Annotated in this window: 53 protein-coding genes and 1 pseudogene (1 of these 54 cut by a window edge); 26 read left to right on the top strand and 28 right to left on the bottom strand. The window is 50.3% G+C overall.

Annotated features, from left to right (window positions below):
* The 4 genes from nifJ to ttcA all read left to right on the top strand — a co-directional run.
* Positions 1–387 carry the end of a pyruvate:ferredoxin (flavodoxin) oxidoreductase gene (nifJ, locus tag FEK50_RS18710; protein WP_131161817.1) on the top strand. 3,138 nt of this gene lie to the left of the window's left edge, so the window shows 387 of its 3,525 coding nt (coding positions 3,139–3,525); the start codon falls outside the window, past its left edge; it ends in the stop codon at positions 385–387.
* A 365-nt stretch (positions 388–752) separates the two neighbouring features.
* Entirely contained in the window at positions 753–1,871 is a 1,119-nt protein-coding gene (gene ompC, locus FEK50_RS18705) for a porin OmpC (RefSeq protein ID WP_130216118.1), read from the top strand.
* A gap of 139 nt (positions 1,872–2,010) precedes the next feature.
* Positions 2,011–2,445 (top strand): universal stress protein UspF, encoded by a 435-nt coding sequence (gene uspF, locus FEK50_RS18700; RefSeq protein ID WP_130260872.1) that lies wholly within the window; start codon positions 2,011–2,013, stop codon positions 2,443–2,445.
* A 175-nt stretch (positions 2,446–2,620) separates the two neighbouring features.
* Positions 2,621–3,556, top strand: a complete 936-nt coding sequence (ttcA, locus tag FEK50_RS18695) for a tRNA 2-thiocytidine(32) synthetase TtcA (protein WP_130216114.1) — start codon at positions 2,621–2,623, stop codon at positions 3,554–3,556.
* 118 nt (positions 3,557–3,674) lie between these two features.
* Here ttcA and dbpA read toward each other — a convergent pair whose 3' ends face one another.
* The 3 genes from dbpA to zntB all read right to left on the bottom strand — a co-directional run bounded on the left by dbpA (position 3,675) and on the right by zntB (position 6,509).
* Complete coding sequence (gene dbpA, locus FEK50_RS18690) at positions 3,675–5,048, bottom strand: ATP-dependent RNA helicase DbpA (protein ID WP_131161816.1); 1,374 nt, start codon at positions 5,046–5,048, stop codon at positions 3,675–3,677.
* A 29-nt stretch (positions 5,049–5,077) separates the two neighbouring features.
* Entirely contained in the window at positions 5,078–5,251 is a 174-nt protein-coding gene (ynaL, locus tag FEK50_RS24740; protein WP_276320333.1) for a protein YnaL, read from the bottom strand.
* Positions 5,252–5,525: 274 nt separating this feature from the next.
* Entirely contained in the window at positions 5,526–6,509 is a 984-nt protein-coding gene (gene zntB / locus FEK50_RS18685) for a zinc transporter ZntB (RefSeq protein WP_130208765.1), read from the bottom strand.
* A gap of 256 nt (positions 6,510–6,765) precedes the next feature.
* Here zntB and FEK50_RS18680 point away from each other — a divergent pair, with 256 nt between their 5' ends.
* A complete protein-coding gene (locus FEK50_RS18680) occupies positions 6,766–7,998 on the top strand; it encodes a sensor domain-containing diguanylate cyclase (protein ID WP_130208767.1) in 1,233 nt (410 codons plus the stop codon).
* A 30-nt stretch (positions 7,999–8,028) separates the two neighbouring features.
* Here FEK50_RS18680 and smrA read toward each other — a convergent pair whose 3' ends face one another.
* Complete coding sequence (smrA, locus tag FEK50_RS18675) at positions 8,029–8,592, bottom strand: DNA endonuclease SmrA (protein ID WP_130208769.1); 564 nt, start codon at positions 8,590–8,592, stop codon at positions 8,029–8,031.
* Positions 8,593–9,246: 654 nt separating this feature from the next.
* Between smrA and FEK50_RS24225 the strand changes: the two are divergent.
* The 4 genes and pseudogenes from FEK50_RS24225 to uspE form a co-directional block, all read left to right on the top strand.
* A pseudogene (locus FEK50_RS24225) lies at positions 9,247–9,389 on the top strand (AbgT family transporter); the annotation flags it as partial.
* Between the two features lie 10 nt (positions 9,390–9,399).
* Entirely contained in the window at positions 9,400–9,915 is a 516-nt protein-coding gene (gene ogt / locus FEK50_RS18670; protein WP_130208908.1) for a methylated-DNA--[protein]-cysteine S-methyltransferase, read from the top strand.
* A 194-nt stretch (positions 9,916–10,109) separates the two neighbouring features.
* Positions 10,110–10,862 carry a fumarate/nitrate reduction transcriptional regulator Fnr gene (gene fnr / locus FEK50_RS18665; protein ID WP_000611911.1) on the top strand — a complete coding sequence of 251 codons (753 nt, stop codon included), beginning with the start codon at positions 10,110–10,112 and terminating at the stop codon, positions 10,860–10,862.
* Between the two features lie 150 nt (positions 10,863–11,012).
* Positions 11,013–11,963: a universal stress protein UspE gene (gene uspE, locus FEK50_RS18660; protein ID WP_130208771.1), complete on the top strand. Its 951-nt coding sequence runs from the start codon at positions 11,013–11,015 to the stop codon at positions 11,961–11,963.
* Between the two features lie 50 nt (positions 11,964–12,013).
* On the opposite strand, the gene FEK50_RS18655 is transcribed toward uspE, so the two are convergent.
* Positions 12,014–12,271 carry a DUF2534 family protein gene (locus tag FEK50_RS18655; protein ID WP_130208773.1) on the bottom strand — a complete coding sequence of 86 codons (258 nt, stop codon included), beginning with the start codon at positions 12,269–12,271 and terminating at the stop codon, positions 12,014–12,016.
* Positions 12,272–12,514: 243 nt separating this feature from the next.
* Here FEK50_RS18655 and ynaI point away from each other — a divergent pair, with 243 nt between their 5' ends.
* Positions 12,515–13,546, top strand: coding sequence for a low conductance mechanosensitive channel YnaI (ynaI, locus tag FEK50_RS18650; protein ID WP_130216106.1), 1,032 nt, complete (start codon positions 12,515–12,517; stop codon positions 13,544–13,546).
* Between the two features lie 57 nt (positions 13,547–13,603).
* Here the strand turns inward: ynaI and FEK50_RS18645 are convergent, their stop codons facing one another.
* The 3 genes from FEK50_RS18645 to mppA all read right to left on the bottom strand — a co-directional run bounded on the left by FEK50_RS18645 (position 13,604) and on the right by mppA (position 18,413).
* The gene (locus tag FEK50_RS18645; protein ID WP_131161815.1) at positions 13,604–15,529 is read right to left on the bottom strand and encodes a GH25 family lysozyme; all 1,926 of its coding nucleotides are present in this window, start codon (positions 15,527–15,529) and stop codon (positions 13,604–13,606) included.
* A 3-nt stretch (positions 15,530–15,532) separates the two neighbouring features.
* Entirely contained in the window at positions 15,533–16,519 is a 987-nt protein-coding gene (locus FEK50_RS18640; RefSeq protein ID WP_130208779.1) for a GH25 family lysozyme, read from the bottom strand.
* 280 nt (positions 16,520–16,799) lie between these two features.
* Complete coding sequence (gene mppA, locus FEK50_RS18635; RefSeq protein WP_131161814.1) at positions 16,800–18,413, bottom strand: murein tripeptide ABC transporter substrate-binding protein MppA; 1,614 nt, start codon at positions 18,411–18,413, stop codon at positions 16,800–16,802.
* Between the two features lie 182 nt (positions 18,414–18,595).
* Here mppA and mpaA point away from each other — a divergent pair, with 182 nt between their 5' ends.
* Complete coding sequence (gene mpaA, locus FEK50_RS18630; RefSeq protein ID WP_064527321.1) at positions 18,596–19,324, top strand: murein tripeptide amidase MpaA; 729 nt, start codon at positions 18,596–18,598, stop codon at positions 19,322–19,324.
* Here the strand turns inward: mpaA and ycjG are convergent.
* Positions 19,299–20,264 carry an L-Ala-D/L-Glu epimerase gene (ycjG, locus tag FEK50_RS18625; protein ID WP_130208785.1) on the bottom strand — a complete coding sequence of 322 codons (966 nt, stop codon included), beginning with the start codon at positions 20,262–20,264 and terminating at the stop codon, positions 19,299–19,301. The genes mpaA and ycjG overlap by 26 nt on opposite strands.
* Positions 20,265–20,382: 118 nt before the next feature.
* Between ycjG and tpx the strand changes: the two genes are divergently transcribed.
* Positions 20,383–20,889, top strand: a complete 507-nt coding sequence (tpx, locus tag FEK50_RS18620) for a thiol peroxidase (protein WP_064527317.1) — start codon at positions 20,383–20,385, stop codon at positions 20,887–20,889.
* A gap of 44 nt (positions 20,890–20,933) precedes the next feature.
* Here the strand turns inward: tpx and tyrR are convergent, their stop codons facing one another.
* From tyrR to pspA, 8 genes are all read right to left on the bottom strand, one after another.
* Positions 20,934–22,475 carry a transcriptional regulator TyrR gene (gene tyrR, locus FEK50_RS18615; RefSeq protein ID WP_130208787.1) on the bottom strand — a complete coding sequence of 514 codons (1,542 nt, stop codon included), beginning with the start codon at positions 22,473–22,475 and terminating at the stop codon, positions 20,934–20,936.
* A 146-nt stretch (positions 22,476–22,621) separates the two neighbouring features.
* The gene (locus tag FEK50_RS18610; protein ID WP_130208789.1) at positions 22,622–23,683 is read right to left on the bottom strand and encodes a YcjF family protein; all 1,062 of its coding nucleotides are present in this window, start codon (positions 23,681–23,683) and stop codon (positions 22,622–22,624) included.
* Positions 23,680–25,077: a YcjX family protein gene (locus FEK50_RS18605; RefSeq protein WP_131161813.1), complete on the bottom strand. Its 1,398-nt coding sequence runs from the start codon at positions 25,075–25,077 to the stop codon at positions 23,680–23,682. Before FEK50_RS18605 ends, FEK50_RS18610 begins: the two co-directional genes overlap by 4 nt.
* 118 nt (positions 25,078–25,195) lie before the next feature.
* Positions 25,196–25,510, bottom strand: a complete 315-nt coding sequence (pspE, locus tag FEK50_RS18600; protein WP_064527288.1) for a thiosulfate sulfurtransferase PspE — start codon at positions 25,508–25,510, stop codon at positions 25,196–25,198.
* Positions 25,511–25,584: 74 nt separating this feature from the next.
* Positions 25,585–25,806, bottom strand: a complete 222-nt coding sequence (gene pspD / locus FEK50_RS18595; protein ID WP_096839698.1) for a phage shock protein PspD — start codon at positions 25,804–25,806, stop codon at positions 25,585–25,587.
* 8 nt (positions 25,807–25,814) lie between these two features.
* Positions 25,815–26,174 carry an envelope stress response membrane protein PspC gene (gene pspC / locus FEK50_RS18590; protein ID WP_130222740.1) on the bottom strand — a complete coding sequence of 120 codons (360 nt, stop codon included), beginning with the start codon at positions 26,172–26,174 and terminating at the stop codon, positions 25,815–25,817.
* The gene (gene pspB, locus FEK50_RS18585) at positions 26,174–26,398 is read right to left on the bottom strand and encodes an envelope stress response membrane protein PspB (protein WP_001274965.1); all 225 of its coding nucleotides are present in this window, start codon (positions 26,396–26,398) and stop codon (positions 26,174–26,176) included. The genes pspC and pspB overlap by 1 nt, the downstream gene beginning before the upstream one ends.
* Positions 26,399–26,451: 53 nt before the next feature.
* Positions 26,452–27,120 carry a phage shock protein PspA gene (gene pspA, locus FEK50_RS18580; RefSeq protein WP_000511019.1) on the bottom strand — a complete coding sequence of 223 codons (669 nt, stop codon included), beginning with the start codon at positions 27,118–27,120 and terminating at the stop codon, positions 26,452–26,454.
* A 166-nt stretch (positions 27,121–27,286) separates the two neighbouring features.
* Here pspA and pspF point away from each other — a divergent pair, with 166 nt between their 5' ends.
* Positions 27,287–28,264 carry a phage shock protein operon transcriptional activator gene (gene pspF, locus FEK50_RS18575; RefSeq protein ID WP_131161812.1) on the top strand — a complete coding sequence of 326 codons (978 nt, stop codon included), beginning with the start codon at positions 27,287–27,289 and terminating at the stop codon, positions 28,262–28,264.
* A 131-nt stretch (positions 28,265–28,395) separates the two neighbouring features.
* Here the strand turns inward: pspF and puuE are convergent, their stop codons facing one another.
* The 5 genes from puuE to puuD all read right to left on the bottom strand — a co-directional run bounded on the left by puuE (position 28,396) and on the right by puuD (position 33,980).
* The gene (puuE, locus tag FEK50_RS18570) at positions 28,396–29,661 is read right to left on the bottom strand and encodes a 4-aminobutyrate transaminase (protein ID WP_131161811.1); all 1,266 of its coding nucleotides are present in this window, start codon (positions 29,659–29,661) and stop codon (positions 28,396–28,398) included.
* Between the two features lie 37 nt (positions 29,662–29,698).
* Positions 29,699–30,979: a gamma-glutamylputrescine oxidase gene (gene puuB, locus FEK50_RS18565; protein ID WP_130208799.1), complete on the bottom strand. Its 1,281-nt coding sequence runs from the start codon at positions 30,977–30,979 to the stop codon at positions 29,699–29,701.
* Position 30,980: 1 nt separating this feature from the next.
* Positions 30,981–32,468, bottom strand: coding sequence for an aldehyde dehydrogenase PuuC (gene puuC, locus FEK50_RS18560; RefSeq protein WP_131161810.1), 1,488 nt, complete (start codon positions 32,466–32,468; stop codon positions 30,981–30,983).
* 164 nt (positions 32,469–32,632) lie between these two features.
* Positions 32,633–33,190 carry an HTH-type transcriptional regulator PuuR gene (gene puuR / locus FEK50_RS18555; RefSeq protein ID WP_001278727.1) on the bottom strand — a complete coding sequence of 186 codons (558 nt, stop codon included), beginning with the start codon at positions 33,188–33,190 and terminating at the stop codon, positions 32,633–32,635.
* Between the two features lie 25 nt (positions 33,191–33,215).
* Positions 33,216–33,980, bottom strand: coding sequence for a gamma-glutamyl-gamma-aminobutyrate hydrolase (puuD, locus tag FEK50_RS18550; RefSeq protein ID WP_130260919.1), 765 nt, complete (start codon positions 33,978–33,980; stop codon positions 33,216–33,218).
* Positions 33,981–34,191: 211 nt separating this feature from the next.
* Between puuD and puuA the strand changes: the two genes are divergently transcribed.
* The 9 genes from puuA (at position 34,192) to sapF (ending at position 43,273) form a co-directional block, all read left to right on the top strand.
* Positions 34,192–35,610 carry a glutamate-putrescine ligase gene (gene puuA, locus FEK50_RS18545; protein ID WP_130216076.1) on the top strand — a complete coding sequence of 473 codons (1,419 nt, stop codon included), beginning with the start codon at positions 34,192–34,194 and terminating at the stop codon, positions 35,608–35,610.
* 148 nt (positions 35,611–35,758) lie between these two features.
* On the top strand, positions 35,759–35,923 hold the full coding sequence (locus FEK50_RS18540) for a hypothetical protein (RefSeq protein ID WP_130208911.1): 165 nt from the start codon (positions 35,759–35,761) through the stop codon (positions 35,921–35,923).
* Complete coding sequence (gene puuP, locus FEK50_RS18535) at positions 35,913–37,298, top strand: putrescine/proton symporter PuuP (RefSeq protein WP_131161809.1); 1,386 nt, start codon at positions 35,913–35,915, stop codon at positions 37,296–37,298. The genes FEK50_RS18540 and puuP overlap by 11 nt, the downstream gene beginning before the upstream one ends.
* A 134-nt stretch (positions 37,299–37,432) precedes the next feature.
* Complete coding sequence (locus tag FEK50_RS18530) at positions 37,433–37,678, top strand: YmjA family protein (protein WP_130208809.1); 246 nt, start codon at positions 37,433–37,435, stop codon at positions 37,676–37,678.
* Between the two features lie 312 nt (positions 37,679–37,990).
* On the top strand, positions 37,991–39,634 hold the full coding sequence (sapA, locus tag FEK50_RS18525; protein ID WP_130208811.1) for an ABC transporter substrate-binding protein SapA: 1,644 nt from the start codon (positions 37,991–37,993) through the stop codon (positions 39,632–39,634).
* Complete coding sequence (sapB, locus tag FEK50_RS18520; RefSeq protein WP_064527260.1) at positions 39,631–40,596, top strand: putrescine export ABC transporter permease SapB; 966 nt, start codon at positions 39,631–39,633, stop codon at positions 40,594–40,596. Before sapA ends, sapB begins: the two co-directional genes overlap by 4 nt.
* Positions 40,583–41,473: a putrescine export ABC transporter permease SapC gene (gene sapC / locus FEK50_RS18515; protein WP_131161808.1), complete on the top strand. Its 891-nt coding sequence runs from the start codon at positions 40,583–40,585 to the stop codon at positions 41,471–41,473. Before sapB ends, sapC begins: the two co-directional genes overlap by 14 nt.
* Positions 41,473–42,465 (top strand): peptide ABC transporter ATP-binding protein SapD, encoded by a 993-nt coding sequence (gene sapD, locus FEK50_RS18510; protein ID WP_001128856.1) that lies wholly within the window; start codon positions 41,473–41,475, stop codon positions 42,463–42,465. The genes sapC and sapD overlap by 1 nt, the downstream gene beginning before the upstream one ends.
* 1 nt (position 42,466) lies before the next feature.
* On the top strand, positions 42,467–43,273 hold the full coding sequence (gene sapF / locus FEK50_RS18505; RefSeq protein WP_000573415.1) for a peptide ABC transporter ATP-binding protein SapF: 807 nt from the start codon (positions 42,467–42,469) through the stop codon (positions 43,271–43,273).
* Positions 43,274–43,325: 52 nt separating this feature from the next.
* On the opposite strand, the gene FEK50_RS18500 is transcribed toward sapF, so the two are convergent.
* From FEK50_RS18500 to FEK50_RS18480, 5 genes are all read right to left on the bottom strand, one after another.
* Positions 43,326–44,489, bottom strand: coding sequence for a multidrug effflux MFS transporter (locus FEK50_RS18500; RefSeq protein ID WP_131161807.1), 1,164 nt, complete (start codon positions 44,487–44,489; stop codon positions 43,326–43,328).
* A gap of 8 nt (positions 44,490–44,497) precedes the next feature.
* Positions 44,498–45,871 (bottom strand): TolC family protein, encoded by a 1,374-nt coding sequence (locus tag FEK50_RS18495; RefSeq protein ID WP_138211671.1) that lies wholly within the window; start codon positions 45,869–45,871, stop codon positions 44,498–44,500.
* Positions 45,872–45,874: 3 nt separating this feature from the next.
* The gene (locus FEK50_RS18490) at positions 45,875–48,982 is read right to left on the bottom strand and encodes an efflux RND transporter permease subunit (RefSeq protein WP_165488997.1); all 3,108 of its coding nucleotides are present in this window, start codon (positions 48,980–48,982) and stop codon (positions 45,875–45,877) included.
* The gene (locus tag FEK50_RS18485) at positions 48,982–50,103 is read right to left on the bottom strand and encodes an efflux RND transporter periplasmic adaptor subunit (RefSeq protein ID WP_131161805.1); all 1,122 of its coding nucleotides are present in this window, start codon (positions 50,101–50,103) and stop codon (positions 48,982–48,984) included. Before FEK50_RS18485 ends, FEK50_RS18490 begins: the two co-directional genes overlap by 1 nt.
* Before the next feature lie 151 nt (positions 50,104–50,254).
* Complete coding sequence (locus FEK50_RS18480) at positions 50,255–50,818, bottom strand: TetR/AcrR family transcriptional regulator (RefSeq protein ID WP_130208821.1); 564 nt, start codon at positions 50,816–50,818, stop codon at positions 50,255–50,257.
* A gap of 514 nt (positions 50,819–51,332) precedes the next feature.
* Here FEK50_RS18480 and fabI point away from each other — a divergent pair.
* The 3 genes from fabI to FEK50_RS18460 all read left to right on the top strand — a co-directional run bounded on the left by fabI (position 51,333) and on the right by FEK50_RS18460 (position 55,394).
* A complete protein-coding gene (fabI, locus tag FEK50_RS18470; RefSeq protein ID WP_000506490.1) occupies positions 51,333–52,121 on the top strand; it encodes an enoyl-ACP reductase FabI in 789 nt (262 codons plus the stop codon).
* Between the two features lie 143 nt (positions 52,122–52,264).
* A complete protein-coding gene (locus FEK50_RS18465; RefSeq protein ID WP_131161804.1) occupies positions 52,265–53,392 on the top strand; it encodes a CMD domain-containing protein in 1,128 nt (375 codons plus the stop codon).
* Between the two features lie 67 nt (positions 53,393–53,459).
* Positions 53,460–55,394 (top strand): exoribonuclease II, encoded by a 1,935-nt coding sequence (locus tag FEK50_RS18460; protein WP_130259737.1) that lies wholly within the window; start codon positions 53,460–53,462, stop codon positions 55,392–55,394.
* A 63-nt stretch (positions 55,395–55,457) separates the two neighbouring features.
* Here the strand turns inward: FEK50_RS18460 and FEK50_RS18455 are convergent, their stop codons facing one another.
* Positions 55,458–55,580, bottom strand: coding sequence for a hypothetical protein (locus FEK50_RS18455; protein WP_130208829.1), 123 nt, complete (start codon positions 55,578–55,580; stop codon positions 55,458–55,460).
* A 53-nt stretch (positions 55,581–55,633) separates the two neighbouring features.
* Here FEK50_RS18455 and pdeR point away from each other — a divergent pair, with 53 nt between their 5' ends.
* Entirely contained in the window at positions 55,634–57,619 is a 1,986-nt protein-coding gene (gene pdeR / locus FEK50_RS18450) for a cyclic di-GMP phosphodiesterase (protein WP_131161803.1), read from the top strand.
* Positions 57,620–57,671: the final 52 nt, after the last annotated feature.

The raw sequence follows: 57,671 nt of genomic DNA, 5'->3' as shown, positions 1-57,671 counted from the left end.
AACCAGACGGTGAAAGCGATACAAGAAGCAGAAGCGTATCCGGGTCCATCGCTGATTATTGCTTACAGCCCATGTGAAGAGCACGGTTATGACCTGGCATTAAGTCACGACCAGATGCGTCAACTCACCGCAACTGGCTTCTGGCCGCTGTATCGCTTTGATCCGCGTCGAGCCGATGAAGGTAAACTGCCGCTGGCGCTGGATTCCCGCCCGCCTTCAGAAGCTCTGGAAGAAACGCTTCTTCATGAACAGCGTTTCCGCCGTCTGAACACGCAACAGCCGGAAGTGGCCGAACAGTTATGGAAAGATGCCGCCGCTGATTTGCAAAAACGTTATGACTTCCTGGCACAAATGGCCGGAAAGGCGGAAAAAAATAGCACCGAGTAACCTTTCTGGATAACTATTATCCAATTCAAAAAAAAGCCCGAACGAAAGTTCGGGCTTGTCTTTTTATTCGTTGGAAAAACATTAGTAATGCAATGGCCCAACCGAAAATAAAATCTGTGACAATAAAGGCATATAACCCGCGCAGAATAACCCATGCTTTATTAAATGTATAATTTTTATTTTGCATGATTCCCCAGAAACACATTCATCAAACTTATTACTATTTCCATAGAATTATTTGATTAAGGTTTTACTTAAGGCGTAACAAATGATATTTATCTGCTAACTGAACTTCTCCTTTAGGATGTTTTCATTCCCCAAACAGGGGAAATTAAGGCAAATAAAATAACTAAAGGATTTATTCAATGAAAAGCAAAGTACTGGCGCTCTTAATCCCTGCCCTGCTCGCCGCAGGTGCTGCACATGCAGCAGAAATTTATAATAAAGACGGAAATAAATTAGACCTGTACGGCAAAGTCGATGGCCTGCATTATTTTTCTGATAATGCGAATAGTGATGGCGATCAAACTTATGTACGTTTTGGTTTTAAAGGCGAAACTCAAATTACCGATCAACTGGTTGGTTATGGTCAATGGGAATATAACGTTCAGGCTAATGGCTCTGAAAATGATAAAGGCGACTCCTGGACTCGTCTGGCATTTGCTGGTCTGAAATTTGGTGACTTCGGTTCATTTGACTATGGTCGTAATTATGGTGTGATGTACGACATCGAAGGCTGGACAGATATGCTGCCTGAATTCGGTGGCGACTCTTATACCAAAGCCGATAACTATATGACCGGTCGTGCAAACGGCGTCGCGACCTACCGTAACACCGATTTCTTCGGTCTGGTTGATGGCCTGAACTTTGCTGTGCAGTATCAGGGAGCGAACGAAAACCAGGTTAGTCATGAGCAAGAAGGTACGGCAAACGGCGGCAGTCGTAATATTAAGAATGCCAATGGCGACGGTTTCGGTATCTCCTCTACCTACGACTTAGGTATGGGGGTGAGCATTGGTGCTGCGTATACCAGTTCTGATCGTACCAACCAACAGGCTGAATTCTCTACTGCAAAAGGCGATAAGGCTGACGCATGGACGGCAGGGGCAAAATACGATGCTAACAATATCTACCTTGCAACCATGTACTCTGAAACCCGTAACATGACGCCTTACGGCAATTCAGCAAATACGATTGCCAACAAAACCCAGAACTTTGAAGTTACTGCCCAGTATCAGTTTGATTTTGGCCTGCGTCCGGCTGTCTCCTTCCTGATGTCTAAAGGCAACGATTTAGTCGGTACTGATGGCGATAAAGATCTGGTTAAATACGCCGACGTTGGCGCAACATATTATTTCAACAAAAACATGTCCACCTATGTTGATTATAAAATCAACCTACTTGATGAGGATGACAGCTTCTACGCTGCGAACGGTATCTCTACCGATGATATCGTTGCTTTAGGTCTGGTATACCAGTTTTAATCTTGCCTGCCCGCCGTTTGGCGGGCATTTTCTTCATATTTCTCCTCCCTTGATCTAAATTAAAAATGTGAACTCCGTCATTACACAAAATGAGTCATCTGGCGTTACACTTTATGCGGATACTAAAACAGGAGGTTTTATGAACAGAACGATTCTTGTCCCTATCGATATTTCAGATTCAGAATTAACTCAACGTGTGATTAGCCACGTTGAGGCAGAGGCAAAGATTGATGATGCAGAGGTTCATTTCCTGACGGTAATACCTTCGCTACCCTACTATGCCTCTCTGGGATTAGCGTATTCCGCAGAGTTACCGGCAATGGATGACCTGAAAGCGGAAGCCAAATCGCAACTGGAAAAAGTCATTAAAAAATTCAAACTGCCGACTGACAGAGTGCATGTCCATGTTGAAGAAGGTTCGCCAAAAGACCGTATTCTGGAAATGGCGAAAAAAATCCCTGCTCACATGATAATCATTGCTTCTCATCGACCGGATATCACCACCTACCTGCTCGGCTCTAACGCCGCTGCCGTAGTACGTCACGCCGAGTGCTCAGTGCTGGTCGTGCGCTAACACTAACGCCCGCAGACCGCTGCGGGCTTTTTGATTCATTTCGCAAATGTGCTGACATTTTCCCCTCTAATCCGTACCATACACGCCACAGTTTTTATATCAGATTTCTTATGCTGGGCGTTCCGGCATGACGCATACTTTTCTGATGCCATATAACGAATTGAGTCGCTATTAAATGTCGCAAAATCAAGAAATTAGTAAGAAAGAACAATACAATCTCAACAAATTGCAAAAACGTCTGCGTCGTAACGTGGGCGAAGCCATTGCTGACTTCAATATGATTGAAGATGGCGACCGCATTATGGTTTGCCTCTCCGGGGGCAAAGACAGCTATACCATGCTGGAGATCCTGCGTAATTTGCAGCAAAGCGCGCCAATCAATTTCTCGCTGGTTGCCGTTAACCTCGACCAGAAACAGCCTGGTTTCCCGGAACACGTCCTGCCGGAGTATCTCGATAAGCTGGGCGTTGAGTATAAGATTGTTGAAGAGAATACTTACGGGATCGTAAAAGAGAAAATCCCTGAAGGAAAAACTACCTGCTCGCTCTGCTCTCGTCTGCGTCGCGGTATCCTTTATCGCACCGCAACAGAACTGGGTGCCACGAAAATCGCACTGGGTCACCACCGCGACGATATCCTGCAAACACTGTTCTTAAATATGTTCTACGGTGGCAAGATGAAGGGGATGCCGCCGAAACTGATGAGCGATGATGGCAAACATATCGTGATTCGTCCGCTGGCCTACTGCCGCGAAAAAGATATTCAGCGTTTTGCCGATGCGAAAGCGTTCCCGATTATTCCGTGCAACCTGTGCGGCTCGCAGCCTAACCTGCAACGTCAGGTGATTGCCGATATGCTCCGTGACTGGGATAAGCGTTATCCGGGACGTATCGAGACAATGTTCAGCGCGATGCAAAATGTAGTGCCGTCTCATCTGTGCGATACCAGTCTGTTCGATTTCAAAGGCATTACCCACGGTTCAGAAGTGGTTAACGGCGGTGATCTGGCGTTTGATCGCGAAGAGCTCCCACTACAACCGGCGGGCTGGCAGCCTGAAGAAGACGAAAATCAGCTGGATGAACTGCGGCTGAATGTGGTTGAAGTGAAATAATCAGGATAACGCCCGATGCGTAAGATTATCGGGCTACTCTTATGCATGCCGGATAAGACGCGGCCAGCGTCGCATCCGGCGAGATGTTTAGCCTTGCATCAGGCAATTCAACATTTCGTTATTTTAATAACCGTACCCGGCAAGTTTTTCCTTTAATCTTGCCGCCCTGTAACTGCTTCCATGTCTTATGAGCAACAGCCTGTCGCACAGCGACATAGACATGCGCTGGGTGCACGGTGATTTTGCCAATATCTGCGCCATCAAGCCCGATATCTCCTGTCAGCGCGCCTAATACATCACCCGGACGCATTTTGGCTTTTTTCCCGCCATCGATACACAACGTTGCCATTTCAGCCTCCAGCGGCACAATGTCCCTGCTGGCTGGTAACGTTTGCCAGTTAAGTTTCATCTGCAACATGTCGGCAATGATATTAGCGCGCTGTGCTTCTTCTGGCGCACAGAAACTGATTGCCAGACCGCTATTCCCGGCACGCGCCGTACGCCCGATACGATGCACATGAACTTCAGGATCCCACGCCAGCTCAAAGTTCACCACCAGCTCAAGCGATTTAATATCCAGACCACGCGCAGCGACATCGGTCGCTACCAGCACACGAGCGCTACCGTTGGCAAAACGAACCAACGTCTGGTCGCGATCGCGCTGTTCCAGATCGCCATGTAACGACAATGCACTTTGCCCCACTTCATTCAGTGCGTCACACACAGCCTGGCAATCTTTTTTGGTGTTACAAAACACCACACAAGACGCTGGCTGATGCAAACTTAATAACCGTTGCAACAACGGAATTTTGCCCTTGCTGGATGTCTCATAAAATTGTTGTTCAATAGGCGGAAGAGCATCTGTTGTGTCTATTTCAATCGCCAGGGGATCTCGTTGTACACGACCGCTTATCGCGGCGATCGCTTCCGGCCAGGTGGCAGAGAAGAGAAGCGTCTGGCGAGAAGCTGGCGCAAATCCGATGACTTCATCAATTGCGTCGCTAAACCCCATATCCAGCATACGGTCGGCTTCATCCATGACCAACGTATTCAACGCATCTAACGAAACAGTGCCTTTTTGCAGGTGATCCAGCAAACGCCCCGGCGTTGCCACGATGATATGCGGCGCGTGTTGCAGTGAATCGCGCTGAATACCAAACGGCTGACCGCCGCATAAGGTCAAGATCTTGGTATTTGGTAGGAAACGCGCCAGCCGACGTAACTCCCCTGCGACTTGATCCGCCAGTTCACGAGTCGGACACAGCACTAAAGCCTGAGTCTGAAACAGCGACGCATCAATTTGCTGTAACAACCCAAGGCCAAATGCCGCGGTTTTTCCGCTGCCGGTTTTCGCCTGCACGCGAACATCTTTTCCAGCAAGGATCGCCGGAAGTGCGGCGGCCTGCACCGGTGTCATGGTTAAGTAACCCAACTCATTAAGGTTAGTGAGCTGGGCGGGAGGCAAAACGTTCAGGGTAGAAAAAGCGGTCACAATCTATTCTCGTGGTCATCAGCGCAAAGTTAGCAGGCGCGTATCCTCGCAGATCTATGCTCACGTTGCGACAATTTAATCGGTTCTTCATCGGGCGGCGGGTCGGGCATAGGTTGTGGACGAGGGATTGGCTCGGGGACTGGGACGGGATCGCCAGGAATCGGTTCAGGGACAGGAATTTGCAAATAAATGAGTGTCATCATATTTCCCTTTGGTCATTGGGTAGACTCTTAAAGGGTAGACGTTGACAGATAACAGACAAAAAAAAGCCGACTTATCTAAGTCGGCGTCGTACGAATCAATTGTGCTATGCAGTAATTCAAAAAAGGAAGTAAGACAATATGGAGCGCAACGCCCATCGCTTGACGTTGCATTCACCTGCGTGGAAGATATTGCCCTGATTGGGTAGAGAGTTTATTGACCTCGCTCAAACTTTACGGCGTTTTTGTATACAGAAACCCGGGGAAATTGCTTTTGTTACAACCATTTACTACGATGCAACCATAAAGCAACACCACCAATAAGAACAACTAACAGAATACAAAAAAGCGAAAAACCAAATTGCCATCCTCCACCTGGAATACCGCCGAGGTTAACGCCAAATAACCCGGTTAAAAATGTACTGGGTAAAAAGACCATTGCCATCAATGACATTGTGTAAGTACGGCGGGCTAAATTTTCCTGCATCACTTGGGCGATTTCGTCCGCCATCACGCCAGTTCTCGCAATGCACGCGTCAATCTCATCCAGACCGCGCCCAAGACGGTCAGCAATATCCTGCATTCGCCGCCGTTGATCGTCATTCATCCAGGGCAGGCGCTCACTGGCAAGACGAGCATAAACATCTCGCTGCGGCGCCATATAGCGACGCATAACAATGAGTTGTTTTCGTAGTAGTGCCAGGAAACCGCGCGGCGGAATTTGTTGATCAAGTAAATTATCTTCCAGGTCGATAATTTTATCGTGCAGTTGCTCTATAAACTCATTGGAGTGATCGGTTAATGCATCACACACATCCACCAGCCAGCCTCCGCAATCAGTCGGGCCGGTACCCTCTTCCAGATCGCTAACTACATCGTCTAACGCCAGTACTTTACGTTGTCGGGTCGAGACAATGAACCGACCGTCCATATAAACACGCATGGCGACCAGCTGGTCGGGACGTTCATCAGTACTGCCATTAATGCAGCGCAACGTAATCAACGTCCCTTCACCAAGACGGCTGACTCTGGGTCGCGTGCTTTCCCCTGCCAGCGCGTCACGCACGTTATTTGGTAGCAATGGTGTCGTTGCCAGCCACTGCGCGCTGTCATGGTGCACATAATTAAGGTGGAGCCAGCAGGGATGCTCTTCATCTATCTCATCTGTATTTTCCAGCGGTTTAACGCCGCCTTTACCATCCAACATCCAGGCAAATACTGCATCCGGTACATTTATGTCCGCTCCCTTAATCGTTTCCACAGTGCCTCCATTATCAATGCTTTATTTTGTAGTCTAGTCTTCTGGTCATCTTACGCAACATCTCCTCACCCCATTACCCTGAAATGATTAATAAAATCCTGTCAAAACTAAATACAGAAAGCAAAATACTTTTCATGATTAGAAAAGGGGTAAAGTGTTAAATAGCGTCTATCATTATCAGAATTATCTGATCATTCGTGGTGGCATTTTTGCGATCAGATAACAATAGAAAATTGATAAAAATAACGGGATTTCAATGACTACGCACAACTTCAATACCCTGGACTTATTAACCAGTCCTGTCTGGATCGTTTCCCCCTTCGAGGAACGGTTAATTTATGCCAATAGCGCTGCGCAACTGTTGATGCAAGAACTCACTTTTAGTCAGCTACGAACCGGCCTCTATTCCGTCTCCTCCCAAAACGAACTGCCAAAATATCTCGTAGACCTGCATAACCAACTCGATATTGTAGAAATTCTCACGGTCAAGCGTAATGGTGAAGAGACAGCACTAAGCTGTCGGTTAACCCTCAAAGAGATTGGTGATTCTGGGGAAGTGATTATATTTGAAGGGATGGAGACACCCGCAAGTCTGGGCTTAAAAGCCAGCCGATCTGCAAATTATCAGCGTAAAAAACAAGGGTTTTATGCGCGTTTTTTTCTGACTAATTCCGCGCCAATGCTGTTGATAGATCCCTCGCGTGATGGCCAAATTGTCGACGCCAATGTGGCCGCACTCAATTTCTATGGCTATAACCATGAAACAATCTGTCAGAAACACACCTGGGAAATTAATATTCTTGGGCGTCGCGTGATGCCTGTCATGCATGAAATTTCGCGTTTACCCGGCGGACATAAACCTCTTAACTTTGTCCATAAGCTGGCAGATGGTTCCACTCGCCATGTGCAAACTTATGCCGGGCCAATTGAGATTTATGGCGACAAGTTAATGTTATGCATCGTGCATGACATTACCGAGCAAAAAAGGCTGGAACAACAACTGGAACACGCGGCTCACCATGACGCGTTGACGGGGTTACTTAACCGCCGACAATTTTATCACATCACCGAGCAAGGCCAGATGCAGCATCTCGCAATCGCTCAGGATTACAGTTTGCTGCTTATCGACACCGATCGTTTTAAGCATATTAATGACCTGTACGGTCACCAGAAAGGTGATGAAGTTTTATGCACTCTGGCACGTACACTCGAAAGCTGCGCTCGCAAAGGCGATATGGTGTTTCGATGGGGAGGTGAAGAGTTCGTCTTGTTATTACCCAGAACTCCGCTGGATACCGCAATTTCTCTCGCTGAAACTATCCGATTGAGCGTGGCAAAAGTGAGTATTTCTGGCTTACCGCGTTTTACGGTCAGCATTGGCGTGGCACATCACGAAGGCAATGAAGGCATCGATGAATTGTTTAAACGCGTAGATGATGCGTTGTATCGGGCGAAAAATGACGGACGCAACCGCGTACTGGCGGCTTGATATTTTCAATAGCGCGGAAGCGTCAATGAATTATCGACTGCGTTTAGCGTGACGCTCCCAGTTTTCTTGTTTCGCCTGCGCTGTTTTACGCAGTGCTACGTAACACGCCCCGCTGCCGCCATGATGCGGTAGCGCGGTGCAATAAGCCTGTACATCATCAAACTCTGTCAGCCAACGTGCGACATAACTACGGACAATGTTGGCGTGAGACTTATCTTCTCTGCCTTTGCCGTGAATAATAAGTACATTACGCAAACCATCCGCCCGCGCCTGATGAATAAAACTAAACACCATTTTGCGGCACTCTTCCACCGACTGGCGAAGTAAATTCAGGCTAGCCTGTTGCGGATATTTGCCGCTGCGTAGCTTATCGATCACCCCATGTTGCAAACCTTCCCGACGAAATTCCAGGGGCTGATTTAGCGGGATGATGTCGAGAAATCCTGTGGTGAGGAAATTATCAAGTTGCAGCGTGTCTATACGCTGTGGCGCACGTTGGTTACGCACAGGATGCCAGTGGACATCAGTAGCACGCTTCAGTGGTTGGACATCTTCCATGGCGTCAAGAAACAGCGATTTGTCGTCAAGGTTCATGTAACCTCCTATGTACCTTCGCACGTCGTGATCCAGACGAGTTAATTGTTCATACATCTGATGCTTGCTGTATCGTTCACTTCGCAAGTTGAAGCAACATCTTGCTCCATACAGGCTAGTGTCCCCGCAGGCGGGGCATTTTATACCAGCCTGGTTGCAGTATCGAACAGTTTAAGCCGGGAGTGAGCCTGCACAGGCCCTAATTAAGGCGATTTGTCCATCACAGCAACCAATATATGATGACGGTAATTTGTTGCACTTCGCCTGAAATATACTTCAGCAAATCACTCTGCAATATGTTTAAACCCCGCACAGGTTAATCATCCTCTAAATTCACCGGTCGATTAACGATGCATGATTATTCAATCATGAGATGAACGTTTTAACTTATATTTTCGTGAAATCTGTCACTGAAGAAAATTGGCAACTGATGGGCAAAACCGTTATAACACTGTCACCGGCTGACAGGAAGCAGGCCGGATTCAAGACGCGGATGCACTGCTGTGTGTACTGTAGAGTCTGGCGGATGTCGACAGGCTCTATTTTTTTATTCATTTGTCTGCATTGCAGAAAACCACATTCTCGCTGGTGTCGGGAGAAGTAACGAAGCGGCAGACGCATTTAGCCCGGAAATCCACCTCAGCGCTATCGATCAAACCGGAAACTAATCCAGGTACCTACTATTCATTAGTCGTACCGTACCCTCTTATCTTCTTGTGGTATGGCTGCTAATGTTGCTTGCATGGTATCTTGTCGGTCTGCTGATTAGTCCGGGGGTTTACCCACATTTATCTTAAGAGAGAACGGATGCTGAGATTACTTGAAGAAAAAATTGCCACGCCACTGGGTCCTCTGTGGGTTATTTGCGATGAACAATTTCGTCTGCGGGCGGTTGAGTGGGAAGAGTATAGCGATCGCATGGTGCAATTGCTGGACATCCATTATCGCAAAGAAGGTTATGAGCGTATTTCCGCCACCAATCCCGGCGGGTTAAGCGATAAACTTCGTGATTATTTTGCCGGTAATCTAAGCATTATTGATTCCCTACCCACTGCCACCGGCGGTACGCCATTTCAACGGGAAGTATGGAAAACGCTACGCACTATCCCGTGTGGACAGGTAATGCATTACGGTCAACTGGCAGAACAACTAGGCCGCCCAGGGGCCGCGCGTGCCGTCGGCGCAGCCAACGGTGCAAACCCGATCAGTATTGTGGTGCCTTGTCACCGGGTCATTGGCCGAAACGGCACGATGACAGGATATGCAGGCGGAGTGCAGCGAAAAGAGTGGCTATTGCGCCATGAAGGTTATCTTTTACTGTAAACATTAAGCAATTTGTGCCTGCGTGTTCACAGTTTTACGTAAAGTCACCCTTAACAATCTAAGGTTTTTCAATTAGATAGACATAAATTTACATCTATTATCGGAATTCTCCGCTGTTAAGGTTTGCTTAGACTTACTTGCTCCCTAAAAAGATGTTAAAATTGACAAATATCAATTACGGCTTGAGCAGACCTATGATCCCGGAAAAGCGAATTATACGGCGCATTCAGTCTGGCGGTTGTGCTATCCATTGCCAGGATTGCAGCATCAGTCAGCTTTGCATCCCGTTCACACTCAACGAACATGAGCTTGATCAGCTTGATAATATCATTGAGCGAAAGAAGCCTATTCAGAAAGGCCAGACGCTGTTTAAGGCTGGTGATGAACTTAAATCGCTTTATGCCATCCGCTCCGGTACGATTAAAAGTTATACCATTACAGAGCAAGGCGACGAGCAAATCACTGGCTTTCATTTAGCAGGCGATCTGGTGGGTTTCGATGCCATAGGCAGCGGTCATCATCCAAGCTTCGCCCAGGCGCTGGAAACCTCGATGGTGTGTGAAATTCCGTTCGAAACGCTGGACGATCTGTCCGGTAAAATGCCAAATTTGCGCCAACAAATGATGCGTCTGATGAGCGGCGAAATTAAAGGCGATCAGGACATGATCCTGCTGTTGTCGAAGAAAAATGCCGAAGAACGTCTGGCTGCATTTATCTATAATCTGTCCCGTCGTTTTGCCCAACGCGGCTTCTCCCCTCGTGAATTCCGCCTGACGATGACTCGTGGCGATATCGGTAACTATCTGGGCCTGACGGTAGAAACCATCAGCCGTCTGCTGGGGCGCTTCCAGAAAAGCGGCATGCTGGCAGTCAAAGGTAAATATATCACCATCGAAAATAACGATGCGCTGGCCCAACTAGCCGGTCATACACGCAACGTCGCCTGATTTTTCCGCATAACTCACTATCCTTCTGTCATATCATTAAATTTTTCTCATTTATTGATCTGGCAGAAGGTTCATCACTGTTTCATTCACCAGATCTAGGTTACTCTTTTAATACAAACTGCATTGACAGTTGTTGTAAGGAGACTCTGTATGGCTATGTATCAGAACATGCTTGTTGTTATCGATCCTAATCAGGACGATCAACCCGCATTACGGCGAGCTGTTTATTTGCATCAACGGATTGGTGGCAAAATTAAAGCCTTTTTGCCTATTTATGACTTCTCATACGAGATGACTACCCTACTCTCCCCGGACGAGCGGACCGCCATGCGTCAGGGCGTCATTAGTCAGCGTACTGCGTGGATCCACGAGCAGGCGAAATATTATCTTAACGCTGGCGTTCCCATTGAAATTAAAGTGGTCTGGCATAACCGTCCTTTCGAAGCCATCATTCAGGAAGTACTTAGCGGTGGGCACGATCTGGTGCTAAAAATGGCGCACCAACATGACCGCCTGGAAGCGGTGATTTTTACGCCAACAGATTGGCACCTGTTACGCAAATGCCCAAGCCCGGTGTGGATGGTGAAAGACCAACCGTGGCCGGAAGGGGGTAAGGCACTGGTGGCGGTGAATCTCGCCAGCGAAGAGCCGTATCATAATGCGCTCAATGAAAAACTGGTGAAAGAGACGATCGAACTGGCGGACCAGGTCAACCACACCGAGGTACATCTGGTTGGTGCTTATCCAGTAACCCCCATCAATATTGCGATTGAACTGCCGGAATTTGATCCAAGCGTTTATAACGATGCTATTCGCGGGCAACATTTACTGGCGATGAAAGCCCTGCGGCAGAAATTCAGCATTGACGAGAAAATGACGCATGTCGAAAAAGGTCTACCGGAAGAAGTGATTCCCGATTTAGCGGAGCATTTACAGGCAGGGATTGTGGTTCTGGGAACCGTAGGACGCACTGGTATTTCTGCGGCATTCCTTGGCAATACGGCGGAACAAGTGATTGATCATCTTCGCTGCGACCTGCTGGTGATTAAACCCGACCAATACCAGACACCTGTCGAACTGGATGACGAAGACGACGATTAATCGTTCGTCACTTACTTTCAAGGCCCGAAGTTACGGGCCTTTTCTTTTACTTACTTTTCCTCTCCACCGAGGAAATAAATACCCAGCGGGATTGCCAGTAACACGGTAAAGACCAGACTATAGACAAAAATCATCGATGACTGAATCACATACATTGATGTCGTCCATTCGGACAGCGGGATATTGTATTGTTCAATAACACCACCGATAGTCGCGCGAGTCACTACCGACGCCGCAATAATGAAAACCGCCAACAAACCTATGAGAAACTTTCTCCCTTTCGCTGACTTCAGTTTCGCCATGATCATAATGTAATCCTTTTGCAGATAAACCCTTTGTTACTTGCGTGTAACAATACCATGACATTTTGGTGTTGTCTGCCCTGAAAGCAATAGATTGTCGCGTAACATATCATCAACTCGTTGATAAATTAGCTAATGTTGCTACTTCCTTCCCTGTCTATTGATGATATGCATGAATTATCGCGATAAAATAACCCCGCCAGGGGTTTCCGGCATGACGTCAACAATCTGGAGGAGCCTAATAAAACAATGATCGCTGAACTGTTTACAAATAATGCGCTTAATCTGGTCATTATTTTCGGTAGCTGCGCAGCATTGATTCTTATGAGCTTTTGGTTTCGCCGTGGAAATCATAAAAGAAAAGGATTCTTATTCCACGCAGTGCAATTTTTAATCTACACCATAATTATCAGTGCTGTTGGTAGCATCATTAATTATGTCATCGAAAACTACAAACTCAAATTTATCACACCGGACGCCGTTGATTTTATCTGTACGTCACTGATAGCCCTTATCCTGACGGTTAAGTTATTCCTTCTAATCAATCAGTTTGAACGGAAGCAGATTAAAAAAGGCCGCGATATTACCAGTGCACGGATTATGTCGCGGATCATCAAAATCAGCATCATCGTCGTCATTGTTCTGCTCTATGGCGAACATTTCGGCATGAGCCTTTCAGGCTTGCTGACTTTTGGTGGTATTGGTGGCCTTGCAGTAGGTATGGCCGGTAAGGATATTCTGAGCAACTTCTTTTCCGGCATTATGCTCTATTTTGATCGCCCCTTTAGTATTGGCGACTGGATCCGTTCTCCTGACAGAAATATCGAAGGAACGGTGGCAGAAATTGGCTGGCGAATGACTAAAATCACCACATTTGATCATCGTCCGCTGTACGTGCCGAACTCACTGTTTTCATCTATCAGCGTTGAAAACCCCGGTCGAATGACCAACCGTCGTATTACTACGACCATTGGTTTACGTTATGAAGATGCGGCTAAAGTGGGCGCTATTGTCGAAGCGGTACGCGAAATGCTTAAAAATCATCCCGCCATCGACCAGCAGCAAACCCTATTGGTTTATTTCAACCAGTTTGCCGATTCGTCGCTAAATATTATGGTTTATTGTTTTACTAAAACCACGGTTTGGGCCGAATGGCTTGCCGCCCAGCAGGACGTATATTTGAAAATTATCGATATTGTACAGTCACATGGCGCGGATTTTGCCTTCCCCAGCCAGACGTTGTATATGGAGAATAACACACTACCAGAACAGGTGAAGTAATAACCTGCAGAAACTGGATGGCGATATGCTTATTCGCCATCCAGTCTTATTTATTATTCAATTAACAGCAGCCAGCGCGACATTATTCTCGCCAGCTTTAAACTGAACATATTGTTCCTCAGTACCAAAGAAAACTTCAGACTCCGTACTGTGACCGATCCCCGGTACCGTTTCATTCCCTGAATATTGCCAAAGCGTCCAGGGATTGCGTCCTTCAAGCTTCACACCAGCTTGTCCCCAATACCCCATCCACACCATATACTGCTCGAATCGGCTATCCATGAAATGTGACAGGTTATTATGATTTCCATAAAATATGGGTGTTTTGTGATAATTTTGGTAGATTAAATCGGCAAAACGCAAAATATCATTACGTGCATTAGCCATTCCCGATTTTTTAAAGCAGTTTAGTTGAGTTGTATCTTCACCTTCAGGATTTACCAATAAAATGCCGGGCGGTAACATTTTCGGCTCTGCGGGCAGGAGACTTTTTGCCGTTTCCAATTGCGACTCAGGTGTGCGACAAAAATCAAATTTGAAATAACCTCCACGGTCAAATTTGGAATCTGCTAATTGTTTCCAGTGAGACTTAAATGATGAATCGGGACCTCTCCAGCCAACCACTCTCGCATACACAAAACGCGCAGACGATTTTTCCTGGAATAATTTCCAGTCTATTTCGCCATCGTTAGAAGAAATATCATGTCCGTGAATTGGGTAAATTTCCGGCGTTTTAAAAATACGAATGTCAGGACGGTTGGGAATTGCACTTACGGGGCCATAAGGAATCTCAATCGATTTATTATCATTTTCCTGATTATCTGCGGGGACAGGGGCTGACTTATCAATCGAGAATGAGGCTACATCAATATTCGTAAACTCCCCTGCTTTACCCGCAGCCAGCTGAGTCTTATTATCCAGACGACTTGCCGCAGGTTCATTGATGAAGAAAAATCCCCCTGGACCCGCTGGCATTTCTGTTGCACCTATCCAGGCATCGCTTAAATGTAATCCCTTACCTTGTTCATCCAGTTTTTCATTAATATCTGAATATTGATCATTAACATAGATAAATAAACTCAACGTTCTGGTTATTCCTGCGTAGTATTCCTTTTTTCCATCTACTTTTACCATATACGACTTACCAAAACGTTCGTCGGCAACGCCATTCGTTACTCCTTTGATAATTGTATCGAAAAAGACACTGCCGCGCTTTGCCTCCAGTGAGTAAACCTCTGTTTTATCATCACCGGCAGCTATTGCATAGGCACCAGGATTACTGTACGAGTTAGAATTACCCGCGCCGATAGTCATGCCATACAAGCCAGAACCAAAGCAGGCATTGACTAAAGTCAGAACATGGAAATAACGCTTTGCCAGAATATTAAGTTGTGTGTTCAAAGCTGGCATTTCATACATGCCTTTTGAACCATCAATATCCGTAGCGTTGCTCAATACAAATGCAGGTGCTTTATCAGAATTACCATTTTGAGTGCCAAAACGACCATGGCCTGAATAAGCAATTAACAAGCGAGCTTTCTTATCAAACATCATCCCTCTGGCAGGTAAATATTCCTTTAAAAAATAATTAATATTATCTAATGAAGCTTCCTGATCTCTCAATAAAATAACCTCATCAAACTTCTGTCCGTTGATCAGAAAATCAGCCATTCTTTGGCCATCCACCGCGGCTGCCGGAATATCTGCATGTAATAGTGGATATTTTGAAATTGCAATAATCAACCCGATGGAGCGCGTTTTCGCTGCATCCTGATCGGGTATTTTTAACGCATCACTGATCCGGATATCCAGTTTCCCTGGGTTCTCTGGCCCATAGTGGACAAAAAAATGACAATATTCATCAGGGACCATTGCGCCATTTTTGCAAATGTCATCTGCGCGGGCATCAGTCATTCCCAGTGATATTCCTGCAATTAACAGCCCCAGGACCGTTTTACATAAATTTGGCCATCGCCTGTTCATGATTTAAAACTCCTGCACACCCAGAGTGGAATAAAACTCAGCGGTCGGGCCCTTGTATATACTGGCATCGAATTTCTGACTTGATCCCAAATTAAGCTGCGCAGCATCGGTAAACTGCCAGATTGCCCATTTTGTCTGGTTAATTGAACGCGGCGTTTCGCTGGCCTGTGCCTGATTAGAATAATCAGCCAGCCACAGATTATGTTCTGCAACCTGGGCAAAACTTTTTTCTCCGCCGACGGCATCTTTCCACCACGCCCGCGCAGTGTAGATAACCGGTTTACGCCCTAAATCGGCTTCTACCTGCGCGGTGAATGCCTTGATCATCGTGATTATTTCAGTGGGTTTACGCTTCTGCCAGCGGTCCTTACCTGTTGATGAATCTACATCCCACTCAACATCCACCGCCGGTGGCATATCTGTCGCCCTTAACCCGCCATTGGCTTTAATAACTTTAACAAACGTCATTGCCTGCTTGCGTCCCCACAATTCCGCGTCGTCTGCCGGTGTGCCACTGGAAAGAAAGTGGTAGGCCCCACGGTGAAGTTTTATCCCTCGCTCAGTATCCCCAGCCCGCTGCCAAAAACCGGCGAATTCAGGATCAACATAACGCGTTCCTTGACTGGACTTCATATACAAGAACACAGACTTATTTTTTGCCAACAGTTCGATCGGGAAGTTTTTACCGTTATGATGGCTGATATCCACACCAAATAAAGAACTGGGTCGTGGTTGATTCAATACCGAATCGTAAGCGACATCAGCCGGAAATTTAAAATATTTTTTTACCGCAAAGGAATCAAACTCTTTATCACGAGATGGATCCGATTCCAGTATTTTTACAAACAATTCTTGTCGTGAGAGATCATTCGTTAAGTTTTCCAGCCCCAACGACGTGGCATCGGGCAGTGATTCTGCGGCCAGGCTTAAAGAAGGATAATGAAGGAGTAATAACGAGATAACTAAAGGCATAGCTAAGGATTTTTTCATTTTACCACCCCATTTTAGCTGTGTGTCTGTTTGCGAATGAAAATTTTCACAAGGAACGCAATACGTCTTGCGTTGTAAAGAAAAGTAAAGCACAGCTTATATTGGGAGTATGTAATACACCTTTTAAATAAAATATTTGATTATTATTTATGCTGGACATTGGCAGAAAAATTCAAATAATTATCTTGGGTGTGATTTTTATAGGGGGGATTTTAAAAAAGAAGGTATTTTATCGGGGTTGTTAAATCTGGCGCGCATAAACGCGCCAGATGACATCATATTAATGCTTCACAATATACATTGTGCGACTATACGCCACATCTTCCGGGTTATTAATTGGATAACCTTTCAACCACGGTTTGATTAATCTCCCATTGGTATACTGGTAAATCGGTGCAATAGGCGCTTGTTCTATGAGAATTTTCTCTGCCGCGTTGTAATCGGCATTGCGCGCTTTAACGGTATTTTCAGTCGATGCCTGGGCCAGCACTTTATCGTATGCCGGATTATTAAACCCTGAAATATTTCCCGAGTGCGTTGACGTTAACAGCGTCAGGAAGGTAGACGGTTCATTATAGTCCCCTACCCATGATGCGCGGATAACGTCAAAATTACCGGTGTTACGGCTATCGATATAGGTTTTCCATTCCTGATTTTGCAATTTGACGTCCACACCAAGATTCTTTTTCCACATCGACGCTACGGCAATCGCAATTTTCTGATGGTTTTCTGAAGTGTTATACAACAGCGTCAGCTTCAGCGGTTTTTGCGGACCATAACCGGCTGCGCTCAACAAAGTTTTTGCCTGCGCATTCAGTTCTTCCTGACTCATTTGTTCAAACGGCGAAGGCTCCGGCGTAAATCCGGCAGTAACATCTGGCGTAAAATGCCATGCTGGTTTTTCACCGGTGCCTAATACTTTTTCCGTCATCAGGCGGCGGTCAATCGTCATACTTAATGCCAAACGAACGCGTTGATCTGCCGTCGGACCTTTTTGCGTATTGAAGGCATAATAATAAGTCCCCAGCTGCGGCGGTGTATAAACCTGCCCTGGAATATCCTTCAACAGCTTTTGATACATATTTTTCGGGAAGGACTCAGTGATATCAATATCACCTGCAAGATAACGTTTCGTGGCAGCGGACTCCTGGTTAATCGGCAGGAAAGTCACTTTTTGCAGTACCGTTTTTGCGTTATCCCAATAATGGGTATTCGGTACAACCACCAGCTTTTCATTCACTACGCGTTCTTTAAGCACATATGCGCCGTTGCCGATAAGTTTCCCTGGTTTTGTCCAATCTTTACCGCTTTCAACGTTGGCTTTTTGCACCGGGAAGAAGGCAAAGTTGGCCGTCAAATTAACAAACCACGGCAATGGCTTATCAAGCTGGATTTTCAGGGTATGGGCATCAACGGCAGTGACGCCAAGTTGGTCAGGCGTGGCTTTACCATCAATAATCGCCTGAGCATTGTTTACCCCCGCCAGCGCGGCAAACCAGGCAAATGGGGACAACGTTTTCGGGTCTACCAGACGTTGCCAGCTATAGACAAAATCCTGCGCGGTAACCGGTGTGCCATCTGCCCATTTAGCATCATCGCGCAGGGTAAAGGTCCAGATACGGTTGTCATTGCTTTTCCACTGGGTGGCGACGCCGGGGACAATCTCCCCTTTTTCATTCTGATTCACGAGTCCTTCAAACAAATCGCGAATCACCTGAATCTCTGGCAAACCAACCGCTTTCGCGGGATCCAATGATGCAGGCTCATCCTTAATATGACGCACCAGCTCCTGCTTGTCTGCCAGTACTGTGCCGCTCGGAACATCAGCAGCATACGAAAGAGAAATGCTGCTGACTAACAGCGCACAACAAGTTACTGAAACAGAGTGCTTCATAAGTTACCCTCAAACCGACGTTAATATTGATGCGTAATTATTTGTTTCTCCTTAAAGAAATGCAAATAACTTCCGGCCAAAAAGTGATAAAAGATCGATAACATATCGTTGTCGAAAAGGATTTGATAATCCACAAAATTTGCACAACACTGCCTGTAATACTTCTATTGTCAGAGACGATTATGACCGTGACTCGCCCACGCGCCGAACGGGGCGCTTTCCCCCCAGGAACTGAACATTACGGACGTTCATTATTGGGTGCGCCGCTGCTCTGGTTTCCCGCCCATGCCGCCAGCAGCGAAAGTGGTTTGATTCTTGCTGGTACCCACGGCGATGAGAATTCTTCCGTCGTCGCCCTCTCCTGCGCATTACGCACATTAACACCGTCTTTGCGCCGCCATCATGTGGTGCTGTGTGTGAATCCCGACGGTTGCCAGTTGGGTCTACGTGCCAATGCTAATGGTGTGGATTTAAACCGAAACTTTCCCGCGGCGAACTGGAAGGAAGGTGAAACGGTTTATCGCTGGAACAGTGCCGCCGAAGAGCGCGACGTTGTCTTGCTGACCGGAGATAAACCCGGCTCCGAACCTGAAACCCAGGCGTTATGCCAACTCATTCACCGCATTCAGCCCGCCTGGGTCGTCTCGTTCCACGATCCGCTGGCGTGTATTGAAGATCCCAGACACAGCGAATTAGGTGAATGGCTGGCCCAGGCATTTGAATTGCCGCTGGTAACCAGCGTCGGCTACGACACCCCCGGATCCTTTGGCAGTTGGTGTGCAGACCTGAACTTGCACTGTATCACTGCTGAGTTTCCCCCCATCTCCGCCGATGAAGCCAGCGAAAAATATCTTTTTGCGATGGCGAATTTACTGCGCTGGCATCCTAAAGATGCAATTCGCCGGTCGTAAACTGAAGAGCCGGTTCCACATCCACCGCCAGCCAGGTCGGCCCGTCGAGATCGGCGAAGCTGACCTGCGGCGCCAGCGGTAATGCTGCGCTAATGGCGCGTGAGGTGCATAACATGCAGCCCAACATCAGGCTGAAACCTTGTGCACGCGCTTCTGTTGCCAGCGCCAACGCTTCCGTCAGGCCGCCGGTTTTATCAAGCTTGATATTAACCATCTCATAGCGCCCTTTCAGCGCCTTAAGGTTGCTGCGGGTATGACAACTTTCGTCCGCGCAAATAGGCAATGGATGGATAAAATTCTCCAGCGCCGCATCGTCCTGAGCCGGGAGAGGTTGCTCCAGCATTGCGACGCCTAAATCGGCCAGCAACTGGCATCGAGCCGCCAGTCCTTCCGCACGCCAGGATTCATTAGCATCAACAATTAACGTCGCATCCGGCACTGCCGCGCGAATCGCCACCATCCGCTCGCTGATAAGATGATTATCCAGCTTCACTTTTAGCAGCTTAGCCCCAGCCTGCCATAGTGCTGCGGCACTGCCTGCCATCTGATCCGGCGTACCGATCACTACCGTCTGCGCAGTGGTGATCGTTTCAGGAAGAGAGATACCGGTAAGTACAGCCAGCGTCTGCTGCTGTTGTCTTGCGGCCAGATCCCACAGCGCACAATCCAGCGCATTACGCGCTGCACCGGCAGGCAGAACTTTTTGCAACTCTGCGCGCGTCAGCCCTTTTTCCAGTTGTGGGACCACGCTCATTATTTGCGCCATGACTGAGGCATCACTTTCGCCATAGCGCGGATAAGGCGTACATTCGCCCGTACCTTTGACGCCATCTTCTTCCAGTTCAACCACCACCACGCGCGCTTCACTGCGGCTTCCTCGCGCAATAACAAACGGGGTATGTAACGGCCAGGCTTCCTCAAATACCTTAACGGTTCTCATCTTTACTCCTTGTTGCCGCGGTGGTCTGCGGATTAAGCGCAAATAGCGATTGCTGTGTTATTGACAGTTAGCATAAACTAGGCGTGACGTTAACTATATGTAAACAGGAAAGATAATCATGTCACAAATCGTTCATTTCCAGGGCAACCCGGTTACAGTCGCCAATTCCATCCCGCAAGCGGGTAGCAAAGCGCAGACTTTTACTCTCGTGGCAAAAGATCTGTCTGACGTCACCCTCGGTCAGTTTGCGGGCAAACGCAAAGTGCTGAACATTTTCCCGAGCATTGATACCGGTGTTTGCGCCGCATCAGTACGTAAGTTTAACCAACTGGCAACCGAAATCGACAACACGGTTGTGCTGTGCATCTCCGCCGATCTGCCGTTTGCTCAGTCTCGTTTCTGCGGCGCGGAAGGTCTGAACAACGTTATCACTCTCTCCACTTTCCGTAACGCTGAATTCCTGCAAGCTTACGGCGTTGAGATCGCTGAAGGCCCACTGAAAGGTCTGGCAGCACGTGCGGTTGTGGTAATTGATGAAAATGATAATGTGATCTTCAGTCAGTTGGTCAATGAAATCACCACCGAGCCGGATTACGAAGCAGCTCTCGCGGTACTGAAAGCGTAAATTATTATGCCTGATGGTATTGCGCCATCAGGCATTTATCCCACTTATTCTTCGCTCTTCTTCTGACTCAATCCATATTCCCGCAGTTTATTGGCAATCGCGGTGTGTGAAACGCCCAAACGTTTTGCCAGTTTGCGCGTACTGGGGTAATTGCGATAAAGCTGGGTTAATACCGAACGTTCAAAACGGCTGGTGATTTCGTCCAGCGAACCTTCCATAGCATCTTCACCAACGGCCACAGTTGCAGCGTCATAATCCGGCAGCAAAATATCCTGCGGACGCAGTTCATAACCTTCCAGTTGCGTCAGTGCGCGGTAAATGGCGTTTTTCAACTGCCGCACGTTACCCGGCCATGCATAACGTGTAAGCACGGTATTTAGATCTGCAGCTAATTTCGGACGCGGCACGCCCTGCTCGTCAGCAAATCGGGCAACAAATAGCTCGGTTAACGGCATGATGTCCTGCGGACAGTCCCGCAGCGGCGGCAGATTTAACGTCAGCACGTTCAGACGATAATAGAGATCTTCGCGGAACATGCCTTTTTGCACCAGCTCGACCAGATTCTTCTGCGTCGCGCAAATTACCCGCACATCGACATGCACTTCGTGGTCTTCCCCAACGCGACGGAAAGTGCCATCGTTGAGAAAACGCAATAATTTTGCCTGCATTCGCGGCGACATCTCGCCAATCTCATCCAGCAAAACCGAGCCGCCGTTCGCCTGTTCGAAGAATCCTTTTTTCCCCTCTGGCGCATGCCCGAACAGTTCACTCTCTACAGCATCTTCTGGAATAGAAGCACAGTTCAGCGCCAGATAAGGTTTGCTCGCACGCGGGCTTGCCTGATGGCAAGCGTAAGCAAAGAGATCTTTACCCGTGCCGGTATCACCCGTGATCAGCAGCGGCGCGCTTAACATTGCTAACTTTTGCGCCTGCTCTACCGCATGCTTCATTTTAGGACTGATGGCGACAATCTGACTGAAAGCGCTGACATCCTGGGCAGCCACATTTTGCAACTGACGGCCCATACGGATTGTTGAGCGCAGCATCACTACCGCACCGGTCAGGACATGTTGGTCGTTTTCATCCTGAAGGTAGACAGGCGTTATCTCCATCAGGAAATTTTGTCCATTAATCACTACATGTTCGTTATGTGAATCCTGCGGGTCGCTCTCAAGCCAACGTAAAAAATTAAATCCGTTAATCAATTGCGCAGCGGTATGATTGCGTAAGCGATCCAGTTTTTGCCCGAATAGCTGACAGCTCGCCGGGTTTGCCATGTCCACCTTGCTTTTCATATCGACAGAAAGCACGGGTTCAGGCAGTGCTTCAAGCAATGCGCTCAACGCCTGATGTTCTCGCTCGGAAGGCATCCACGGCACAGTGCGCACATCGGTAACGCCCGCAATACGGCGTATTTCCGCCATCAAACTGCTGAAACTGTCAAAATCCAGTTCGGCAAAATTCAGGTAAATCCGCCCGATTGGGTCAATCTCAATACCGCGTAAATCGATGCCTCTTAACACCAGTAGGTCGAGCAATTCGCGGGTCAGACCGAGTCGGTCTTCACAAAAGACTTCCAGACGCATGGGAACCTTCACATGAAAAAGAACAATAAATATGATGATATGACACTATTCGAGTAGCAGGAAGGTTTCTGTCAACAAACATTGACACAACGATGGATAAACGGGCACTTCGGCGTAAAGGTATCCGATCAGTGCCCGAAAGTGCACTATTTTTCGCCGGACGTTTTGCTCTTTTGTAACGTCTCTTTTACCTGACCGATGAGCTGACGACGGAAATCACCCAAACGTGGTTTGTCATTGTCAATCCACGGCAGCGGGCGGCAAAGTTCCATAGCTTTGATCCCCAGTCGTGCGGTCAGTAACCCGGCACCTATTCCCTGAGCGGCGCGAGTAGACAAGCGCGCGGCGAGATCCTGCGACATCCAGTCCATCCCCACTTCACGTACCAGTTCGCTGGCACCCGCGAAAGCGATATTCAGCAAGACCAGTTTAAACAGGCGCAGGCGGCTGTAATACCCCAGTTCAATGCCATACAGCGTGGCGATGCGATTAATCAGGCGCAAATTACGCCAGGCGATGAAGGCCATATCCACCAGCGCCAGCGGGCTGACCGCAATCATCAACGTCGATTCCGCCGCTGATCGGCTGATTTCGCGCCGCGCCTGGGCATCTAAAACCGGCTGGACCAGGTGAGCATACAAACTAACCACTTCACGATCGTTCTGCGTTTCATGGATTGAGGCATACCAGCGCTGCAGCGCCGGATGAGACTGATCAATACCCGCCTGCTGCGCCAGTTTTTCGCAAAATGCGCGGCCTTTACCCGTGCCGTGGCTGTGCAACAAATCGCGTGCTTCGTCGCGTTCGTGTGCACGCTGGCGCAAGCGCCATAAGCGCCGCCATTCTGTTACCACAGAACCCACGCCAGCGCCGATTATCAATGCCCCAGCGGCACAACCGCCCAGCGCCACCCAGTCCTGAGTTTGCCAGGCGTTCATCGTCCACTGCACACCCTGACCAACAACGCTTGCGCCAAACAGCGCCAGCCCGCCCATCACCATTTTGCGCCACAGACTGCGTTTCGGACGTAAAGCAGCGTCCATCACCGCTTCAACTTGCCCCTCTTCTTCCTGTGCTTCTTCGAGCGTTGCCGGGGCAAAATTTTGCGCCTGATTTTCGTCAAAGGTCTGCTGCGCCCTGAATTTTGGATTCTGATCGACCTCCAGCGGACCGTCGAAATCAATACGTGGTTTTAACGGTTCGGTCATCGCAATTTATCTCCTATTAAAAATTCCAGCGCAGCATCAAGACGAATATGCGGCAGCGGTTTGTCGACATCCATCACCTGCGGACGAAACGCCTCAAACTGGAAGCCTTGCTTATCCCAGAACGCCTGACTAGGCAAACGTGCGGGAACTTCGCCAGGATAAACAGTGAGCGGTGCGCCATCGCTGAGTCGATTACCGCGCAGCGCCGGGATTTTCTCACCGTTAACATCAATAATGCCGCTGGTGGTCGCCTGAACTGACGCCAGCCCCAGGCAGTCCATGCAGATCCCTTCGAACGCCGCATTTTGCCAGGCATCCTGAATCAGTTGTTGCAGTAATGAAACCATATTGGCGTGCTGATCGATGGTCACATGGTCCGCTTTAGTAGCAGCAAACAACAGTTTGTCGATTACCGGCGAGAACAAGCGCCGGAACAGGGTACGCTGCCCGTAGTGGAAACTTTGCATCAGCTGCGTCAGCGCCAGACGCATATCATTAAATGCCTGTGGCCCACTGTTGAGAGGTTGCAGGCAATCCACCAGCACAATCTGGCGGTCAAAGCGCAGAAAATGATTCTTATAGAACCCTTTCACCACCTTCTCACAGTAATAATTAAACCGCTCGCGCAGCATTCCGGCGTTGGTGTGTTTATCGGCCTGCGCCAGTTTGGACTCGCCCCAGGCATCGACATCAGGCCACGGGAAGAATTGCAGCGCGGGCGCTCCTGCCATATCGCCAGGCAAAACAAAGCGCCCTGGCTGAATAAAGTGCAGCCCCTGCTGTTTACACTGGTGGAGATAATCGGTCCACGCGGCGGCAATGTCTGCCAGTCGGTTTTCGTCGGCAGGCGCTAACGGATCCAGCCCTTCGCACATCATTCGCCATTTCGCCGACCATTCGCCGCGCTGACCATTGAGTAAGCCCGTCATCTGCCGCGACCAACTTAAGTAATCCTGCGCCAGCATCGGCAGGTCGAGCAGCCATTCGCCGGGATAATCCACAATCTCCAGATACAGCGTGGAGGTGTCTTTGAAGTGACGCAGCAGTGAATCATTCGATTTAAAACGTAGCGCCAGGCGGATTTCACTGACGCCGCGCGTTGGCGTCGGCCAGGCGGGAGGATCGCCATATAACTGCGCCAGCCCTTCATCATAGGTGAAGCGCGGAATACCAAAGTCACGCTGGGGAATGCGTTTTACGCCCAGCAGGCGCTCTTCACGCACCGCGCTTAATAGCGGCAAGCGTGCTCCGGCATGAATATTGAGCAACTGATTAACCATCGCGGTGATAAACGCTGTTTTGCCGCTGCGGCTAAGTCCGGTTACAGCGAGGCGCAGATGTCTGTCGACACCCCGATTCACCAGCGCATTAAGTTCATTTTTAAGTCGCTTCATTGCTGTCCTGTGCCAGAAAGCCGTAGAAAGGATTAGATACTGGAGATAATAATGTGGGTTAATTTTGATTTATCAAATGAATAAGCGGCGTTATTTACACCGCTCAGGCAATAATTTGTTAACCTTTGACCTTCGGCATTTCGATGTCTTTCAGTCCACCGACGTTCTCAACGTGGGTATATCCCATCTCGTTGAGGATCTCTTTTGCCTGCCCGGACTGGCGTCCGGCGTTGCAATACACTTTCACGGTGTCGTTTTTATCCGGAACGGCGGTGGCTATGCGCTCTTTCACTTCCTTTAGGGGAATATTGATGGCCCCCTGAACGTGCTCTTGCTGATACTGCTCTGGAACACGAACATCTATCCAGTGTTCAGCGGCGAAAACAGGCAGTGAAAACACCAGAGTCAGGGCAAGTAAGCCTTTTTTAAACATATAAGTATCCTTCTATGGATGAAAATTGCCATCCATTATACGCCTGAGATCTAACAATTTTTGCGGAACTCCCCTCACCTTTTATAACGCTGCGCCAGTTTATTGGCCGCCCGACTTAATAGCGGTTCCAGCGCCACAGCCAGCAACATTTTCAGCGGTCGGCGAGCAACTGATTTTATCGCCCAACCAGCCACACCCGCCGGGCCATAGCGCAGTGCGGTAAGAAGTACCAGCTTGCCTGCTAATTTGAAACCAGGCTTCATCTTTTGCCCGGCCTGTTGCCAGCGAGTATTCATAACTTTCCTCACAGTTGACGGAAACGGCTACGTAGCGTGAAGGTGTCGGAAGTGACATAACGTTCCATCTCGCGTAAACGCGTTTCACTGGCCGCCAGTTCACGGTCGACTTCATCCAGCAATTCGCTGCTGGAAGGTTGTTGTTTACCAAACGCCATGTTGTCAGGCATTGGATCAAGCGCAAATGACAAAATGATGTAAGCAACCAAGGTAAACAGCGCCAGGCCGAAGAAAATCGACAGCACCACCAGAATACGTACCAGTTTTACCGGTACATCAAAATAGTTAGCAATCCCGGCACAGACCCCGCGAACCATGCCCTGTTGTGGAATGCGCCATAATTTTTTATTGAGATTAATACCCGCCATTAGCGATCCCTCCAGTTCGGATGTTCAGCATCAAGAATGGATTCCAGCGCCTGAATACGCTCGCGCATCCGTTTTGCTTCATCAGCCAGTTGCGCTAATCGCTGTTGTTCGCTTTGCGAAAGCTCTCCACGACTGGAGCGGTTGCTGTAATGCAGCCATAACCAAATCGGTAAAACAAACAGCACAAAGATGGTTAACGGAATAGCCAGAAATAGCGCGCTCATAAGGACTCCTTAAGGGATGAGCGGCGGCGTGTTCGGACGCCGCCTGGATGTTATTATTGATTGTCTTGCTTCATTTTGGCTTTTAATTGTGCCAGTTGCTCGCTGATTGCATCATCAGCTTTCAGCTCGGCAAACTGATCATCCAGCGATTTTTGTTTGCCGAAACTGTGGCTTTCCGCTTCTGCTTCCATCTGGTCGATACGGCGCTCGAAAGATTCGAAACGGGCCATCGCTTCATCCAGTTTGCCACTGTCCAACTGACGACGCACATCGCGCGACGAGTTTGCCGCCTGATGGCGTAACATCAATGCCTGCTGGCGAGCGCGTGTTTCGCTCAATTTGTTTTCCAGTTCGCCAATCTCTTTCTTCATACGCACCAGCGTATCGTCCACCAGCGTCACTTCATGTTCCAGGGACTTAATCAGATCGGTCAGTTTCTGTTTTTCAATTAACGCCGCACGCGCCAGGTCTTCTCTATCTTTCAGCAGTGCCAGTTCGGCTTTTTCCTGCCACTCAACTTCACGCGCCGACGCTTGTTCAATACGGCGAGTCAGCTGTTTCTTTTCCGCCAGCGCACGTGCCGAAGTAGAACGCACTTCAACCAGCGTGTCTTCCATTTCCTGGATCATCAGACGCACCAGTTTCTGCGGATCTTCCGCTTTCTCTAACAGAGCGTTGATGTTGGCATTCACGATGTCGGCAAAGCGAGAAAAAATACCCATAATGTTGTCCTCTTGATTTCTTCGTTCAGGATTGTCCTGCTGAACTGTTAATACAATTTGCGTGCCAATTTTTTATCTTTTTGATTTATAAAGATCTGATTGAAGAATCAACAGCAACATGCCAGGATGAATTAGCGAATTACACTAACAAGTGGCGAATTTCATCATGGCAGAATACAAAGATAACTTACTCGGTGAGGCGAACAGCTTTCTCGAAGTTTTAGAGCAGGTTTCGCATCTCGCACCGCTGGACAAACCGGTGCTCATCATCGGCGAGCGCGGAACAGGTAAAGAGCTGATCGCCAGCCGTCTGCATTATCTCTCCTCTCGTTGGCAAGGGCCGTTTATTTCCCTTAACTGCGCGGCGTTAAATGAAAATCTGCTGGATTCCGAACTATTTGGTCACGAAGCGGGGGCGTTTACCGGTGCGCAAAAACGTCATCCAGGGAGATTTGAACGTGCCGACGGCGGTACGCTGTTTCTTGATGAACTCGCTACGGCACCGATGATGGTGCAGGAAAAATTATTGCGCGTGATTGAGTATGGTGAACTGGAGCGCGTTGGTGGCAGCCAGCCATTGCAGGTGAATGTGCGGTTGGTATGCGCGACGAATGCCGATCTTCCGGCGATGGTCAATGAAGGTACTTTTCGCGCTGACCTGCTCGACCGGCTGGCTTTTGATGTTGTGCAACTGCCACCACTGCGCGAACGCGAAAGCGACATTATGTTGATGGCAGAACATTTTGCCATCCAGATGTGTCGGGAAATCAAGCTGCCTCTGTTCCCGGGTTTTACCGAGCACGCCAGAGAAACATTGCTGAATTATCGCTGGCCGGGAAATATTCGTGAATTGAAAAACGTGGTGGAACGTTCGGTGTATCGCCACGGCACCAGCGATTATCCGCTTGATGACATCATTATTGATCCCTTTAAACGGAGTCCACCTGAAGAAGCCATCGCCGTTTCAGAAACCACCTCGCTTCCGACGCTGCCGCTGGATTTACGTGAGTTTCAGATGCAGCAGGAAAAAGAGTTGCTGCAACTCAGTTTGCAACAGGGGAAATATAACCAGAAACGCGCGGCAGAATTGCTGGGATTAACCTATCATCAGTTCCGCGCGTTGTTGAAAAAGCACCAGATTTAGCGAAGTTGGGCAATACAACTTGCCGGATACGGCGTGAACGCCTTATTCGGCCTACATAATCAATACGTCATTTGTAGGCCTGATAAGCGCGGCGCATCAGGCATTATTGCGTTGGCCTTCGCTTCTGCGTATTAATCTCTCAGCGCATCCTGCAAAATTTTCATTGCCGCATCGAATTGCGCATCCGGGATGGTCAGCGGATACAGGAAACGAATCACGTTGCCGTATGCGCCACAGGTCAGGAGTAGCAGCCCCTGCGCCAGCGCACGTTGCTGGATTTTCTGCGCAATCTCCGCTGACGGTTCGCCCGTTTGCGGATCGTTAAACTCTGCTGCAATCATCGACCCCAGACCACGTACTGCCGCGATCGCCGGAACGTTTTCTTTGGCCTCAATAAGCGTGTTTGTCAGGCGCTGGCCCAGTTGATTCGCGCGTTCGCAAAGTGATTCTTTGTCGATAATGTTGAGCACCGCGTGCGCGGCAGCCACCGCCAGCGGGTTCCCGGCGTAGGTACCGCCAAGCCCGCCCGGCGCGGGGGCGTCCATAATATTCGCGTTACCGACCACGCCTGAAAGCGGCATCCCGCCCGCGAGGCTTTTCGCCATGGTCATTAAATCCGGCTTATCGGCGTAGTGATCCATGGCAAACAGTTTACCGGTACGCGCAAACCCGCTTTGCACTTCATCAGCAATCATCACAATACCGTGCTCGTCGCACAGACGGCGAATCGCAGAAACCAGCTCTTTTGGCGCCACGTTAAAGCCGCCCTCGCCCTGCACCGGTTCGAAAATAATGGCGGCAACCTGCTTCGCTTCGATGTCTGATTTAAACAGACGCTCGATGGCGTCGAGGGAATCTTGCGTCGAAATGCCCTGTAAATCTGACGGATACGGCACGTGATACACCGAACCGGGGAACGGGCCGAAGCCGATTTTGTACGGCGCGACCTTTCCAGTTAACGCCATGGTCATATACGTGCGACCATGGAAGCCGCCGCTAAACGCAATCACACCAGGGCGTCCGGTATGGGCGCGGGCGATTTTCACCGCATTTTCCACCGCTTCAGCACCGGTGGTGAAGAACGCGGTTTTAGCCTGCCCGCTCACCGGGGCAAGGGCGTTAATTTTCTCCGCCAGCGTGACGTAGCTTTCGTATGGCACAATCTGGTACGCCGTGTGGGTAAACTGTTGCAGTTGCTGCTCCACCGCCGCCACCAGTTCAGGGTGACGATGACCGGTATTCAGCACCGCAATGCCTGCGGCGAAATCGATGTACTCGTTGCCCTCAACATCCTTCAGCGTGGCGTTTTCAGCCGACTGGGCGAAGAAGTTACACATCACGCCAACCCCGCGCGGGGTGGCAGAAAGACGACGCTGATGGAATTCATTGTTGCTCATGTTTCACACCTTTTGACTCTTCACGGTTAATCGGAAATTAAACGCCCAGACGATCGCGCAGGCTGTAATAAGCCGCGCCCATCGCGGTAAACGGCACGCGCAGCGTGCGCCCGCCTGGGAACGGGTAATGCGGCAGATTGGCGAAGGCGTCGAAACGCTCGGCGTCACCGCGCAGCAGTTCGGCAATCAAGCGCCCTGCAAGATGGGTACAGGTGACGCCGTGTCCGCTGTAGCCCTGCATGTAATAAATGTTGGTATCAAGGCGACCGAACTGCGGCATCCGTGAAAGGGTCAGCAGGAAGTTGCCCGTCCAGCGGTAGTCGATTTTGACGCCCTTCAGCTGCGGGAAGGTTTTCAGCAGTTTCGGCACCACAAGACGCTCAACGTCATCCGGGTCGCGCGCGCCGTACACCACACCGCCGCCGTACAGCAGGCGGTTGTCGGCGGTAAGACGGTAGTAATCAAGCAGATAATTACAGTCTTCCACGCAGTAGTTTTTCGGGATCAGCGAACGGGCTAACTCATCGGAAAGCCGTTCGGTAGTGATCACCTGCGTGCCGCACGGCATACTGCGTTTCGCCAGTTCCGGCTCCACTTTATCGCCCAGGTACGCATTCCCGGCGACAATCACATACTTCGCCGTCACCTGGCCTTTGGCAGTGCGCACCACGGCGGGCGTAGTGTGCTGGATCTGCGTCACCGCAGAAAGCTCATACACACGCCCGCCGTTGAGACGAATGGCATCGGCTTCACCAATGGCGAGGTTCAGGGGGTGAATATGCCCGCCGCTGTGATCCAGCAGCGCGCCGGTATAGCGATCGCTGGCGACTTCACGACGAATGGCGTTGGCATCCAGCAGCTCCAGCTGTTTATTGCCGTAACGTTCCCAGTTCTCTTTCTGCTCTTCCAGAGTCGCGAGCTGTTTATCATTCATCGCCACAAACAGGCCGCCGGGGCGGTAGTCGCAGTCAATCTGATAACGTTTGATACGTTCGCGGATGATCTCACCACCCTCAAACATCATGCTGCCAAGCATACGGGCGGTGTCCATGCCGTAGCTTTTTTCGATAACGTCGATGTCGCGGCTGTAGGAGTTCACAAGCTGCCCGCCGTTGCGCCCGCTGGCGCCAAAGCCGATACGTGAGGCTTCGAGAACCACCACGTCAAAGCCCGCTTCTGCCAGATGCAGCGCGGAGGAAAGCCCGGTATAGCCGCCGCCGACCACGCAAACATCACAGGTGATTGACTCATTCAGTATGTCGAATGGCGCGTATTTATTCGCACTGGCGGCGTAGTAACTGCTGGTATGTTCGGTCATTTCAGGCCTCCAGGCTTATCCAGATGGTTTTAAGTTCGGTGAATTTTTCCAGCGCGTGCAGGGATTTGTCGCGACCATTGCCGCTCTGCTTATAGCCGCCAAACGGCACGGTCATATCGCCGTCGTTGTAGTTATTGACGAAGACGGAACCAGCTTTCAGGCGGCGGCTCATGCGGTGCGCACGGGAGAGATCGCGCGTCCATACCGCCGCGCCGAGCCCGTACTGGCTGTCGTTGGCAAGCTGTAGCGCCTGATCTTCTGATGTGAAACGCGTGACCACCAGCACCGGGCCGAAAATCTCTTCGCGACTTAAGGACGCATTCGGGTCCACATCCACAAAGATGGTCGGGCCGATGGCCGCTGCCAGTTCGGCGTTGCGTCCATCCAGCAGCAGTTGCCCTTTGCCTTCGCCTTCACGAATAAAGCTATGCACCGAGTCGGCGTGAGCGCTGTCGATTAAGGTGCCCATGGTGGTCGCAGGATCAAGCGGGTGGCCCGGCTGCCAGTTTTGCGCCTGCTGTTTTAACAGGGCTAAGAATTCATCGGCGATGCTCTCTTCCAGCAACAAACGCGTTCCGGCGATGCACACCTGGCCCTGGTTGTAGAAGATACCTGCGGCCGTTGCGCTCGCCGCTTTTTGCAAATCCGGGCAGTCGGCGAAAACGATGTTGGCGCTTTTGCCACCCGCTTCCAGCCAGACGCGTTTCATGTTGCTGTCGCCAGCATCTTTCAGCAGCTGTTTCCCGGTGCGGGTTGAACCAGTAAAGGCAATGGCGTCGATATCGTTATGACGAGACAGCGCCTGGCCCGCTTCATGACCAAACCCCGTCACCAAGTTCAGCACGCCATCCGGCAGACCTGCTTCTTTCGCCAGCCCCGCGAGACGAATCGCACTGAGCGGTGATTTTTCAGATGGTTTTAGAATCACGCTGTTCCCTGCCGCCAGCGCTGGGCCAAGCTTCCAGCAAGTCAGCAGCAGCGGAAAGTTCCACGGTACAATGGCAGCAATAACGCCGACCGGTTCACGCACGATCATCGCCAGCTCATGGCTACTGGTGGTCGCCACTTCGCCATACACTTTGTCGATCGCTTCGGCGTACCAGCGAATGGCGCGCGCCGCGCCGGGAATATCATCACGCAGGCTGTGACGAATCGGTTTGCCGGTGTCGAGAGTTTCCAGCAGTGCCAGCTCTTCGGCGTTGGCTTCCATTAACTCGGCGAGTTTATTCAGCACCGCTTTACGTTTTGCCGGGGCGGCCTGCGACCAGTCGCCGCGTTCAAATACGCCGCGTGCTGCGCCCACCGCACGGTCGATATCGGCGCTCTTGCCGCGCGCGATATTCGCCAGCGGTGCCTGGGTGACCGGATCAACGGTTTCAAAGGTTTCATTTTCCGCCGCAGCGGTATATTCACCGTTAATAAATAAGCGGGTTTCAATGGCGAGACTTAACGCTTTATCCTGCCAGTAAGCCAGATGATGAAAATTCATTATGACTCCTGTTTCACGTCTATCAGATATATGCAGTTTGTGAACGTCAGGGCGCAGAGATCCCCGGGCAATGAGCCCGTTTATTTCTGGCGACATTCTTTATAGATTGCCTTTATAGCTAGCCGGGTGGCGTTTCGCTTACCCGGCCTACAAAAGCAAAAAGATTAAAACGTGGTGGGCGTATGGGCGCTGATAATTCGGCAAATGCCTGCCGACGTATTACTGAAACTGTGCGGGATGCCGGTATTAATGGCATAACTTTGCCCCGCGACGAGGTGGTAATCCTGACCATTAATGGTCAGAACAATTTCACCTTCCAGTACAGTGCCTATTTCCTCACCCTGATGCTTAATTCTTTCCCCAGTGGTTGTGCCCGGCTGGTACGTTTCAAAGATCATCGCCAGCGTGCGATTCGGGTTACCGTTATGCACCAGCTTCATCGACACACCCTGACTGCCCATTTCAATTAAGTCGTCCTGATTAATGACGACCTGCGGTTCATCAGGTTTTTCCGGCTCGGAAAAGAATTCCGAGAGTGACAGACCATACACCTTCAGTAGCTTTTGCAGCGTACTGATGGCAGGGCTGACTTTATCTTGTTCTATCGTACTGATAGCACTGTGAGTCAGCCCGGAGAGTTCGGCGGCACGACGTTGTGAAAGCCCCTGCTGCTGGCGGATTTCTGACAAGCGTTTTCCTGGCGCCAGTCCCTCATCACTCATATTTGCATTTCCTTAACTGTAGTGGTCAGAGTCGCTGTTTTTCAGCGATATGGTTCTGACAAGCGGTGATAAAGCCCTCGAACAATATACGCGAAAGCGCGTACTCGCTACTGTTCCATTCCGGGTGCCACTGTACGCCCAGCGCGAAAGGATGATTGATGACGCTCACCGCCTCAACCAGGCCATCCGGCGAGCGAGCTTCAACACGCAACTGCGGGCTAACGACCTTCGCCCCTTGTCCATGCAGAGAGTTTACCCAAAAGTTGCTACATTCAGGTAACAATGCAGACAGTAATCCCCCCTCTTCAACCTGAACTTCGTGCGACGGCGCATATTGCTGCTCCACCGGCAGTTCGGGATCTTCACGATGTTCCAGCAATTCAGGCTGTTCGCACAGTTTGCGATGCAACGACCCACCGGTTGCTACCACCAGTTCCTGTAACCCCCGGCAGATGGCGAAAATGGGGATGCGCCTTTCGAGTGCGGCATTAATTAACGCCATGCTCAGAAGATCACGCCCGGGATCGGCGTCAGGCTCATCGCCGTTTTCACCATATAGGTGCGGCTGCACATTGCTGGGGCTACCTGGAAGATAAATGCCATCAAGTTTAGGCAGCAGTTCTTCAAGTAATGACGGTTCCGCCAGCGCATGTGGCAGCGCAATCGGTAAACCGCCCGCGTGGACGATGGCATTCAGGTACTTTTCTTGCAGAGTCTGGGTCGTATGACCCTTAAGCCTGTTCCTGCACATTACGACACCGATAACCGGATTGTTCATTATATTTTCCATGCTCAATCTCACAAAGTGGACTAAATTATCGCCATTACTGCGGTTTAAATGACCTTTATGTTCAATATTTTTTCAATCTAGCAGTCGGTTTTCATTTTTGCAAACTCAATTTAACATTTGACAAACATTTAGTTTGCATACAGATTCGAATGGTGGTCATTATATTTTACGCTTTGCTAACGAGCGGAAAACAAACCAAAGGCGAAGAATCATGGAAACCAATATCGTTGAAGTAGAGAACTTTGTTCAGCAGTCAGAAGAGAGGCGGGGTAGCGCCTTTACGCAGGAAGTGAAACGCTACCTGGAGCGCTACCCGAATACACAATATGTTGATGTTTTACTTACTGATTTGAATGGTTGCTTCCGTGGGAAACGCATTCCTGTTTCAAGTCTGAAGAAGCTGGAGAAAGGGTGTTATTTCCCGGCCTCGGTATTTGCAATGGATATTCTGGGCAATGTAGTAGAAGAAGCGGGCCTGGGTCAGGAAATGGGTGAACCAGATCGTACTTGTGTGCCAATACTCGGTACCTTAACCCCTTCTGCTGCCGATCCAGAGTTTATCGGTCAGATACTCCTGACCATGGTCGATGAAGATGGCGCTCCCTTTGACGTTGAGCCGCGGAACGTACTTAACCGCCTGTGGCAGCAGCTACGCCAGCGCGGATTGTTCCCGGTTGTAGCGGTAGAGCTGGAGTTCTATTTACTGGATCGCCAGCGCGACGCTGAAGGGTATCTGCAACCGCCCTGCGCGCCCGGCACCGATGACCGCAATACACAAAGTCAGGTTTACTCGGTTGATAACCTCAACCACTTCGCCGATGTGCTCAATGATATTGATGAACTGGCGCAGTTACAGTTAATTCCCGCCGACGGTGCGGTCGCCGAAGCCTCGCCAGGCCAGTTTGAAATCAACCTTTACCATACCGATAACGTGCTGGAAGCCTGCGATGATGCGCTGGCACTAAAACGCCTGGTGCGCCTGATGGCAGAAAAGCATAAGATGCACGCCACTTTTATGGCGAAGCCGTATGAAGAGCACGCGGGCAGCGGGATGCATATCCATATCAGTATGCAAAATAATCGTGGCGAGAACGTGCTTTCTGACGCAGAAGGTGAAGATTCGCCGCTGCTGAAAAAGATGCTCGCCGGGATGATTGACCTGATGCCGTCATCAATGGCGTTGCTGGCGCCGAACGTGAATTCCTATCGCCGCTTCCAGCCAGGCATGTATGTGCCAACGCAGGCGTCGTGGGGCCATAACAACCGCACCGTCGCCCTGCGTATTCCGTGCGGCGATCGTCATAACCACCGCGTGGAATATCGCGTGGCAGGTGCCGATGCCAACCCATATCTGGTGATGGCAGCGATTTTTGCCGGTATTTTGCATGGCCTTGATAACGAACTGCCGTTGCAGGAAGAAGTAGAAGGCAACGGGCTGGAGCAGGAAGGCTTACCCTTCCCGATTCGCCAGAGCGATGCCCTGTGGGAGTTTATCGAGAACGATCATTTGCGCCGCTATTTAGGCGAGCGTTTTTGCCATGTGTATCACGCCTGTAAAAATGATGAGTTGTTGCAGTTTGAGCGCCTCATCACAGAAACCGAAATTGAGTGGATGTTGAAAAACGCATAGTACCCCTTGCGGGGTTGTTTCATCGGCCTGAGCGGAGCCAGGCCTGACATTTGCTGGTAATCCAGACATTTCCCGGATGTCGCGTTATGGAGCGCAGGCGGCAACGGGCTTCCGTTAACGATTAAGACTGTGACGAGGAAATGAGATGATGCCGATGATTAAATCCCCGCATGGCGAGGGAGGCTGCGTGTGCGCCCTCCCTGCGACTGACTGGACTCCGCCCCCTTTGCTTCCCTTGCTAAACAGGTTTGATTTCAGGTCGACACGACCGCAAACCTTATTACGCAGGGGAGGCAACAATTATGGCTATTAATTCACCACTGAATATTGCTGCGCAACCCGGCAAAACTAAACTGCGCAAGTCGCTGAAGTTGTGGCAGGTGGTGATGATGGGTCTGGCCTATCTCACGCCAATGACCGTGTTCGATACGTTTGGCATCGTTTCCGGTATTAGCAACGGTCACGTTCCGGCATCTTATTTGCTGGCGCTGGCGGGCGTGCTGTTTACCGCTATCAGCTACGGCAAACTGGTTCGCCAGTTCCCGGAGGCAGGTTCGGCCTATACCTACGCGCAAAAGTCGATTAACCCGCACGTCGGTTTTATGGTCGGCTGGTCATCGCTGCTGGATTACCTCTTTTTGCCGATGATCAACGTCTTGTTGGCGAAGATCTATCTCTCCGCCCTCTTCCCGGAAGTGCCACCGTGGGTGTGGGTGGTGACGTTCGTCGCCATCTTAACTGCCGCGAACCTGAAGAGCGTCAACCTGGTCGCCAACTTCAATACCCTGTTTGTGCTGGTGCAAATCTCCATCATGGTGGTATTTATCTTCCTGGTGGTTCAGGGACTGCATAAAGGAGAAGGCGTTGGCACTGTCTGGTCACTTCAGCCGTTTATCAGCGAGAACGCGCACTTGATCCCGATTATTACCGGGGCGACGATTGTCTGTTTCTCGTTCCTCGGTTTCGATGCGGTGACCACGCTTTCGGAAGAGACGCCGGACGCCGCGCGGGTTATTCCGAAAGCTATTTTCCTGACGGCGGTCTACGGCGGCGTTATCTTTATCGCAGCATCGTTCTTTATGCAGCTATTCTTCCCGGATATCAGCCGCTTTAAAGACCCGGATGCCGCGCTGCCGGAAATTGCGCTGTACGTCGGCGGCAAGCTGTTCCAGTCGATTTTCCTCTGCACCACGTTTGTGAACACGTTAGCGTCTGGCCTGGCGTCACATGCCAGCGTGTCGCGTCTGCTGTATGTGATGGGGCGTGACAATGTGTTTCCGGAGCGCGTGTTTGGCTATGTGCATCCGAAATGGCGGACTCCGGCGCTGAACGTCATTATGGTCGGGATTGTCGCGATGTCGGCGCTGTTCTTCGATTTAGTTACCGCCACAGCGTTAATTAACTTCGGCGCGTTGGTAGCGTTTACCTTCGTTAACCTGTCGGTGTTCAACCACTTCTGGCGGCGCAAAGGAATGAATAAAAGCTGGAAGGAACACTTCCACTATTTATTAATGCCGCTGGTTGGCGCGCTGACGGTGGGCGTGCTGTGGATTAACCTCGAAGCCACCTCGCTGACGCTGGGTCTGGTATGGGCTTCGTTAGGCGGCGCATATTTGTGGTATCTGATCCGCCGCTATCGCAAAGTGCCGTTGTATGATGGTGACAGAACGCCGGTGAGCGAAACGTAATATCCAGGATACACGGCGCATTATCCTACCTGAGGGTAATGCGCCGCGCCATTAACTATAAAAAGATGTATGACCCGGATCACGAGTGCTATCATCCGCCCTTATGCTTAGCGCATTAACTCCAGGGGCAAACAATGAACCACGATATCCCATTAAAATATTTCGATATTGCCGATGAATACGCGACTGAATGCGCAGAACCTGTCGCAGACGCAGAACGCACACCGCTGGCCCATTACTTCCAGTTACTACTCACCCGTTTGATGAACAATGAAGAGATCAGCGAAGAAGCCCAGCATGACATGGCCGCTGAGGCGGGGATTAATCCCGCGCGCATTGATGAAATCGCAGAGTTTTTGAATCAATGGGGTAATGAATAATTATTTAATTGCAGACGCTCGGTCAGTATCGTTGCCCGGATAAATCGTTCACGCCGCATCCGGCTATAAATGACACGCACCGCAGCCTGCTTTAATGGGTTTCTCACGATCGTACCGCTCTGCTCTTCGCTAAGTTGTTCTGTGAGTTATAGTTATAGAGAAATCACGGGTACGAATGTTGAACAGATGGCGACGCCACCTGTTCAACGACCAACCACACGGCCCTCATTACGACCCCTGAACACAAACGGTAATGGCAAATGTCATTAAATATTAGTAAGATAGCCTCTTTACATAAAATCCCTTAATATTATGCGCCAGGTATTATCGTCTCTTTTGGTGATTGCTGGACTTGTGAGTGGTCAGGCAATAGCCGCGCCTGAATCCCCCCCGCATGCTGATATCCGCGACAGCGGTTTTGTCTATTGCGTCAGCGGGCAAGTCAACACCTTTAACCCATCCAAAGCGAGCAGTGGGTTAATTGTCGATACCCTTGCCGCCCAGTTTTATGATCGACTGCTGGATGTCGATCCGTATACCTATCGCCTGATGCCGGAACTTGCCGAAAGCTGGGAAGTGCTCGACAACGGCGCGACCTATCGTTTCCACCTGCGTCGCGATGTCCCGTTTCAAAAAACCGCCTGGTTTACTCCCACTCGCAAAATGAATGCCGATGATGTGGTGTTTACCTTCCAACGGATTTTTGACCGCAATAATCCGTGGCATAACGTCAACGGCAGTAACTTCCCCTATTTCGACAGTCTGCAATTTGCCGATAACGTTAAAAGTGTCCGCAAGCTGGATAATCACACCGTTGAGTTCCGTCTCGCCCAGCCGGATGCATCCTTCTTATGGCACCTGGCGACCCACTATGCGTCGGTAATGTCTGCCGAATACGCCCAGAAATTAGAGAAAGAAGATCGCCAGGAACAACTCGACCGTCAACCGGTCGGCACCGGGCCGTATCAATTGTCGGAATACCGCGCTGGGCAATATATTCGCTTACAACGTCACGATGAGTTCTGGCGTGGCAAACCGTTGATGCCGCAGGTGGTGGTGGATTTAGGCTCCGGCGGTACAGGACGATTGTCGAAACTCTTGACCGGTGAATGTGACGTTCTGGCCTGGCCTGCCGCCAGCCAGTTATCCATTTTGCGCGACGACCCGCGTTTGCGTTTAACGCTACGCCCGGGGATGAACGTCGCCTATCTGGCGTTTAACACCGCCAAACCGCCGCTAAATAATCCGGCTGTCCGCCATGCGCTGGCGTTGGCTATCAATAACCAGCGCCTGATGCAATCCATCTATTATGGTACGGCTGAAACTGCGGCCTCTATTTTACCGCGCGCCTCGTGGGCTTATGACAACGAGGCTAAAATTACTGAATACAACCCAGCGAAATCGCGCGAACAACTGAAAGCGTTGGGGCTGGAAAACTTAACGCTGAAACTGTGGGTACCGACACGATCGCAGGCATGGAACCCCAGTCCGCTGAAAACTGCCGAACTGATTCAGGCGGATATGGCGCAGGTTGGCGTGAAAGTGGTGATTGTGCCGGTAGAAGGTCGTTTTCAGGAGGCGCGGTTGATGGATATGAGCCATGATCTGACGTTATCTGGTTGGGCGACGGACAGTAACGACCCGGACAGTTTCTTCCGTCCGTTACTGAGCTGCGCGGCTATTCACTCGCAAACCAACCTTGCCCACTGGTGCGATCCGAAATTCGACAGCGTGTTGCGTAATGCCCTCTCCTCGCAGCAACTGGCGGCGCGTATTGAAGCTTATGATGAAGCGCAAAGCATTCTGGCGCAGGAACTGCCCATTCTGCCGCTGGCCTCATCACTGCGCTTGCAGGCCTACCGTTACGATATTAAAGGTCTGGTACTGAGCCCGTTCGGTAACGCCTCCTTCGCGGGGGTGTATCGCGAGAAGCAAGAAGAGGTGAAAAAACCATGATTATCTTCACCTTACGTCGTATTTTGTTATTAATCGTCACCTTATTCCTGCTGACCTTTGTTGGCTTCAGTTTGAGCTATTTCACGCCACACGCGCCGTTACAAGGCGCGTCACTGTGGAATGCCTGGGTGTTCTGGTTTAATGGACTGATCCACTGGGATTTTGGTGTTTCCAGTATTAATGGCCAGCCTATTGCCGAACAGTTAAAAGAAGTCTTTCCGGCAACGATGGAGTTGTGCATCCTCGCCTTCGGTTTTGCGCTGATTGTCGGGATCCCGGTGGGCATGATTGCCGGGATTACACGCCATAAGTGGCAGGATAACTTGATCAACGCCATCGCCTTGCTGGGCTTTTCCATCCCGGTGTTCTGGCTGGCGCTTCTGTTGACGCTGTTTTGTTCACTCACGCTAGGTTGGCTGCCCGTTTCAGGGCGTTTCGATCTGCTCTATGAAGTGAAACCGATTACCGGCTTTGCGTTAATTGATGCCTGGCTTTCGGACTCACCGTGGCGGGACGAAATGATCATGAGCGCACTTCGCCATATGGTGCTACCGGTGATTACCCTGTCAGTTGCGCCAACAACTGAAGTGATCCGATTGATGCGTATCAGCACCATCGAAGTCTATGACCAAAACTATGTGAAAGCGGCGGCGACTCGCGGTTTGTCGCGCTTTACTATTTTGCGTCGCCACGTGCTGCATAACGCGTTACCTCCGGTTATTCCTCGCCTGGGCTTGCAGTTTTCCACCATGCTGACGCTGGCGATGATCACCGAAATGGTTTTTAGCTGGCCGGGTTTAGGGCGCTGGTTAATTAACGCCATCCGCCAGCAGGATTACGCAGCCATTTCCGCCGGAGTGATGGTGTGCGGTTCATTGGTCATTATTATTAACGTGATATCTGATATTTTGGGTGCCATGGCTAACCCTCTGAAACATAAGGAATGGTATGCCTTACGATAGCGTATACAGCGAGAAGCGCCCGCCGGGCACGCTGCGTACTGCCTGGCGCAAATTCTATGGAGACGCCGCTGCGATGATCGGCCTGTACGGCTGCGCGGGGCTGGCGGTGCTGTGTATTTTTGGTAGCTGGTTTGCGCCTTACGGCATCGACCAGCAATTTCTTGGTTATCAATTGTTGCCGCCGTCATGGTCACGCTATGGCGAAGTCTCGTTCTTCCTTGGGACCGACGACCTGGGACGCGACGTTTTAAGCCGTTTATTGAGTGGCGCAGCACCTACCGTGGGGGGCGCATTTGTGGTGACGCTCGCCGCGACGATTTGTGGTCTGGTACTTGGCACCTTCGCCGGTGCAACGCACGGTCTGCGGTCAGCGGTGCTAAACCATATTCTGGATACTTTGCTGGCGATTCCGTCCCTGCTGTTGGCGATTATCGTAGTAGCATTTGCCGGACCGAGTTTATCGCACGCCATGTTTGCCGTCTGGTTGGCACTGCTGCCGCGTATGGTACGTTCGATTTACAGCATGGTTCATGACGAACTGGAAAAAGAGTACGTTATCGCCGCCCGTCTGGATGGCGCAACGACGCTGAATATTCTCTGGTTTGCGGTGATGCCTAACATCACCGCCGGACTGGTCACCGAGATCACTCGCGCATTGTCGATGGCAATTCTCGATATCGCCGCGCTGGGCTTTCTTGACCTCGGCGCACAACTGCCCTCGCCTGAATGGGGCGCGATGCTTGGTGACGCGCTGGAACTGATTTATGTCGCCCCGTGGACCGTAATGCTGCCAGGTGCGGCAATTATGATTAGCGTGTTGTTGGTTAACCTCCTTGGCGATGGCGTTCGTCGTGCGATTATTGCGGGGGTGGAATAATGCCATTATTGGATATTCGTAACCTGACTATTGAATTTAAAACCGGTGATGAATGGGTTAAAGCCGTCGACCGCGTGAGTATGACCTTAACCGAAGGTGAAATTCGCGGTCTTGTTGGCGAATCCGGCTCCGGCAAAAGTTTGATTGCGAAAGCGATTTGTGGGGTGAATAAAGATAACTGGCGTGTTACCGCTGACCGAATGCGTTTTGATGATATCGATTTGCTGCGTCTCTCCGCACGCGAACGGCGCAAACTGGTTGGACACAACGTGTCGATGATTTTCCAGGAACCGCAATCGTGTCTTGATCCATCGGAACGTGTGGGTCGCCAGTTGATGCAAAACATCCCGGCCTGGACCTATAAAGGCCGTTGGTGGCAGCGTTTTGGCTGGCGCAAACGCCGCGCCATTGAGTTGCTACACCGCGTGGGGATTAAAGATCATAAAGATGCGATGCGCAGTTTCCCTTACGAGTTGACCGAAGGTGAATGCCAGAAAGTGATGATAGCCATTGCACTGGCGAATCAACCGCGTCTACTGATTGCCGACGAACCGACCAACTCGATGGAGCCAACAACGCAGGCGCAAATTTTCCGCCTGTTGACGCGTCTCAACCAAAACAGCAACACCACCATTTTGCTTATCAGTCATGACTTACAAATGCTTAGCCAATGGGCGGATAAAATTAACGTGCTTTATTGTGGCCAGACAGTGGAATCCGCGCCAAGTAAGGAGCTGGTGACAATGCCGCATCATCCTTACACCCAGGCGCTGATACGCGCGATACCGGACTTTGGCAGTGCGATGCCGCATAAAAGCCGCCTCAATACCCTGCCGGGCGCAATCCCACTGCTGGAACAATTACCGATTGGTTGTCGTCTGGGGCCGCGTTGCCCTTATGCACAACGAGAATGCATTGTAACGCCGCGTCTGACGGGAGCGAAAAATCATCTCTATGCCTGTCATTTCCCGCTGAACATGGAGAAAGAGTGAGATGATAGAAACTCTGCTCGAAGTGCGTAATTTAAGCAAAACGTTCCGCTACAGGACCGGTTGGTTTCGCCGTCAGACAGTCGAAGCGGTAAAACCATTGAGCTTTACGCTGCGTGAACGCCAGACACTGGCGATTATTGGTGAGAACGGTTCCGGTAAATCGACGCTGGCAAAGATGCTGGCAGGAATGATTGAGCCAACCAGCGGCGAGTTATTGATTGACGATCATCCTCTGCATTTTGGCGATTATTCCTTCCGAAGCCAGCGTATTCGCATGATATTTCAGGATCCGTCGACTTCATTGAATCCACGTCAACGTATTTCGCAGATCCTTGATTTTCCACTGCGTTTGAACACGGACCTGGAACCGGAACAGCGCCGCAAACAGATTATTGAAACAATGCGTATGGTCGGGCTGCTGCCGGATCACGTCAGTTACTATCCGCATATGTTGGCCCCCGGGCAAAAACAGCGTCTTGGTCTGGCGCGCGCGCTGATATTGCGCCCAAAAGTGATTATTGCCGATGAAGCCCTCGCCTCGCTGGATATGTCGATGCGTTCGCAGCTAATTAACCTGATGCTGGAGTTACAAGAGAAACAGGGTATTTCTTATATTTATGTTACCCAGCATATCGGAATGATGAAGCACATCAGCGACCAGGTGCTGGTCATGCATCAGGGAGAAGTTGTCGAACGCGGTAGCACTGCGGATGTGTTGGCATCGCCGCTGCACGAACTCACCAAACGGCTAATTTCCGGCCACTTTGGCGAAGCATTGACGGCGGATGCGTGGCGTAAAGATCGTTAGTATTCGGTACCTCATTCTGACAGGGTAAATCCCCGTCAGAATGAGGTATTCATTACTTTTGATTGTCGATTCTGGTGAGCGCAACCAGCAATGCCAGCGTATAACACACCATAATTGCCAGGCTCATTTTTAACAGCGTTTCCCCACCAAGCCCCGACAATGGCGCGGCTATACCGCCGAAGACAAACATGCTCATCCCCATCAACGCAGACGCCGTTCCAGATTCCTGCGTCCCTACTGCACTCATAGCCTCTGCCCCGCCAACAGTGCCGATGCCGCTACAAAATGCGATGGTGAAAAATAATGCCACCAGTGCCGGAATGGGCAATTGTATCCATGCGCATAAGACCGTGAGCAATGCACACAAAATTGCCGCTATCAGGCCACCTCTCAACAATTTCATCGCGTTAACTCGTCGCGCCAGGCGCGAGAAGATCCACGAAGCGATGATAAGCCCGATGCCGTTAAGGCCAAACACCAGGCTAAATTGCATTGGACTAAAGCCAAATTCCTTCTGCAACACGAACGACGAAGAGCCGATGTACGCAAACAAGCCTGCCAGCATAAAACTTTGAATCAGGCAAAGGCGCATAAAACGGCGGTTCTGCACCACGCTTCGTCCGGTTAATAGCAATGATGAGCCCCTTTTATTTTCTGGCAATGTCTCATTGATAAATAACAGACAGCCCAGCAACAGTACGGTGCTAATTTCAGCCATCACCCAGAATAAAGTGCGCCAGTCAAACGTGCTGACAATATAACCGCCCAGCACTGGCGACAACACCGGTGCCAGGCCATTCACCGTCATTAACAGCGCAAAGAACTGGGTCAGCGTTACTCCCTGATATTTGTCACGAGCAATAGAACGAGAGAGCACCGAACCACCTGCCCCCGCGATCCCTTGAATAAAACGCCAGACCACCAGCCAGTAAATATTGTTCGTTGTCGCGCACAAAATGGAAGAAACAATAAACAATAGCAACGACAAGATTAACGGACGTTTACGCCCTATTTTGTCGCTCAGAGGGCCAAATAACAGTTGTCCGACGCCAAGACCGATCAGTGATGCGGTCAGCGTTAATTGCGTTATGGTCGAGGTTGCCGCCAGTTGCTCTGACATCTCCGGCAAAGCCGGCAAATAAAGATCGGTACACATCGGGCCGATACCGGCTAAAAGACCAAGAATCAATGCCCATGAAAGAGAGACTCTAGCCATACTATTCCTTACTTGAGTGATGACATGCCGCCGCCCAGCGACTGCCAGATCGTGATCCGGTTCGTAAAATCAGTCAGTTGCAATGCCAGCAGCTCCTGCTGTGCGCTCCACAAGCTGCGCTGTGCCGTCAACACGGTCAGGTAATCACCAACACCCGCCTGATAGCGACGCAGGCCAACATCGACCGTTTGTTGTTCAGCTTTAACATACTGGCGCTGTGCATCCAGTTGCTCTTCAAGCGTGGTCCGCCGTGCCAGTGCGTTAGCGACATCTTTAAACGCGCTCTGAACGGTTTTCTCATAGGTGGCAATGAGTCCACGCTTTTGTGCTTCTGCGTAACGAAGCTGCGCCAGATTACTACCGCCGGTGAACAGCGGTAATGTGACCGATGGCGCAAATGACCAGATCTGCATTCCGTGGCTGAACAGCGATGACAATGCGTCACTGCCAACACCAGCGCTGGCAGTCAGCGAAATCGTCGGGAAAAAGTTAGCCCGCGCGGCGCCAATATCAGCATTGGCGCTCTTCAGATTATGTTCCGCTTCCTGGATATCCGGGCGACGCAGCAGAACGTCAGATGACACTCCCGCAGGAACCAGGCTTATCATCTGTTCCGGCAGGCTTTCCAGTGTTCCCGGTAGCAGATTTTCCGCAAGCGTTGTACCTGCCAGTAAGTTCAGAGCATTTTTATCCTGCATCACTTGTGTCTGATAGCTGGCAACGCTGGCGCGCGCTTGCTGATAAACACTCATCGCCTCACTGACATCTGTCGCTGCCGCCGTGCCAACCTGTTGCTGGCGCTGGATAATTTTCAATGAGTTTTCTGCACTGGCCATCGTTTCTTTTGCCAGGGCCAGATTGCTGTTATCAGCCGCCAGGGTCAGCCAGGCGGTGCTGATTTCAGCAATCAGCGTTAAACGGGTGTTCTGGGCTGTAAATTCACTGGCAAGCCAGGTTTCCCGCGCCGCCCGAGATAAACTCTGATTACGACCAAACAGATCTAACGTATAACTGGACACCGTGCCGTCAGCCTCGGCAGTGGTTCCCGTACCCTTCGCCAGCGAACGACTGCGGGTCGAACTTAAGGCCGCATTCACCGTCGGGAATAACGACGCATTAGTTTGCCCATAGAGCGCCCGTGCGGAGTCAATATCAGCTATCGCTTTTTGCACATCGCGGTTACTGTTCAGAGCAATGGTCACCACCTGCTGCAATCGGGGATCGTGGATCACCTGCTGCCAGTCATGGCTGATTGCCTTTCCCTGGCCCTGTGCTCCCGGCAAGGTCGCCGGGATTGGGGATTCAGGCGTGCTGTAGTGAGGATCGAGCGAGACACATCCCGCACTCAACAGCACCAGAAAAATAAGAGAACGACGCAACATAACTTACTCCTGACGGCGCGGTTTACCGGCAAACAAACGTTTCACCAGTACAAAAAACAGAGGAACAAAGAAAATAGCCAGCAACGTAGCGGTCAGCGTACCGCCAATAATGCCCGTACCAATGGCGATACGGCTGTTCGCACCTGCGCCGGTCGCCATCGCCAGCGGCATTACCCCCGCAATAAACGCCAGCGAGGTCATGATGATTGGGCGTAAACGAGTCTGCGCCGCGCGTAATGCCGCCCGACTCAGGGAATGGCCCTCAGCAACTGCCGCTTCAGCAAATTCAACAATCAGAATGGCGTTTTTCGACGACAAGCCGATAGTGGTTAATAGCGCCACCTGGAAGTAAACATCGTTGTTTAAATCACGCATCCAGGCCGCCAGCGCCGCGCCAAGAAGCCCCAGTGGGATCACTAGAATGACCGAGAACGGAACTGACCAGCTTTCGTACAGGGCTGCAAGACAGAGGAAAACCACCAGAATAGAGACTGCGTACAGACTTAATGCCTGACCACTGGCCAGTTTCTCCTGCAATGACAAACCACTCCAGGCCCAGGTCGTTCCCGCAGGAAGACTGTTTGCCAGTTCCTCCATATTTGTCATTGCATCGCCGGAACTAAAGCCAGTCGCGTTTTCCCCCTGAATTTCATAAGCCGCAGAACCGTTGTAGCGAACCAGTTTTTCCGGGCCATAGATCCAACGGGTAGTGGCAAAAGCAGAGAACGGCGTCATGGCGTTATCGCTACCGCGCACAAACCATTTCCCTAAATCTGACGGCGCGGAACGAAATTCACTGTCGCCCTGAATGTAGACTTTCTTCACACGACCACGGTCAATAAAGTCATTCACATAAGTACCGCCCCACGCGCTGGCCAGCGTGTTGGTGACATCGCTTAAGCTCAACCCCAGCGATACGGCTTTATTGTTATCGATATCTACCTGCAATTGCGGCATTTGCGGCAGGTCATTGGCGCGCACAGAAATCAATTCAGGGCTTTGATTAGCCTGTTCAATCAACTGATTACGCATTTTAAGTAAGGTTTCACGGTCAGTCGCACCACTTGCCATTAATTCAAACGTAAAGCCATTGCTTTGCCCCAGTCCGTCAACGGCTGGCGGCGTCATGGCAAATACCGTGGCATCACGAATTGTGCCCAACTCTTTGGTTGCCCGTAAGGCGATAGCCTGGGCGGTATTTTCTGCCCCTTTACGTTGTGACCAGTTTTTCAACGAGACAAACGCCATCCCGGTATTCTGTCCGCTGCCGCTAAAACTGAAACCATCAACGGTAAAGATGACATCGGTATTTGCTTTTTCGTTTACCAGGAACCAGTCAACAATCTTGCGATTCACTTCTGCTGTACGAGCCGCGGTCGCCCCAGCTGGCAGCGTGTACTGCACCATGATTTCGCCCTGGTCTTCAGTGGGTAAGAAACTGCCCGGCAGTTTCCACATCATCAGGGCCATTCCGCCACCCAGCACGGCATAAACACCCATCGTTCGGGCAGCACGGCGCAGGACATAAATTACGCCTCGCTGATATTTATCTTCAGTACGGCGGTAAAAGCGGTTAAATGCGCCGAAAAAGCCTTTTTTATGCGGTGGAACATGCTGAAGGACGGAACCGCACAGCGCGGGAGTCAAGGTCAATGCCACCACCACGGAAAGCAGCATTGCGGAGATAATGGTTATCGAAAACTGACGATAAATTACTCCCGTAGATCCCCCAAAGAAGGCCATCGGCAGGAATACGGCTGACAACACCAGCGCAATAGCAACCAGTGCGCCAGAAATCTCGCCCATTGACTTTTCCGTGGCTTCACGCGCGGGCAACCCTTCGTCACGCATAATGCGTTCGACGTTCTCCACCACCACAATGGCATCGTCCACCAGCAAGCCGATCGCCAGCACCATTGCAAACAACGTCAGGGTATTAATCGAATAACCAAACAACGCAAGAACGCCGAATGTGCCCAGCAAAACGACGGGGACAGCTAACGCCGGAATCAGCGTGGCGCGCAGGTTTTGCAGGAATAAATACATCACGCAAACCACCAGTACGATGGCTTCAAACAGCGTCTGAATTACGTCCTCTACGGAGATTTTAATAAATTCAGTGCTGTCTTTCGGGTATGCGATGGCGTACCCCTGCGGCATATTGCGCTGGAATTCAGCAATCTTATCCTTGACCAGCGTCGCCGTATTCAGCGCATTCGCACCGGGCGAAAGCATTACAGCAACCCCGGCAGACGGGTGACCGTTAAGTTTGCCGATCGCGGTATAATCTTCACTGCCCATCTCAACGCGAGCCACATCTTTTATGCGAACAACTGCGCCGTCTGACTGGCTTTTCACGATAATATTTTTGAACTGATCCACCGTCTGCAAACGAGACTGCGCACGTACTGTCGCCGTCAGTTGCTGAGTATTCGGCGAGGGCAATGCCCCAATTTTCCCGGCAGTAACCTGCACGTTTTGCGCTTCGATAGCACTCTGCACGTCTGAAGGCATCAGCGAGTAAGACGCCAGTTTGGCCGGGTCAAGCCAGATGCGCATAGCATATTCTGCGCCAAAGACTTGCAGACTCCCCACACCTTCAACGCGCGCCAGCGGGTCCTGAACGTTACTGACCAACCAGTCGGCGATATCCGAACTGGAGGCTTTGTCAGTGGTGTCATACACGGCAGCAATCAGCAAAAAGTTGCTTTGTGATTTTTCCACTGTGACGCCCGTTTGCTGCACTTCACTCGGTAAGCGTGACTCAGCCTGCTGAATTTTATTCTGCACCTGAACCTGTGCAGTGTCGGGATCGGTACCTTGTTCAAAGGTCACATTAATACTGACCGAACCATCAGAGCTGCTGGTTGAGCTAAAATAGAGCAAATTATCCAGCCCGGTGAGTTGCTGTTCGATAACCTGGGTCACGCTGTTCTCCAGCGTTTCGGCTGAAGCACCGGTATAAGTGGCTGAAATTTTTATGGTCGGCGGCGCAACGTCAGGATATTGCGCGACGGGTAATGTGCGAATGGCCAGAATACCCGCCAACATAATCAAAATGGCGATAACCCAGGCAAAGACCGGACGGCGAACAAAAAAGTGCGAAAACATCAGGCGTTGCCTCCATTAGCCTGAACTTCAACAGCCTTGACGGTCTGCCCTGAAGTTACTTTGGCGGAACCTTCAACAATCAGTCGGTCGCCGTCATGCAGGCCGTTCAGCACCAGCCATTTATCACCATACGTTTCTCCCGTTTCGAGCGTTCGCTGCTCTACTTTATTGTCTTTATTCACCACCAGCGCAGTTGCATTGCCTTTAGCATCGCGCGTGACGCCCTGTTGAGGCGCGAGAATAGCGTCTTCCATCACGCCTTCATCGACACGAGCGCGAACAAACATGCCTGGTAATAACTGTTGTTGTGGATTGGGGAAAATCGCCCGTAATGTCACCGAGCCGGTAGACTCATCCACAGCGACTTCGGTGAGTTCCAGACGCCCTTTTTCGCTGTAGGTTGTGCCATCTTCCAGAATAAGTGAGACGCTCATGGTGTCACTGTTGGTCGCCAGTGACTGTTTGCGCAGACGTAATAAATCGACACTTGAGCGAGTGAGGTCGACATACATTGTATCCAGACCACGAATAGTCGTTAACGCCGTATCCTGCGACGCGGTCACCAGTGCGCCAGGGGTCACCGACGAAATGCCAATACGCCCCGAAATCGGCGCGGTTACCGTGGTCCAGTCAAGATTAATGCGCGCGGTTTCCAGTGCGGCTTTTTTCGCTTCAACACTGGCTTTATCTTGTGCGCAGGTAGACTGAGCATCATCAGCATCCTGTTGTGACACACCGTTATCTTTCACCAGTCGGGCATAACGCTGCGCTTTCTGGCAATCGGCTTTTACCAGTGCCTGTGCCTGTTGTAATGCTGCCCGGGCTTCATTCCATGCCGCCCGATAACTGGCCGCATCAATTTGGTACAATGGTTGTCCAGCCTTAACCAAATCGCCTTCAGTAAATAGGCGTTTCTGGATAATTCCCCCAACCTGCGGACGTACTTCAGCACTGAGTGCCGCACTGGTGCGCCCGGTTAATTCACTGACTACCGAAACCGGTTGAGATTTGAGCGTAACAACGCCCACTTCTGTTTCCGACGAGGATGAATTGTTATTTTGCGTATTATCACAACCAGATAAGAGTAGCATTGCCACTACAGACGTTGCTATATACTTCATTATTTTCTCCAGGGTGAACAATACCCTCCCCATTAAAATTAATGAGGATATGTCAGGGATATTCAGATATAACGAGCCCGCATCGCGAAATGAATTTCGCAATGAAATAAGGGGGATTAATATCCCCCACTACCGGTTAATTCTTTTCTTATTAATTTATCAACATGCTAACAATGTCCTGATATATTTTTTGCAAACGTTGGGGATCGCTTTTTTGCGGTGTTAAGCGACGATAAACCGTACCTTCCATCATGGTGGCAAGCACTTCAACGCAGCAACGAATGTGCTCATCGCTAAGATGGGGATGCATTCTTTTCATATGCGCACAACCGTTAGCGAACATTCTGGCGTCAGCTTCCTCGAGCATCGCCATCACCCGTGGGTTGCGTGTGGCTTCTGCAGCCACTTCCAGCATCAACGCGTCGTCGTCCTCATTTAAGGATTTCCGCAAAGCAAGAACTTCCGGGAAGTGATCGGTACGCGCGTCAATGTCCATCTGGGCAATACGAAAGTCGATGATACGGCGAACCATCTCTTCAATAATGGCGTCTTTATTGGCGAAGTAACGATATATCTGACCCACGCTAAGCTGAGCTTCGCTGGCAATTTGCGACATACTGGCGGCGTGAAAACCGCAACGACGAAAACACCGACGGGCAGCGTTGATGATTTCATCCTGACGCTGTTTGTGACGTATCTCCAGCTTGCTGGTCATTTCTGTCTCCTGTCCTTTCACTTAGTGAGAACGATCATTCTCATTTTTGCCAATTATACATTTCTCCAAAGTGAGGGAAAGTATTTTTATCTTATTCATGGTGTATATTCTGATAATGAAGAGATTGTGGAGATTCTGTGAAGATAGTTGACAATATTAAATTGGGGGCTATTTGTCAGAGATAAGACCGCGACTTGTTGTCGCCAGATTATTAATCGTCGATGACACAACAAACGCCGGACCTGATAAATCCGCGTCTGTTTTATCATCAAACTTACCGGAAGTAATACGAATAGTTTTAAAGCCAGACGCTATAAGATATTTCCACAACCTGCCCCTTGCAGGCGTCGCAAAATGCTCTGGACTGCTGATTCTCTCCGGTACAGAAAGCGCAACTATAGCCACCCACAGCCAGGTTGATTATAATAACCGTTTATCTGTTCGTACTGTTTACTAAAACGACGAATCGCCTGATTTTCAGGCACAACAAGCATCAACAATAAGGATTAAAGCTATGGGTTTTCTTTCCGGTAAGCGCATTCTGGTAACCGGTGTTGCCAGCAAACTGTCCATCGCCTACGGTATCGCTCAGGCGATGCACCGCGAAGGAGCTGAACTGGCATTCACCTACCAGAACGACAAACTGAAAGGCCGCGTAGAAGAATTTGCCGCTCAATTAGGTTCTGACATCGTTCTGCAGTGCGATGTTGCCGAAGATGCCAGCATCGACACCATGTTCGCTGAGCTGGGTAAAGTTTGGCCGAAATTTGACGGTTTCGTACACTCTATTGGTTTTGCACCTGGCGATCAGCTGGATGGCGACTATGTTAACGCCGTAACTCGTGAAGGCTTCAAAATTGCCCACGACATTAGCTCCTACAGCTTCGTTGCAATGGCAAAAGCTTGCCGCTCCATGCTGAATCCGGGCTCTGCTCTGCTGACCCTTTCCTACCTGGGCGCTGAGCGCGCTATCCCGAACTACAACGTTATGGGTCTGGCAAAAGCGTCTCTGGAAGCTAACGTGCGCTATATGGCCAACGCAATGGGGCCGGAAGGTGTGCGTGTTAACGCCATTTCCGCAGGTCCGATCCGTACGCTGGCCGCTTCCGGCATCAAAGACTTCCGTAAAATGCTGGCGCACTGCGAAGCCGTTACGCCGATTCGTCGTACCGTTACCATCGAAGATGTGGGTAACTCCGCAGCGTTCCTGTGCTCCGATCTCTCTGCCGGTATCTCCGGTGAAGTGGTCCACGTTGACGGCGGTTTCAGCATCGCTGCAATGAACGAACTGGAACTGAAATAATCGTTCTGTTGGTCAAGATGGGCGGCGTTCTGCCGCCCGTTTTCTCTGTTATACCTTTCTGATATTTGTTATCGCCGATCCGTCTTTCTCCCCTTCCCGCCTTGCGTCAGGATAACGATTTCCGTTATGACCAAGGAGCGCCCATGGAACAACGCCACAGTTCAGGCAAAAGCCATTGGTATCATGAAATCCAATCCAGCACTTCAGAGCATAACGTTCTGCCACTTGTACCCGAAGCCGCAAAGGTCAACGACCCTTTTTTGCTCGACGTGATTCTTGAGGAACAAACGCTGGCCCCTTTTCAGTCATGGCTGGCACCCGCACGTGCACTCGCTGGAGCATTGTTCCCGGCTCAGCTGGCCGTGACCCGCTTGCAGACATTCACCGCTTATGAACGCCTGTCTACAGCTCTGACTGTTGCTCAGGTCTGCGGCGTCCAGCGGTTGTGCAACTACTATTCCGCGCGCCTGACACCACTTCCCGGACCGGATTCCTCCAGGGAAAGTAATCATCGGCTGGCGCAAATCACACAATATGCCCGCCAACTGGCCTTCTCTCCATCTATTATCGACGGTCGATCCCGTGAGCATCTTAAAGATGTCGGCCTTACCGCCTGGGACTGTGTGTTCATTACCCAAATTATTGGCTTTGTCGGTTTTCAGGCGCGAGTGATTGCCTCATTGCAGGCTTATCTTGAGCAACCAGTTCGTTGGCTACCCGGTCTGGAGATGCAAAACTACGCCGATGCATCACTGTTTGCGAATGAATCAACTCGCTGGCGTACCTGCTACGCCGTAGAAAAATCATGTGAAGATGCGGTGAATAGTTCGTCGGTTGAACTCAGCCAACTGACCGAAATACTCAATCTTCACCCAGCTCTACTTTCACGCCTTGAGGAGCTATTCGCCAGCACATTGGTTAGCGCCAAAACCAACCATCAACTTGCGACGTTGTTAACCGCGCGGATTAATGGCAGCGCCGCTTGCTTCGCTAGCCAAATATATTCAACAACAGAATATAAAGAGGCAATCCTCATTCTACGTCAGGGCGAAAATGAAATTAATCGGTGGGCTGATAGCCATTGTGTTGAGCGCGCTACCGTTCAGGCGATACAATGGCTGACCCGAGCACCCGATCGCTTTAGCGCCGCCCAGTTCAGCCCATTACTCGAACACGAAATATCATCAACACAGGTTATTAATTTGTTGGTATGGAGCGGGCTTTGTGGCTGGATCAATCGCTTAAAAATCGCGTTGGGTGAAACATATTAACCTTGCTGCGTCAGACAGAATCGCGTAAAACTGTCAGCCGCTCTAATGGCCACCAAAATAGACAATTATGTTTCAGGACAACCCGCTGCTAGCGCAGCTTAAACAGCAACTGCATTCCCAGACGCCCCGCGCTGAAGGGGTGGTAAAAGCCACTGAAAAAGGCTTTGGCTTCCTGGAAGTCGATGCACAGAAAAGTTATTTCATTCCGCCGCCGCAAATGAAAAAAGTGATGCATGGCGACAGAATTATCGCAGTCATCCACAGCGAAAAAGATCGTGAATCTGCCGAACCAGAAGAGCTGGTTGAACCTTTTCTAACCCGCTTCGTGGGTAAAGTTCAGGGCAAGAATGACCGTCTGGCCATTGTCCCTGATCATCCATTATTGAAAGATGCCATTCCTTGCCGCGCAGCCCGTGGCCTGACACATGAATTTAAAGAAGGCGACTGGGCAGTTGCCGAAATGCGCCGTCATCCATTGAAAGGCGATCGTTCTTTCTATGCAGAACTCACGCAGTACATCACTTTTGGCGACGATCACTTCGTGCCGTGGTGGGTAACTCTGGCGCGTCATAACCTGGAAAAAGAAGCGCCGAACGGCGTTGCTACTGAAATGCTCGACGAAGGTCTGGTGCGCGAAGATCTGACTGCACTGGATTTTGTCACCATCGATAGCGCCAGCACGGAAGATATGGATGACGCCCTCTTCGCGAAGGCGCTCCCGGATGACAAACTGCAACTGATCGTGGCGATTGCCGATCCAACCGCGTGGATTGCAGAAGGTAGCAAGCTGGACAAAGCGGCAAAAGTTCGTGCATTCACCAACTATCTGCCAGGTTTCAACATCCCAATGCTGCCGCGTGAGCTTTCCGACGATCTCTGCTCCCTACGCGCCAATGAAATTCGCCCGGTACTGGCGTGTCGGATGACGCTCTCCGCAGATGGCACCATTGAAGACAATATCGAGTTCTTTGCCGCGACTATCGAGTCCAAAGCGAAACTGGTTTATGACCAGGTTTCCGACTGGCTGGAAAACACCGGCGACTGGCAGCCAGAAAATGAGGCCATTGCCGAACAAATTCGCCTTCTGGCGCAAATTTGCCAGCGTCGCGGCGAGTGGCGCCATAACCATGCACTGGTGTTTAAAGATCGCCCGGATTACCGTTTTATTCTCGGTGAAAAAGGTGAAGTCCTGGATATCGTCGCCGAGCCTCGTCGTATTGCCAACCGTATCGTCGAAGAAGCGATGATTGCTGCTAACATTTGTGCTGCCCGCGTACTGCGCGATAAGCTCGGTTTTGGTATCTATAACGTGCATATGGGCTTTGATCCGGCAAATGCTGAAGCGCTGGCAGCATTGCTAAAAACGCACGGTCTGCATGTCGATGCTGAAGAGGTGCTCACACTGGATGGTTTCTGCAAGCTGCGTCGCGAACTGGATGCGCAACCGACCGGTTTCCTCGACAGCCGTATTCGTCGTTTCCAGTCCTTTGCCGAAATCAGCACTGAGCCAGGCCCTCACTTTGGCCTCGGTCTGGAAGCGTATGCCACCTGGACCTCACCAATCCGTAAGTATGGCGATATGATCAACCATCGTCTGCTGAAAGCGGTCATCAAAGGCGAAACGGCGACGCGTCCGCAGGATGAGATCACCGTTCAAATGGCCGAGCGTCGTCGTCTCAACCGGATGGCGGAACGTGATGTCGGTGATTGGTTATACGCCCGTTTCCTGAAAGACAAAGCCGGGACCGACACCCGTTTTGCGGCGGAAATTGTCGATATCAGCCGTGGCGGCATGCGTGTGCGTCTGGTTGATAATGGCGCTATCGCTTTTATTCCTGCGCCATTCTTACACGCCGTACGCGACGAACTGGTTTGCAGTCAGGAAAATGGCACCGTGCAAATTAAAGGTGAAACGGTTTACAAGGTAACCGATGTTATCGACGTCACTATTGCCGAAGTTCGTATGGAAACTCGCAGCATTATTGCTCGTCCGGTAGCGTAATATTCTTTTGCGGCCCATTCATTACGGATGGGCCGTTTACTTTACTCGTCTCCGCATTCGTTTTTATCCCCCCAGATTTTTTTCACAGACTTTCGTTTGTAAACTGGCGTTTTTCCAAAACTGGATTACAAATAAATATATAAATAAAACAATACGTTTAGCCGTCGCTAATTTTATGTAATTCATGTTGGACCTTTCTTTTAATCGCGAACTCCGCTGTTAACCGGAAGACACGCTTCATGAAAACAGTTAGGGAGTCCACAACGTTGTACAACTTTCTCGGATCGCACAATCCATACTGGCGTTTATCGGAAAGCAGCGATGTTTTGCGCTTTTCCACCACCGAAACCACAGAACCTGAACGTACTTTGCAGTTAACTGCTGAACAGGCTGCTCGCATCAGGGAAATGACGGTCATCACTTCCAGCCTGATGATGAGTCTGACCGTCAATGAGAGCGATCTTTCTGTGCATCTGGTTGGACGAAAAATCAATAAGCGCGAATGGGGCGGCAACGCGTCTGCATGGCATGACACACTTGCAGTAGCCCGCGATTTATCGCATGGGCTTTCTTTTGCTGAACAGGTAGTGTCTGAAGCTCATTCCGCGATAGTCATTCTTGACAGCCGGGGAAATATCCAACGGTTTAATCGATTATGTGAAGAATACACAGGTTTCAAAGAGCACGATGTCATTGGGCAAAGCGTATTTAAGCTATTTATGAGTCGTCGTGAAGCTGCGGCATCCAGCCGCAATAACCGAGGCTTTTTTCGCAGTGGTAATGCTTATGAAATTGAGCTCTGGATACCAACGCGCAACGGTCAACGGCTATTTCTGTTTCGCAACAAATTTGTGCACAGCGGTAGCGGCAAAAATGAGATCTATTTAATCTGTTCCGGCACCGATATTACCGAAGAGCGTCGCGCCCAGGAACGACTTCGCATACTGGCAAATACCGACAGCATCACTGGACTACCGAATCGTAACGCCATGCAGGCGTTAATCGATCATGCCATTGATCAAGCTAACGACTGTAAGGTTGGTGTTGTATATCTTGATTTAGACAATTTTAAAAAGGTAAACGACGCTTACGGGCATTTATTTGGCGACCAGTTGTTACGTGAGGTGTCACTGGCCATTTTAAGCTGCCTTGAACAGGATCAGGTGCTGGCGCGTCCTGGCGGGGATGAGTTTCTGGTGCTGGCACCCAATACATCACAAAGCGCACTGGAAGCGATGGCATCACGTATTTTAACCCGGCTTCGCCAACCCTTCCGTATTGGTTTAATTGAAGTTTATACTGGCTGTTCCGTCGGTATTTCACTTTCGCCACAACATGGTATGGACAGCGCAGCCATTATTCGCCATGCCGACACCGCAATGTACACCGCAAAAGAAGGTGGGCGCGGACAGTTCTGTGTTTTTTCGCCAGAAATGAACCAACGTGTTTTCGAATATCTTTGGCTTGATACCAACCTGCGTAAAGCGCTGGAAAACGATCAGTTAGTTATTCATTATCAACCAAAAATCACCTGGCGCGGTGAAGTTCGAAGCCTGGAAGCGTTGGTGCGCTGGCAGTCGCCTGAACGCGGACTCATTCCCCCGTTAGACTTTATTTCCTATGCAGAAGAGTCTGGGCTAATTGTTCCATTAGGACGTTGGGTGATTCTCGATGTGGTGCGTCAGGTGGCGAAATGGCGTGATAAAGGCATTAATCTGCGGGTAGCGGTGAACATCTCTGCTCGCCAGTTTGCCGATCAAACTCTTTTTACCGATCTGAAGCAGGTTCTTCAAGAACTGAATTTTGAATACTGCCCTATTGATATCGAGTTAACTGAAAGCTGTCTGATAGAAAATGATGAACTCGCCCTCTCCGTCATTCAGCAATTTAGTCAGTTAGGCGCGCAAGTGCATTTGGATGATTTTGGCACCGGTTACTCTTCGCTTTCGCAACTGGCCCGTTTTCCCATCGATGCGATTAAACTTGACCAGGCTTTTGTCCGTAATATTCACAAACAACCTGTCTCGCAGTCATTAGTGCGTGCGATTGTCGCCGTCGCCCAGGCATTGAATCTGCAAGTCATCGCCGAAGGCGTGGAAAGCACAAAAGAAGATGCCTTTTTAACCAAAAACGGCATCAATGAGAGGCAAGGATTTTTGTTTGCCAAACCAATGCCTGCCGTGGCCTTTGAACGTTGGTTTAAACGTTACCTGAAACGCTTATAAAGAGACGAATGTATATAATTAGCGATATATAATCTTATCACATATCATTTTC

The sequence above is a fragment of the Escherichia sp. E2586 genome (genome assembly GCF_005781105.1).
In the GTDB taxonomy this organism is placed as follows: Bacteria; Pseudomonadota; Gammaproteobacteria; order Enterobacterales; family Enterobacteriaceae; genus Escherichia.
Note: the sequence above shows the minus strand (reverse complement) of the source record. Positions and strands in the feature narration are given on the sequence as shown.

Excerpts from the sequence above, each read along its gene's own strand:
- pspF (WP_131161812.1), top strand. The coding sequence starts at position 27,287 with ATGGCAGAATACAAAGATAACTTACTCGGTGAGGCGAACAGCTTTCTC.
- fnr (WP_000611911.1), top strand. The coding sequence starts at position 10,110 with ATGATCCCGGAAAAGCGAATTATACGGCGCATTCAGTCTGGCGGTTGT.
- mpaA (WP_064527321.1), top strand. The coding sequence starts at position 18,596 with ATGACCGTGACTCGCCCACGCGCCGAACGGGGCGCTTTCCCCCCAGGA.
- FEK50_RS18680 (WP_130208767.1), top strand. The coding sequence starts at position 6,766 with ATGACTACGCACAACTTCAATACCCTGGACTTATTAACCAGTCCTGTC.
- sapA (WP_130208811.1), top strand. The coding sequence starts at position 37,991 with ATGCGCCAGGTATTATCGTCTCTTTTGGTGATTGCTGGACTTGTGAGT.
- mppA (WP_131161814.1), bottom strand. The coding sequence starts at position 18,413 with ATGAAGCACTCTGTTTCAGTAACTTGTTGTGCGCTGTTAGTCAGCAGC.
- uspF (WP_130260872.1), top strand. The coding sequence starts at position 2,011 with ATGAACAGAACGATTCTTGTCCCTATCGATATTTCAGATTCAGAATTA.
- pspC (WP_130222740.1), bottom strand. The coding sequence starts at position 26,174 with ATGGCGGGTATTAATCTCAATAAAAAATTATGGCGCATTCCACAACAG.
- FEK50_RS18500 (WP_131161807.1), bottom strand. The coding sequence starts at position 44,489 with ATGGCTAGAGTCTCTCTTTCATGGGCATTGATTCTTGGTCTTTTAGCC.
- FEK50_RS18540 (WP_130208911.1), top strand. The coding sequence starts at position 35,759 with ATGCCGATGATTAAATCCCCGCATGGCGAGGGAGGCTGCGTGTGCGCC.
- FEK50_RS18610 (WP_130208789.1), bottom strand. The coding sequence starts at position 23,683 with ATGACCGAACCGTTAAAACCACGTATTGATTTCGACGGTCCGCTGGAG.
- ttcA (WP_130216114.1), top strand. The coding sequence starts at position 2,621 with ATGTCGCAAAATCAAGAAATTAGTAAGAAAGAACAATACAATCTCAAC.
- FEK50_RS18530 (WP_130208809.1), top strand. The coding sequence starts at position 37,433 with ATGAACCACGATATCCCATTAAAATATTTCGATATTGCCGATGAATAC.
- ogt (WP_130208908.1), top strand. The coding sequence starts at position 9,400 with ATGCTGAGATTACTTGAAGAAAAAATTGCCACGCCACTGGGTCCTCTG.
- puuD (WP_130260919.1), bottom strand. The coding sequence starts at position 33,980 with ATGGAAAATATAATGAACAATCCGGTTATCGGTGTCGTAATGTGCAGG.
- uspE (WP_130208771.1), top strand. The coding sequence starts at position 11,013 with ATGGCTATGTATCAGAACATGCTTGTTGTTATCGATCCTAATCAGGAC.
- FEK50_RS18460 (WP_130259737.1), top strand. The coding sequence starts at position 53,460 with ATGTTTCAGGACAACCCGCTGCTAGCGCAGCTTAAACAGCAACTGCAT.
- sapF (WP_000573415.1), top strand. The coding sequence starts at position 42,467 with ATGATAGAAACTCTGCTCGAAGTGCGTAATTTAAGCAAAACGTTCCGC.
- puuC (WP_131161810.1), bottom strand. The coding sequence starts at position 32,468 with ATGAATTTTCATCATCTGGCTTACTGGCAGGATAAAGCGTTAAGTCTC.
- pdeR (WP_131161803.1), top strand. The coding sequence starts at position 55,634 with ATGAAAACAGTTAGGGAGTCCACAACGTTGTACAACTTTCTCGGATCG.
- sapC (WP_131161808.1), top strand. The coding sequence starts at position 40,583 with ATGCCTTACGATAGCGTATACAGCGAGAAGCGCCCGCCGGGCACGCTG.
- puuB (WP_130208799.1), bottom strand. The coding sequence starts at position 30,979 with ATGACCGAACATACCAGCAGTTACTACGCCGCCAGTGCGAATAAATAC.
- FEK50_RS18490 (WP_165488997.1), bottom strand. The coding sequence starts at position 48,982 with ATGTTTTCGCACTTTTTTGTTCGCCGTCCGGTCTTTGCCTGGGTTATC.
- fabI (WP_000506490.1), top strand. The coding sequence starts at position 51,333 with ATGGGTTTTCTTTCCGGTAAGCGCATTCTGGTAACCGGTGTTGCCAGC.
- puuR (WP_001278727.1), bottom strand. The coding sequence starts at position 33,190 with ATGAGTGATGAGGGACTGGCGCCAGGAAAACGCTTGTCAGAAATCCGC.
- FEK50_RS18485 (WP_131161805.1), bottom strand. The coding sequence starts at position 50,103 with ATGAAGTATATAGCAACGTCTGTAGTGGCAATGCTACTCTTATCTGGT.
- FEK50_RS18495 (WP_138211671.1), bottom strand. The coding sequence starts at position 45,871 with ATGTTGCGTCGTTCTCTTATTTTTCTGGTGCTGTTGAGTGCGGGATGT.
- ycjG (WP_130208785.1), bottom strand. The coding sequence starts at position 20,264 with ATGAGAACCGTTAAGGTATTTGAGGAAGCCTGGCCGTTACATACCCCG.
- tyrR (WP_130208787.1), bottom strand. The coding sequence starts at position 22,475 with ATGCGTCTGGAAGTCTTTTGTGAAGACCGACTCGGTCTGACCCGCGAA.
- smrA (WP_130208769.1), bottom strand. The coding sequence starts at position 8,592 with ATGAACCTTGACGACAAATCGCTGTTTCTTGACGCCATGGAAGATGTC.
- puuP (WP_131161809.1), top strand. The coding sequence starts at position 35,913 with ATGGCTATTAATTCACCACTGAATATTGCTGCGCAACCCGGCAAAACT.
- sapD (WP_001128856.1), top strand. The coding sequence starts at position 41,473 with ATGCCATTATTGGATATTCGTAACCTGACTATTGAATTTAAAACCGGT.
- FEK50_RS18455 (WP_130208829.1), bottom strand. The coding sequence starts at position 55,580 with ATGAATTACATAAAATTAGCGACGGCTAAACGTATTGTTTTATTTATA.
- FEK50_RS18655 (WP_130208773.1), bottom strand. The coding sequence starts at position 12,271 with ATGATCATGGCGAAACTGAAGTCAGCGAAAGGGAGAAAGTTTCTCATA.
- pspA (WP_000511019.1), bottom strand. The coding sequence starts at position 27,120 with ATGGGTATTTTTTCTCGCTTTGCCGACATCGTGAATGCCAACATCAAC.
- puuA (WP_130216076.1), top strand. The coding sequence starts at position 34,192 with ATGGAAACCAATATCGTTGAAGTAGAGAACTTTGTTCAGCAGTCAGAA.
- ynaL (WP_276320333.1), bottom strand. The coding sequence starts at position 5,251 with ATGATGACACTCATTTATTTGCAAATTCCTGTCCCTGAACCGATTCCT.
- sapB (WP_064527260.1), top strand. The coding sequence starts at position 39,631 with ATGATTATCTTCACCTTACGTCGTATTTTGTTATTAATCGTCACCTTA.
- tpx (WP_064527317.1), top strand. The coding sequence starts at position 20,383 with ATGTCACAAATCGTTCATTTCCAGGGCAACCCGGTTACAGTCGCCAAT.
- FEK50_RS18465 (WP_131161804.1), top strand. The coding sequence starts at position 52,265 with ATGGAACAACGCCACAGTTCAGGCAAAAGCCATTGGTATCATGAAATC.
- pspB (WP_001274965.1), bottom strand. The coding sequence starts at position 26,398 with ATGAGCGCGCTATTTCTGGCTATTCCGTTAACCATCTTTGTGCTGTTT.
- FEK50_RS18645 (WP_131161815.1), bottom strand. The coding sequence starts at position 15,529 with ATGAACAGGCGATGGCCAAATTTATGTAAAACGGTCCTGGGGCTGTTA.
- FEK50_RS18605 (WP_131161813.1), bottom strand. The coding sequence starts at position 25,077 with ATGAAGCGACTTAAAAATGAACTTAATGCGCTGGTGAATCGGGGTGTC.
- FEK50_RS18640 (WP_130208779.1), bottom strand. The coding sequence starts at position 16,519 with ATGAAAAAATCCTTAGCTATGCCTTTAGTTATCTCGTTATTACTCCTT.
- puuE (WP_131161811.1), bottom strand. The coding sequence starts at position 29,661 with ATGAGCAACAATGAATTCCATCAGCGTCGTCTTTCTGCCACCCCGCGC.
- ynaI (WP_130216106.1), top strand. The coding sequence starts at position 12,515 with ATGATCGCTGAACTGTTTACAAATAATGCGCTTAATCTGGTCATTATT.
- pspD (WP_096839698.1), bottom strand. The coding sequence starts at position 25,806 with ATGAATACTCGCTGGCAACAGGCCGGGCAAAAGATGAAGCCTGGTTTC.
- pspE (WP_064527288.1), bottom strand. The coding sequence starts at position 25,510 with ATGTTTAAAAAAGGCTTACTTGCCCTGACTCTGGTGTTTTCACTGCCT.
- ompC (WP_130216118.1), top strand. The coding sequence starts at position 753 with ATGAAAAGCAAAGTACTGGCGCTCTTAATCCCTGCCCTGCTCGCCGCA.
- FEK50_RS18480 (WP_130208821.1), bottom strand. The coding sequence starts at position 50,818 with ATGACCAGCAAGCTGGAGATACGTCACAAACAGCGTCAGGATGAAATC.